General features: G+C 71.3%; 55 protein-coding genes and 1 pseudogene (2 of these 56 only partly in view). 31 read left to right on the top strand and 25 right to left on the bottom strand.

What is annotated here, in order from left to right:
• The 3 genes in view from CU044_RS10060 to CU044_RS10050 are tightly spaced (at most 10 nt apart) and all read left to right on the top strand, a layout consistent with a single transcriptional unit that may run on beyond the window.
• On the top strand, nt 1-229 hold the 3' end of the coding sequence (locus CU044_RS10060) for a glutamate ABC transporter substrate-binding protein (RefSeq protein ID WP_129768142.1). The gene continues 710 nt to the left of window position 1, outside the view; only the last 229 of its 939 coding nucleotides appear in the window; its start codon lies beyond the left edge, outside the window; the stop codon is at nt 227-229.
• A 10-nt stretch (nt 230-239) separates the two neighbouring features.
• On the top strand, nt 240-884 hold the full coding sequence (locus tag CU044_RS10055) for an amino acid ABC transporter permease (protein WP_129768141.1): 645 nt from the start codon (nt 240-242) through the stop codon (nt 882-884).
• Nucleotides 881-1,792, top strand: a complete 912-nt coding sequence (locus CU044_RS10050) for an amino acid ABC transporter permease (RefSeq protein ID WP_129768140.1) — start codon at nt 881-883, stop codon at nt 1,790-1,792. The genes CU044_RS10055 and CU044_RS10050 overlap by 4 nt, the downstream gene beginning before the upstream one ends.
• A 163-nt stretch (nt 1,793-1,955) precedes the next feature.
• Here CU044_RS10050 and CU044_RS10045 read toward each other — a convergent pair.
• Nucleotides 1,956-2,677, bottom strand: a pseudogene (locus CU044_RS10045) (hypothetical protein).
• A 105-nt stretch (nt 2,678-2,782) separates the two neighbouring features.
• On the opposite strand from CU044_RS10045, the gene ggt reads away from it, so the two are divergent.
• Complete coding sequence (gene ggt / locus CU044_RS10040) at nt 2,783-4,633, top strand: gamma-glutamyltransferase (RefSeq protein WP_129768139.1); 1,851 nt, start codon at nt 2,783-2,785, stop codon at nt 4,631-4,633.
• A gap of 146 nt (nt 4,634-4,779) precedes the next feature.
• On the opposite strand, the gene map is transcribed toward ggt, so the two are convergent.
• On the bottom strand, nt 4,780-5,547 hold the full coding sequence (map, locus tag CU044_RS10035; protein ID WP_129768138.1) for a type I methionyl aminopeptidase: 768 nt from the start codon (nt 5,545-5,547) through the stop codon (nt 4,780-4,782).
• Between the two features lie 65 nt (nt 5,548-5,612).
• Between map and CU044_RS10030 the strand changes: the two genes are divergently transcribed.
• The 8 genes from CU044_RS10030 to CU044_RS09995 all read left to right on the top strand — a co-directional run bounded on the left by CU044_RS10030 (nt 5,613) and on the right by CU044_RS09995 (nt 14,675).
• The gene (locus CU044_RS10030; protein WP_129768137.1) at nt 5,613-5,864 is read left to right on the top strand and encodes a helix-turn-helix transcriptional regulator; all 252 of its coding nucleotides are present in this window, start codon (nt 5,613-5,615) and stop codon (nt 5,862-5,864) included.
• A gap of 87 nt (nt 5,865-5,951) precedes the next feature.
• On the top strand, nt 5,952-6,338 hold the full coding sequence (locus CU044_RS10025) for a PPOX class F420-dependent oxidoreductase (protein WP_129768136.1): 387 nt from the start codon (nt 5,952-5,954) through the stop codon (nt 6,336-6,338).
• Nucleotides 6,339-6,484: 146 nt separating this feature from the next.
• Nucleotides 6,485-8,020 carry a hypothetical protein gene (locus CU044_RS10020; protein ID WP_129768135.1) on the top strand — a complete coding sequence of 512 codons (1,536 nt, stop codon included), beginning with the start codon at nt 6,485-6,487 and terminating at the stop codon, nt 8,018-8,020.
• A 254-nt stretch (nt 8,021-8,274) separates the two neighbouring features.
• Nucleotides 8,275-9,117 (top strand): nitrilase-related carbon-nitrogen hydrolase, encoded by an 843-nt coding sequence (locus CU044_RS10015; protein ID WP_129768134.1) that lies wholly within the window; start codon nt 8,275-8,277, stop codon nt 9,115-9,117.
• The gene (locus tag CU044_RS10010) at nt 9,114-10,409 is read left to right on the top strand and encodes an aspartate aminotransferase family protein (protein ID WP_129768133.1); all 1,296 of its coding nucleotides are present in this window, start codon (nt 9,114-9,116) and stop codon (nt 10,407-10,409) included. Before CU044_RS10015 ends, CU044_RS10010 begins: the two co-directional genes overlap by 4 nt.
• Nucleotides 10,410-10,567: 158 nt before the next feature.
• Nucleotides 10,568-11,977: a dihydropyrimidinase gene (gene hydA / locus CU044_RS10005; RefSeq protein ID WP_129768132.1), complete on the top strand. Its 1,410-nt coding sequence runs from the start codon at nt 10,568-10,570 to the stop codon at nt 11,975-11,977.
• Between the two features lie 20 nt (nt 11,978-11,997).
• Nucleotides 11,998-12,999, top strand: a complete 1,002-nt coding sequence (locus CU044_RS10000; RefSeq protein WP_129768131.1) for a TIGR03842 family LLM class F420-dependent oxidoreductase — start codon at nt 11,998-12,000, stop codon at nt 12,997-12,999.
• A gap of 92 nt (nt 13,000-13,091) precedes the next feature.
• Complete coding sequence (locus CU044_RS09995) at nt 13,092-14,675, top strand: NCS1 family nucleobase:cation symporter-1 (protein ID WP_240045464.1); 1,584 nt, start codon at nt 13,092-13,094, stop codon at nt 14,673-14,675.
• A gap of 9 nt (nt 14,676-14,684) precedes the next feature.
• Here CU044_RS09995 and CU044_RS09990 read toward each other — a convergent pair whose 3' ends face one another.
• The 3 genes from CU044_RS09990 to CU044_RS09980 all read right to left on the bottom strand — a co-directional run bounded on the left by CU044_RS09990 (nt 14,685) and on the right by CU044_RS09980 (nt 17,331).
• Entirely contained in the window at nt 14,685-15,434 is a 750-nt protein-coding gene (locus CU044_RS09990; protein ID WP_129768130.1) for a dienelactone hydrolase family protein, read from the bottom strand.
• Nucleotides 15,435-15,533: 99 nt separating this feature from the next.
• Nucleotides 15,534-16,589, bottom strand: coding sequence for a lipoate--protein ligase family protein (locus CU044_RS09985; RefSeq protein ID WP_165371840.1), 1,056 nt, complete (start codon nt 16,587-16,589; stop codon nt 15,534-15,536).
• Between the two features lie 82 nt (nt 16,590-16,671).
• Nucleotides 16,672-17,331 (bottom strand): TetR/AcrR family transcriptional regulator, encoded by a 660-nt coding sequence (locus CU044_RS09980; RefSeq protein ID WP_129768128.1) that lies wholly within the window; start codon nt 17,329-17,331, stop codon nt 16,672-16,674.
• Nucleotides 17,332-17,415: 84 nt separating this feature from the next.
• On the opposite strand from CU044_RS09980, the gene CU044_RS09975 reads away from it, so the two are divergent.
• Nucleotides 17,416-17,973 (top strand): GNAT family protein, encoded by a 558-nt coding sequence (locus CU044_RS09975; RefSeq protein WP_129768127.1) that lies wholly within the window; start codon nt 17,416-17,418, stop codon nt 17,971-17,973.
• A gap of 97 nt (nt 17,974-18,070) precedes the next feature.
• On the top strand, nt 18,071-18,454 hold the full coding sequence (locus tag CU044_RS09970) for a VOC family protein (RefSeq protein WP_129768126.1): 384 nt from the start codon (nt 18,071-18,073) through the stop codon (nt 18,452-18,454).
• Between the two features lie 77 nt (nt 18,455-18,531).
• On the opposite strand, the gene CU044_RS09965 is transcribed toward CU044_RS09970, so the two are convergent.
• From CU044_RS09965 to CU044_RS09955, 3 genes are all read right to left on the bottom strand, one after another.
• A complete protein-coding gene (locus CU044_RS09965; RefSeq protein ID WP_129768125.1) occupies nt 18,532-19,293 on the bottom strand; it encodes a hypothetical protein in 762 nt (253 codons plus the stop codon).
• Complete coding sequence (locus CU044_RS09960) at nt 19,290-20,201, bottom strand: hypothetical protein (protein WP_129768124.1); 912 nt, start codon at nt 20,199-20,201, stop codon at nt 19,290-19,292. Before CU044_RS09960 ends, CU044_RS09965 begins: the two co-directional genes overlap by 4 nt.
• Nucleotides 20,202-20,295: 94 nt before the next feature.
• The gene (locus tag CU044_RS09955) at nt 20,296-21,165 is read right to left on the bottom strand and encodes a winged helix-turn-helix transcriptional regulator (protein ID WP_129768123.1); all 870 of its coding nucleotides are present in this window, start codon (nt 21,163-21,165) and stop codon (nt 20,296-20,298) included.
• 110 nt (nt 21,166-21,275) lie between these two features.
• On the opposite strand from CU044_RS09955, the gene eno reads away from it, so the two are divergent.
• Nucleotides 21,276-22,646: a phosphopyruvate hydratase gene (eno, locus tag CU044_RS09950; RefSeq protein WP_129768122.1), complete on the top strand. Its 1,371-nt coding sequence runs from the start codon at nt 21,276-21,278 to the stop codon at nt 22,644-22,646.
• 108 nt (nt 22,647-22,754) lie between these two features.
• Here eno and CU044_RS09945 read toward each other — a convergent pair whose 3' ends face one another.
• Nucleotides 22,755-23,690, bottom strand: coding sequence for an SMI1/KNR4 family protein (locus CU044_RS09945; RefSeq protein WP_240045463.1), 936 nt, complete (start codon nt 23,688-23,690; stop codon nt 22,755-22,757).
• Between the two features lie 235 nt (nt 23,691-23,925).
• On the opposite strand from CU044_RS09945, the gene CU044_RS09940 reads away from it, so the two are divergent.
• Both CU044_RS09940 and CU044_RS09935 read left to right on the top strand, forming a co-directional pair.
• Nucleotides 23,926-24,384, top strand: a complete 459-nt coding sequence (locus CU044_RS09940; RefSeq protein WP_240045462.1) for a hypothetical protein — start codon at nt 23,926-23,928, stop codon at nt 24,382-24,384.
• Nucleotides 24,385-24,423: 39 nt separating this feature from the next.
• Complete coding sequence (locus CU044_RS09935; RefSeq protein ID WP_129768120.1) at nt 24,424-25,581, top strand: hypothetical protein; 1,158 nt, start codon at nt 24,424-24,426, stop codon at nt 25,579-25,581.
• Between the two features lie 66 nt (nt 25,582-25,647).
• On the opposite strand, the gene CU044_RS09930 is transcribed toward CU044_RS09935, so the two are convergent.
• Nucleotides 25,648-26,886, bottom strand: coding sequence for a saccharopine dehydrogenase C-terminal domain-containing protein (locus tag CU044_RS09930; RefSeq protein ID WP_129768119.1), 1,239 nt, complete (start codon nt 26,884-26,886; stop codon nt 25,648-25,650).
• Between the two features lie 174 nt (nt 26,887-27,060).
• On the opposite strand from CU044_RS09930, the gene CU044_RS09925 reads away from it, so the two are divergent.
• A complete protein-coding gene (locus tag CU044_RS09925) occupies nt 27,061-27,771 on the top strand; it encodes a TetR/AcrR family transcriptional regulator (RefSeq protein ID WP_129768118.1) in 711 nt (236 codons plus the stop codon).
• 53 nt (nt 27,772-27,824) lie between these two features.
• On the opposite strand, the gene CU044_RS09920 is transcribed toward CU044_RS09925, so the two are convergent.
• Complete coding sequence (locus tag CU044_RS09920) at nt 27,825-28,022, bottom strand: hypothetical protein (RefSeq protein WP_129768117.1); 198 nt, start codon at nt 28,020-28,022, stop codon at nt 27,825-27,827.
• 73 nt (nt 28,023-28,095) lie between these two features.
• Here CU044_RS09920 and CU044_RS09915 point away from each other — a divergent pair, with 73 nt between their 5' ends.
• The 7 genes from CU044_RS09915 to CU044_RS09885 all read left to right on the top strand — a co-directional run bounded on the left by CU044_RS09915 (nt 28,096) and on the right by CU044_RS09885 (nt 33,929).
• Nucleotides 28,096-28,752 carry an alpha/beta fold hydrolase gene (locus CU044_RS09915; RefSeq protein WP_240045461.1) on the top strand — a complete coding sequence of 219 codons (657 nt, stop codon included), beginning with the start codon at nt 28,096-28,098 and terminating at the stop codon, nt 28,750-28,752.
• The gene (locus CU044_RS39455) at nt 28,749-29,045 is read left to right on the top strand and encodes an alpha/beta hydrolase (protein WP_240045460.1); all 297 of its coding nucleotides are present in this window, start codon (nt 28,749-28,751) and stop codon (nt 29,043-29,045) included. Before CU044_RS09915 ends, CU044_RS39455 begins: the two co-directional genes overlap by 4 nt.
• A 67-nt stretch (nt 29,046-29,112) precedes the next feature.
• Entirely contained in the window at nt 29,113-29,403 is a 291-nt protein-coding gene (locus CU044_RS09910; protein ID WP_129768116.1) for a hypothetical protein, read from the top strand.
• Nucleotides 29,404-29,609: 206 nt separating this feature from the next.
• A complete protein-coding gene (locus tag CU044_RS38445; protein ID WP_165371837.1) occupies nt 29,610-29,816 on the top strand; it encodes a hypothetical protein in 207 nt (68 codons plus the stop codon).
• Between the two features lie 485 nt (nt 29,817-30,301).
• On the top strand, nt 30,302-30,931 hold the full coding sequence (locus CU044_RS09895; protein WP_165371836.1) for a pentapeptide repeat-containing protein: 630 nt from the start codon (nt 30,302-30,304) through the stop codon (nt 30,929-30,931).
• Nucleotides 30,932-31,103: 172 nt separating this feature from the next.
• Nucleotides 31,104-32,918, top strand: coding sequence for a gamma-glutamyltransferase (locus CU044_RS09890; RefSeq protein ID WP_129768114.1), 1,815 nt, complete (start codon nt 31,104-31,106; stop codon nt 32,916-32,918).
• 150 nt (nt 32,919-33,068) lie between these two features.
• Nucleotides 33,069-33,929, top strand: coding sequence for an inositol monophosphatase family protein (locus CU044_RS09885; RefSeq protein ID WP_129768113.1), 861 nt, complete (start codon nt 33,069-33,071; stop codon nt 33,927-33,929).
• Between the two features lie 74 nt (nt 33,930-34,003).
• Here CU044_RS09885 and CU044_RS09880 read toward each other — a convergent pair whose 3' ends face one another.
• The gene (locus CU044_RS09880; RefSeq protein WP_129768112.1) at nt 34,004-34,897 is read right to left on the bottom strand and encodes a nucleotidyltransferase domain-containing protein; all 894 of its coding nucleotides are present in this window, start codon (nt 34,895-34,897) and stop codon (nt 34,004-34,006) included.
• 86 nt (nt 34,898-34,983) lie between these two features.
• Here CU044_RS09880 and CU044_RS09875 point away from each other — a divergent pair, with 86 nt between their 5' ends.
• From CU044_RS09875 to CU044_RS09860, 4 genes are all read left to right on the top strand, one after another.
• The gene (locus tag CU044_RS09875; protein WP_129768111.1) at nt 34,984-36,399 is read left to right on the top strand and encodes an NAD(P)/FAD-dependent oxidoreductase; all 1,416 of its coding nucleotides are present in this window, start codon (nt 34,984-34,986) and stop codon (nt 36,397-36,399) included.
• Nucleotides 36,400-36,516: 117 nt separating this feature from the next.
• Complete coding sequence (locus CU044_RS09870) at nt 36,517-37,125, top strand: macro domain-containing protein (RefSeq protein WP_129768110.1); 609 nt, start codon at nt 36,517-36,519, stop codon at nt 37,123-37,125.
• 66 nt (nt 37,126-37,191) lie between these two features.
• On the top strand, nt 37,192-38,724 hold the full coding sequence (locus CU044_RS09865; RefSeq protein ID WP_129768109.1) for an AlkA N-terminal domain-containing protein: 1,533 nt from the start codon (nt 37,192-37,194) through the stop codon (nt 38,722-38,724).
• Nucleotides 38,725-38,735: 11 nt separating this feature from the next.
• Complete coding sequence (locus CU044_RS09860; protein WP_129768108.1) at nt 38,736-39,278, top strand: methylated-DNA--[protein]-cysteine S-methyltransferase; 543 nt, start codon at nt 38,736-38,738, stop codon at nt 39,276-39,278.
• Between the two features lie 27 nt (nt 39,279-39,305).
• On the opposite strand, the gene CU044_RS09855 is transcribed toward CU044_RS09860, so the two are convergent.
• The 5 genes from CU044_RS09855 to CU044_RS09835 all read right to left on the bottom strand — a co-directional run bounded on the left by CU044_RS09855 (nt 39,306) and on the right by CU044_RS09835 (nt 44,124).
• A complete protein-coding gene (locus tag CU044_RS09855) occupies nt 39,306-40,028 on the bottom strand; it encodes a Sir2 family NAD-dependent protein deacetylase (RefSeq protein WP_129768107.1) in 723 nt (240 codons plus the stop codon).
• A gap of 115 nt (nt 40,029-40,143) precedes the next feature.
• Nucleotides 40,144-41,388, bottom strand: coding sequence for a hypothetical protein (locus CU044_RS09850; protein ID WP_129768106.1), 1,245 nt, complete (start codon nt 41,386-41,388; stop codon nt 40,144-40,146).
• 143 nt (nt 41,389-41,531) lie between these two features.
• A complete protein-coding gene (locus CU044_RS09845) occupies nt 41,532-42,173 on the bottom strand; it encodes a hypothetical protein (protein WP_129768105.1) in 642 nt (213 codons plus the stop codon).
• An 85-nt stretch (nt 42,174-42,258) separates the two neighbouring features.
• Complete coding sequence (locus CU044_RS09840) at nt 42,259-43,413, bottom strand: MerR family transcriptional regulator (protein ID WP_129768104.1); 1,155 nt, start codon at nt 43,411-43,413, stop codon at nt 42,259-42,261.
• Between the two features lie 183 nt (nt 43,414-43,596).
• Nucleotides 43,597-44,124 (bottom strand): NUDIX hydrolase, encoded by a 528-nt coding sequence (locus CU044_RS09835; protein ID WP_129768103.1) that lies wholly within the window; start codon nt 44,122-44,124, stop codon nt 43,597-43,599.
• Nucleotides 44,125-44,299: 175 nt separating this feature from the next.
• Here CU044_RS09835 and CU044_RS09830 point away from each other — a divergent pair, with 175 nt between their 5' ends.
• A complete protein-coding gene (locus CU044_RS09830; protein ID WP_129768102.1) occupies nt 44,300-45,457 on the top strand; it encodes a glycerate kinase in 1,158 nt (385 codons plus the stop codon).
• A gap of 73 nt (nt 45,458-45,530) precedes the next feature.
• Nucleotides 45,531-47,378: a GNAT family N-acetyltransferase gene (locus CU044_RS40170; RefSeq protein WP_345790127.1), complete on the top strand. Its 1,848-nt coding sequence runs from the start codon at nt 45,531-45,533 to the stop codon at nt 47,376-47,378.
• Here the strand turns inward: CU044_RS40170 and CU044_RS09820 are convergent.
• The 8 genes from CU044_RS09820 to ccrA all read right to left on the bottom strand — a co-directional run.
• Entirely contained in the window at nt 47,359-49,254 is a 1,896-nt protein-coding gene (locus CU044_RS09820) for an AMP-binding protein (RefSeq protein ID WP_129768101.1), read from the bottom strand. The two genes, CU044_RS40170 and CU044_RS09820, sit on opposite strands and share 20 nt — an antisense overlap.
• A 119-nt stretch (nt 49,255-49,373) precedes the next feature.
• Nucleotides 49,374-50,249 carry a CDP-diacylglycerol--serine O-phosphatidyltransferase gene (gene pssA, locus CU044_RS09815; RefSeq protein WP_129768226.1) on the bottom strand — a complete coding sequence of 292 codons (876 nt, stop codon included), beginning with the start codon at nt 50,247-50,249 and terminating at the stop codon, nt 49,374-49,376.
• Nucleotides 50,242-50,898 (bottom strand): phosphatidylserine decarboxylase, encoded by a 657-nt coding sequence (locus CU044_RS09810; RefSeq protein ID WP_129768100.1) that lies wholly within the window; start codon nt 50,896-50,898, stop codon nt 50,242-50,244. Before CU044_RS09810 ends, pssA begins: the two co-directional genes overlap by 8 nt.
• Before the next feature lie 184 nt (nt 50,899-51,082).
• Complete coding sequence (locus CU044_RS09805; RefSeq protein ID WP_129768099.1) at nt 51,083-52,288, bottom strand: acyl-CoA dehydrogenase family protein; 1,206 nt, start codon at nt 52,286-52,288, stop codon at nt 51,083-51,085.
• Nucleotides 52,289-52,295: 7 nt separating this feature from the next.
• Nucleotides 52,296-52,802 (bottom strand): MaoC family dehydratase, encoded by a 507-nt coding sequence (locus tag CU044_RS09800; protein WP_129768098.1) that lies wholly within the window; start codon nt 52,800-52,802, stop codon nt 52,296-52,298.
• A gap of 2 nt (nt 52,803-52,804) precedes the next feature.
• A complete protein-coding gene (locus tag CU044_RS09795) occupies nt 52,805-53,797 on the bottom strand; it encodes a CoA ester lyase (RefSeq protein ID WP_129768097.1) in 993 nt (330 codons plus the stop codon).
• On the bottom strand, nt 53,794-55,830 hold the full coding sequence (locus tag CU044_RS09790; RefSeq protein WP_129768096.1) for a protein meaA: 2,037 nt from the start codon (nt 55,828-55,830) through the stop codon (nt 53,794-53,796). Before CU044_RS09790 ends, CU044_RS09795 begins: the two co-directional genes overlap by 4 nt.
• Before the next feature lie 11 nt (nt 55,831-55,841).
• Nucleotides 55,842-56,361, bottom strand: the 3' portion of a protein-coding gene (gene ccrA / locus CU044_RS09785) for a crotonyl-CoA carboxylase/reductase (RefSeq protein WP_129768095.1). The gene runs 854 nt beyond the window's last position; only the last 520 of its 1,374 coding nucleotides appear in the window; its start codon lies beyond the right edge, outside the window — the gene reads right to left on this strand; its stop codon occupies nt 55,842-55,844.

Here is a 56,361-nt window from a genome sequence, read left to right as displayed (position 1 = left end):
CGCGGCCAAGGTGCCCGACGAACTCAAAGTGGTCGGCAAGCCCTTCTCGAAGGAGCCCTACGGCATCGGCGTACCGCGCGCCGACAACGCGCTGCGTCTCGCGCTCGACGACGCCCTCGCGGTCAACGAGAGGAACGGCAACTGGCAGAAGGCGTACGACGCGACCCTCGGCCTCTCCGGGCGCCGGGCCACCCCGCCCCCGCCGATCGACCGCTACCCGGCGAGCTGAGGCAGGAGCCATGGACGTACTCACCGACAACCTCTCCCTCTACGGCAGGGGCTTCCTCGGTACGGTCGAGCTGACGGTCTACGCCGCACTGCTCGCGCTGGCCCTCGGGTTCGTGATGGCCTCGTTCCGGGTCGCGCCGGTCCGTGCCCTGCGGGCGCTCGGCACCGTATGGGTCACCGTCCTGCGCAACACCCCGCTGACGCTGCTCTTCTTCGCGGTCGTCCTCGGGCTGCCGCGCTTCGGTCTCGTCCTCCCCTTCCAGCTCTTCGCGGTCCTGGCGCTCGGCTGCTACACGTCCGCGTTCATCTGCGAAGTGCTGCGCTCCGGCATCAACACCGTGCCCAAGGGGCAGGGCGAGGCGGCCCGCAGCCTCGGGATGACCTTCGGACAGACCCTGGGCGGTGTCGTGCTGCCGCAGGCGTTCCGCGCGGTCATCCCGCCCATCGGATCCACGCTGATCGCCCTCGCCAAGAACTCCGCGATCGCGGGGGCGTTCAGCGTCACCGAACTGCTCGGCACGTACAAGAGCCTCAGCGAGATGGGCTACAGCATCATCTGGACCTTCGTCTGGATCGCCGTCGGCTATCTGATCATCACCCTGTCCATCAGCGCGCTGTTCCACTTCATGGAGAAGCACTGGGGAGTCGCCCGATGACCTCGACGGCCCCGAAGACACCCGGGCCTCCGCGGACCACCAGGACGTCCCGGAGCGACTCGACCGCGCTGTACGACTTTCCCGGGCCCCGGACGGAGCGGCGGCACCGCTGGTACGGCGTGCTGGCGACGGCCGCGGTCGCCGCGCTCGTCGGCTGGCTGCTCTATCTCCTCTTCGCCACCGACCAGTTCACCGCCACCAAGTGGACACCCTTCGAGTACCAGGGCATCCAGGACCTGCTGCTGCGCGGCCTCGGCAACACCCTCAAGGCCTTCGCGTTCGCCGCGGTGTTCTCGCTCGTACTCGGCGCGGTCCTCGCCTGCGGCCGGCTCTCCGAGCACCGGCCGGTGCGCTGGCTGGCCACCTCGCTGGTCGAGTTCTTCCGCGCCATGCCCGTACTGGTGATGATCTTCTTCATCTTCGTGGCGCTGAAGGTGCAGGCACTGCCCGCGCTGGTGGCGGGACTGACGCTCTACAACGGCTCCGTGCTCGCCGAGGTGTTCCGTACCGGAGTCAACTCGGTGGAGCGCGGTCAGCGGGAGGCGGCGTACGCCCTCGGCATGCGCAAAACGCAGGTCATGACGTACGTGCTGGTGCCGCAGGCGGTCCGCGCCATGCTGCCCACGATCATCAGCCAACTGGTGGTCGCTCTCAAGGACACATCACTCGGCTATCTGATCACCTATGAGGAGTTCCTCCATGCCGGAAAGCTCATCGCCTCGAATCTCGACTACGATTTGCCGTTCATCCCTGTGGTGATGGTGATTTCACCGATCTACATCGGGATGTGCATGCTGCTCTCCTGGTTCGCCCACTGGCTGGCCGGGCGGCAGCGGCGCAACCCGAGAACAGAGGCTGTGGGCATCGACCCGGCCTCCCCAGGGACGCTGCTGCCGGGCGGGCAGTAGCTCAGGGGCAGTGGCCCGTCCGGCGGCAGCCGGAGATCACTTCTCGTGCGGATCTCGTACGGACGGGAAGAAGGTCAGCTGTGCGCCGGTCGGGTTGTGCTCCACGGGGAGCGCGCCCGGCGGGCGGGCCACTTGGGGCGCGCCGTCGCCTCCGCGCGCTTCGTCACGCGGCGGCGGGGACCGGCTCGTGGGCCGCCCGGGTCACATCCGCGACCAGCTCCACCACATCGGGGCCGTATGCCGCCGAGTTGACCACCTTCAGCAGCAGACAGAACGAGTCGCGGCCGTGCTTGCGCGCCAGCCTCTCGTGGTGACGGAACAGATAGCGGGTGGCCGCCTGGTTGGTGATGGCCCGCTGGCCGCAGAAGAGGAAGACGGGCCGCGACCCCTCCCCGACGGTGAGCCGCGCCAGCAGGACGTACTCGGTGACGCCCCCTCCGCGCGGTAGCGCTCGGAGCCGATCCGGAACGAGCCCCGGTCCGGCCCGGGTTCCGTGCTGGTGTCGACTTTCACACCGGGCAGCAGCGAACCGAGATGGGCTGCCATCCGACGATTCGCGTACGGACCACCCAGGCAGAATTCCGTACGCTCCCCGAAGCCCTGGCGCGCGGTGTCGTGCTGGACTATCTCGGCGTGCGCGCCGCAGTCCTTGATCAGCGCGGCCAGCTCCAGCAGCGCGGAGACGTCGTAGCGGTGGACCGCGCCGTCGCCTCCCGCCTCACGGCTGACGACCAGCAGACATTCGGAGTTTCCCGGCAGGCCGAAGAACGCCTGCTTGCGACGGAGCCTGCGGCGCCAGAGATGGGTACGGGCGAGCCAGCCCAGGGAAGCGCAGATACCGGCGGCGACTACGCCGAGCACGATGGTGCGTATGTCGTCAGTCATGGGCGCGCATCGTAGCGGGACGAGGCGAACACAGTTCGAGACGGTCCTGACGGGGCGGGGGCGTCGGCGCTACGCTGCGCGGACGATTCTCGACTGGAGGTACGGATGCGTCGCTCCGCTGTGCGGAATGTGTCGTTGGCGGCCGTTGCCGCGACCCTGCTCTCGGTGGGCGCCTGCGCGCCGCCGTCGGTCGCCGGGACGGGCACGAAGGGTGCGACGGGCGCGACGGGCGCGAGCGCACAGACACGTCCGCCGGCCAAGACGCCGGTGGCGACGGGGTACGGGGGAGCGGTCGCGAGCGTCGACGCCGATGCCTCGGCCGCCGGTATCGAGGTGCTCAGGAACGGCGGCAACGCGGTCGACGCGGCCGTGGCCACGGCCGCCGCGCTCGGTGTCACCGAGCCGTATTCCGCCGGTATCGGCGGCGGTGGCTACTTCGTCTACTACGACGCCAAGTCCCGTACGGTGCACACCATCGACGGCCGCGAGACCGCCCCGAAGTCGGCCGACACCTCGCTCTTCCTGGAGAACGGCAAGCCGCTCCCGTTCGCGGACGCCGTGACCAGCGGGCTGGGCGTCGGTACGCCCGGGACCCCGGCCACCTGGAACACCGCGCTCGACGCCTGGGGGAGCCGCTCGCTCTCCCGCCTGCTCAAGCCCGCCGAACGGCTGGCGAAGGACGGCTTCGTCGTCGACGGCACCTTCCGCGCGCAGACCCAGTCGAACCAGGAGCGGTTCGCGGACTTCCCCGCCACCGCCGAACTGTTCCTGCCCGGCGGACAGCTCCCGGTCGTCGGCTCCACCTTCAAGAACCCCGATCTGGCCCGTACGTACGAGGAGTTGGGGCGCACCGGCACCCGCTCGCTCTACGAGGGCGAGCTGGCCCGCGACATCGTCCGTACCGTACGCAAGCCTCCCGTGGCCCCGGACTCCGGCCGCAACGCGCGCGCCGGTGATCTGACGGCGCGCGATCTCTCCGCCTACCGCACGAAGCGCCAGGCGCCGACCAAGGTCTCGTACCGCGGACTCGACGTGTACGGCATGGCGCCGTCGTCCTCGGGCGGTACGAGCGTCGGCGAAGCGCTCAACATCCTTGAGCGAACGGACCTTTCGAAGGCGAGCCAGGCGCAGTATCTGCACCGGTTCATCGAGGCGAGCCGGATCGCCTTCGCGGACCGGGGCCGCTGGGTCGGTGACCCGGCCTTCGAGAAGGTACCGACCCAGGGGCTGCTGTCCCAGCGCTTCGCGGACGCGCGCGGCTGCCTCATCAAGGACGACACGGTACTCAAGAGCCCGCTGGCGCCCGGTGATCCGAACAACCCCATGCCGTGCGCGCCCGTCGGGAAGGCGGCGCCGACCACCTTCGAGGGCGAGAACACCACGCATCTGACGGCGGCCGACAAGTGGGGCAACGTCGTCGCCTACACGCTGACCATCGAGTCGACGGGCGGCAGCGCGATCACCGTGCCCGGACGGGGCTTCCTGCTCAACAACGAGTTGACGGACTTCTCCTTCGCCCCGGCGAACCCGGCCGTCCACGACCCGAACCTGCCGGGACCGGGCAAGCGCCCGCGCTCGTCCATCTCCCCGACGATCGTGCTGGACTCCCATGACCGGCCGGTGCTGGCGGTCGGCTCGCCGGGCGGCGCGACCATCATCACCACCGTGCTCCAGACGCTGACCGGCCGGCTGGACCGCGGTCTGCCGCTGGTCGACGCGATCGCGGCGCCCCGGGCGAGCCAGCGCAACGCGGCGGCCACGGAACTGGAGCCGGGCCTCTGGAACAGCCCCGTGCGTCAGCAACTGGAGGCGCTGGGGCATGTGTTCAGCCAGAACCCGGAGATCGGCGCGGCGACCGGTGTGCAGCGCCTGCCGGACGGCCGCTGGCTGGCCGCGGCGGAGAAGGTCCGCAGGGGCGGCGGCTCGGCGATGGTGGTGCGCCCGGACGGCAGGTAAGGACGGCCGAGGGCGCGCGCGGAACGCCTTCCGAGCGGAGACGGGCGGGGCCGGGCGGGGCCGGGGGTGACCGGCCCGGCCCGGCCCGGCCCCGGTCCGACCGGCCCGGCCTGCCCCGCGTGCTCGGGTGCCTCACACCCGTGTGCTCAGAGTGCCGTCAGGATCCGCGGCCCGTCGTCGGTGATCGCGACGGTGTGTTCCGCGTGGGACGCGCGGCTGGAGTCCAGGGTGCGGATCGTCCAGCCGTCGTGGTCCGTGAAGTGCCGGTCGGTGCCGCTGCCTATCAGCATCGGCTCTATCGCCAGCACCATGCCGTGCCGCAGCGGCATGCCGCGCCCCGGGCGCCCCTCGTTGGGCACACCCGGGTCCTCGTGCATCGTCCGGCCCACCCCGTGGCCGCCGAAGCCGTCGGGGATGCCGTAGCCCGCGCCGCGGCAGACACGGCCGATCGCATGGGCGATGTCACCGATGCGATTGCCGACGACGGCCGCCGCGATACCGGCCTCCAGTGCCCTGTCGGCCGTTTCCATGAGCCGTACGTCGTCCGGGCGCGCGCGGCCGACCGTGAAACTGATCGCCGCGTCGCCGACCCAGCCGTCGAGCACCGCGCCGCAGTCGATGCTGACGAGATCGCCGTCGTGCAGCCGGTAGCCGTCGGGGATGCCGTGCACGATCGCGTCGTTGACGGACGCACAGATGACGGCGGGGAAGGGGGTGGGCGCCCAGTCGGGGTGATAGTCGAGGAAGGGCGAACCGGCCCCCGCCTCACGCAGGACGGCGCGGGCGGTCTCGTCGAGGGCGCGCAGAGTGCTGCCCACGGCCGCCGCGTCCCGTACCGCTGTCAGTGCCTGCGCGACAACCCGGCCCGCGGCGCGCATGGCGTCCAGGGACGCATCGGTCTTGATCTCCACCATTCCAATAACTATACCGGTCGTGAAGGGTTCGGGGCACCCTTGTGCGGCGGTATTAGAATGACGAGATGGTACGTAGTCCTCTCACCCCTCAAGAGCGCGAACGCGGCGAGCGGCTCGGCCGGCTGCTGCGTGAGGCGCGCGGCGCGCGCAGCATGGTGGAGATCGCCGCCGTCGCCGGGCTCTCCGCCGAGACCCTGCGCAAGATCGAGACCGGCCGGGCGCCGACGCCCGCCTTCTTCACCGTGGCGGCGCTGGCCGGGGCGCTGGGGCTGTCGATGGACGAGATCGCCGCGAGCTGCGTGCTGGTGCCGGTCTGATTCCGGTACGGTCCCGGTCCGGTCTCTTCCGCGATCGCGGGTGGTCGGGGCTGTCGAGGACGGCGGGGACCGCGTAGTCTCCCGCCCGTGACCACCCTCGACGCGCTCGGCCGCAGCCGCTATGTCAGCCTCACCACCTACCGCAAGGACGGTACGGCGGTCGCCACCCCCGTCTGGCACGCGGTGGCGGACGGCGAACTGGTCGTCTGGACCAGGTCCGACGCCTGGAAAGTGAAGCGGATCCGCAACAACGGCAAGGTCGTGGTGACGGCGTGTGATGTGCGCGGGCGGATCGCCCAGGGCGCGCCGAGCGCCGAGGGCACGGCGCGGCTGGTCGAGGAGGCGACGGCGCTGGACCGGATCCGCAAGCTGCTCTCCCGCAAGTACACCTGGCAGTTCTGGCTGGTCTCCTGGCCGGCCAGGGTCGTACGGCGCGGCAAGCAACCGCACACCGGGATCGTCGTCACCTTCTGACCCCGGCCGGCTCCGCGCCGCGGTGAGGTCACCGAACCGTCCCGGAAAACAGTCCGTAGCCGCCCTGTAACACGGCTGAGGTCGAATGCCAGCGGACCGGAGGGCTCCCTTCGGCGGAGCACGGCGGGGCAGGGACGGGGCCGGCGATGGCGGTGCATCAACTTCCAGCGGAAATCGGGGCGTTCGCGCGGTATTTAAGGGATCTGACGTCCCTCCTCGACCCGGAAGGCGGCTGGTACGGAGTCTTCCGCCACCGTGACCCCGAAGGTCTGCGCGCCTGCTTCGACGGCACCGAGGTGCCGCCCTGGGACGTGGTGGAATCGCTGCTCCAGGACTTCGCCGCCGGACGTGACGACCGGGTGGTGGCGGCCGAGACCGAGCGGGCCGGCCGGCTCCACGCCGCGTCCGCCGCCGCGCACGACCGGCGCCCCGGTGGTTCCGAGGCGTTGTCCGACCGGCTGCGGCTGATGGTGCGCGAGCAGGCGCACGCGGCGGGCCGGGCCGAGGAGCTGGTCCGGCTGCTCGGTACCACCCCGGAGCGTTCGCCCCGGGCCGAACAGCTCTCCCACGACCTCGCCTGGATCCGCGACGACCATGCCCGCGCCTCCGCTCGCTGCGTCGAACTCCGGTCCCGGCTGGCGTCGTTGGAGCCCCCGGCCCGCGCCGCCAGGCCCGCGCGACCGCCGGCCCCGGAAGGCTGGTTCCGCGCGGAGGAGCCCTCGGTCTTCGACCGGCCGGGCACCGAGCCGTCCGGCGGGATGCCGGACGAGCGAACAGACGTGAAAACAACTGACGCCGCGTCAGATGACACCGGGGAGAGGGAGTTTCGGCACTGGGCCGACCGGGGCCGGCCCGGCTCGGAACCGGCGCCCGAGGCTCCCGCCTCCGCCGCTCAACCCGCGTCCACCGCTCCCCAGGAGGCGCCGGAGCCTGAAGGGAAGCCCGAAGGGAAGAAGAAACGCGCGCCCGCGCCCCGGCGCAAGCCCCGTGGCGCCCGTTTCGCCGGGCTCGAAGTCGACGACCTCGACGAGCCGGTGGCCGCGCCCGCGCTGCCCGCACCACCGCCGTCCGCCCCCGCCTCCCCGCGCGGCGCCCGCTTCGGCGGCGTGCCCGCCGCGCCCGTCGCCCCGGCCGCGCCCCGGCACTCCGCCGAGGATCTGCGGGCCGCCGCCGAGACGGTCGCCACGCTCGTCCGGCTGCGCGCCGACGGCCGGACCGGCGAGGCCCATGTCGTCCTCTGCGAAGCCGCCGGAAGGCCCCCCGAGCAGTTCCCGCTGCTCGCCGCGGAACTGCACCGCGCCGGGCTCGGCGCCGACTGGGCCGAGCTGCTGTGGGAAGCGGCCTTCCTGCCGCCCGCGCGGCTCGCAGCGGCGGCCGGGGCGCTCGCCGCGGCGGGCAGGGACGGCGACTGCGGACAGCTGCTGCGCCAGGGCGTCTCCCGTCCCGCCGAGGAGATCAGCGACGCCGTACTCGCGCTCGGCGAAGCGGGCCGCGCGCACGAGGCGCGCGCGCTGCTCAGCGCCTTCGTCCAGGCCCGTACGCCCGAGGACGCGGTGCTCATCGCCGCGCCCGATCCGCGCCGGCTGGTTCCCCAGCTGATCGACGCCGCCCGCGCGGTCTCGGTGGCCCGTGAGCGCGATCTCGTACACGCTTTGCGGGTGGCCGGGATCGTCAGCACCTGACCGCCTCCGGAGGTGATCGGCGGCTGGTCCCGGAGGCGATCGGGACCATCCCCGGGCGCGATCGGAACCGCGCCCGGAGGCGATGGCTTTGATGCATCTTGCCCAATGTCGACCGCTCGGGTGTGAAACTTGATCGACTCTGCGGGTTAACGGCGATGGTCTTGCCCCAGTGTGAGACGGGGCTTACGTTCTCCTCCTACGCATCGAATCTACGTGCGTAGAGCTCATCGACGCACCCGCCGAAGGAGCAGCTCGTGGCCAGAGTCGTACGCGCCGCACTCGTCCAGGCGACCTGGACGGGCGATACCGAATCCATGATCGCCAAGCATGAGGAGCACGCCCGCGAGGCTGCCCTGCAAGGCGCGAAGGTCATCGGGTTCCAGGAAGTCTTCAACGCGCCCTATTTCTGCCAGGTGCAGGAGCCTGAGCACTACCGGTGGGCCGAACCCGTCCCCGACGGCCCGACCGTCACCAGGATGCGGGAGCTCGCCCGCGAGACCGGCATGGTGATCGTCGTCCCGGTCTTCGAAGTCGAGCAGTCCGGGTTCTACTACAACACCGCGGCGGTCATCGACGCCGACGGCTCGTACCTCGGCAAGTACCGCAAGCACCACATCCCGCAGGTCAAGGGGTTCTGGGAGAAGTACTACTTCAAGCCGGGAAACGCCGGCTGGCCCGTCTTCGACACGGCGGTCGGCAAGGTCGGTGTCTATATCTGCTACGACCGTCACTTCCCCGAGGGCTGGCGCCAGCTGGGGCTGAACGGCGCGCAGCTGGTCTACAACCCCTCCGCCACCTCCCGCGGTCTCTCCAGCTACCTCTGGCAGCTGGAGCAGCCGGCCGCCGCCGTCGCCAACGAGTACTTCGTCGCCGCGATCAACCGCGTCGGCCAGGAGGAGTACGGCGACAACGACTTCTACGGGACGAGCTACTTCGTCGACCCGCGCGGCCAGTTCGTCGGTGAGCCCGCGAGCGACAAGGCGGAGGAACTGGTCGTACGGGACCTGGACTTCGGCCTGATCGACGAGGTGCGGCAGCAGTGGGCGTTCTACCGGGACCGCCGCCCCGACGCGTACGAGGGGCTGGTGCGGCCGTGACACGTCCACTCGCGAACGATCTGTACGGCCGCCACCGCGCCGTACTCCCCGACTGGCTCGCGCTCTACTACGACGAGCCCATCGAGATCACCCATGGCGAGGGCCGCCATGTCTGGGACGCGGCGGGCAACCGCTATCTCGACTTCTTCGGCGGCATCCTCACCACCATGACCGCCCACGCGCTCCCCGAGGTCACCAAGGCGGTGAGCGAGCAGGCGGGGCGGATCATCCACTCCTCCACGCTCTATCTCAACCGTCCGATGGTCGAACTCGCCGAACGGATCGCCGCCCTGTCCGGGATCCCGGACGCCCGGGTCTTCTTCACCACCTCGGGCACCGAGGCCAATGACACGGCGCTGATGCTGGCGACCGCCTACCGCGGCTCCCACCAGATCCTGGCGATGCGCAACAGCTACCACGGCCGGTCCTTCTCCACCGTCTCCATCACCGGCAACCGCGGCTGGTCGCCGACCGGCCTCTCGCCGCTCCAGACGCTGTACGTGCACGGCGGCGTCCGCAACCGCGGGCCGTACGCCGGGCTCACCGACGAGCGGTTCATCGAGGCGTGCGTCGCCGATCTGGAGGATCTGCTCGGCCACACCCGCACGCCCGCCGCTCTGATCGCCGAACCGGTGCAGGGCGTCGGCGGGTTCACCGCCCCGCCGGACGGGCTGTACGCCGCGTTCCGCGAAGTCCTCGGCCGGCACGGCATTCTGTGGATCAGCGACGAGGTGCAGACCGGCTGGGGCCGTACCGGCGAGCACTTCTGGGGCTGGCAGGCGCACGGCGAGAACGGCCCGCCGGACATCCTCACCTTCGCCAAGGGCATCGGCAACGGCATGTCCATCGGCGGTGTCGTCGCCCGCGCCGACATCATGAACTGCCTTGACGCCAACTCGATCTCGACCTTCGGCGGCAGCCCCGTCACCATGGCGGCCGGTCTCGCCAACCTCTCGTATCTGCTGGAGCACGACCTCCAGGGCAACGCCCGCCGTGTCGGCGGACTGCTCATCGAGCGGCTGCGGGCCATCGGGGCCGGGATCGACTCCGTACGCGAGGTACGCGGGCGGGGGCTGATGATCGGCATCGAGCTGATCAAGCCCAGCACCGGCCAGGCGGCCCCCGAGACGGCGTCGGCCGTGCTCGAAGCGGCCCGCGAGGGCGGTCTGCTGATCGGCAAGGGCGGTGGCCACAACACCAGCGTGCTGCGGATCGCCCCACCGCTCTCGCTGACCGTCGCCGAGGCGGAAGAGGGCGCCGCGATTCTCGAACAGGCCCTGCGCGGGGCGTAGTCGGGCCCCTCGGGGACGCGCAGCCGCAGCCTCCGACGGACCCGGGCCCGGACCCGGGTCCGTGGCCGCCCGCCCCCGCGGACCGGGCCGGACCGGCCGTCGGGCCCTCGCGGACCCGACCGCACCAAGCCGACCGTACGAAAGGGAGCGCCACCAGCATGAGCAGCAGTACCCGCACCCTGATCCGCGGCGGACTCGTCATCACCGCCGCCGACGAGATCCACGCCGATGTCCTGATAGAGGAAGGCCGGATCGTCGCCCTCGCCGCGCACGGGTCCGACGCGGCCGAGGGCTGGACCGCCGGCCGGACGATCGACGCCACCGGCAAGTACGTCATCCCGGGCGGGGTCGACGCCCATACGCACATGGAGATGCCGTTCGGCGGCACCTTCGCCGCCGACACCTTCGAGACCGGTACCCGAGCGGCGGCCTGGGGCGGCACGACCACCATCGTGGACTTCGCCATCCAGTCGCCAGGACAGGCGCTGCGCGCCGGACTCGACGCCTGGTACGCCAAGGCCGACGGCAACTGCGCCATCGACTACGCGTTCCACATGATCATGGCCGATGTCAACGAGAGCTCCCTGAAGGAGATGGACCTCCTGGTCCAGGAGGGCGTCACCTCCTTCAAGCTCTTCATGGCCTATCCCGGCGTCTTCTACAGCGACGACGGCCAGATCCTGCGGGCCATGCAGCGCGCCGCGCACAACGGCGGGCTGATCATGATGCACGCCGAGAACGGCATCGCGATCGACGTCCTCGTCGAACAGGCCCTGGCCGCGGGACACACCGACCCGCGCTACCACGGCGAGGTACGGAAGGTCCTGCTGGAGGCCGAGGCCACCCACCGGGCGATCCAGCTCGCGCGGGTCGCCGAGGCGCCGTTGTACGTCGTGCACGTCTCGGCGGAGGAGGCCGTCGCCGAACTCGCCGCCGCCCGCGACAAGGGGCTGCCCGTCTTCGGCGAGACCTGTCCGCAGTACCTCTTCCTCTCCACCGACAACCTCGCGGAGCCGGACTTCGAGGGCTCCAAGTACGTCTGTTCCACGCCGCTCCGGCCCAAGGAGCACCAGGCCGCGCTCTGGCGCGGACTGCGTACCAACGATCTCCAGGTGGTCTCCACCGACCACTGCCCGTTCTGTTTCGCGGGCCAGAAGGAGATGGGCCGCGGCGACTTCTCGAAGATCCCCAACGGGCTGCCCGGGGTGGAGAACCGGATGGATCTGCTCCATCAGGCCGTCGTCGAGGGGAAGCTGACCCGCCGCCGCTGGATCGAGATCGCCTGCGCCTCCCCGGCCAGGATGTTCGGCCTCTATCCGCGCAAGGGCACCATCGCGCCGGGCGCCGACGCCGATGTCGTCATCTACGACCCGCACACCGAGCAGACCGTCTCCGCCGAGACCCATCACATGGCCGTGGACTACTCCGCGTACGAGGGCAAGCGGATCACCGGACAGGTCGAGACGGTCCTCTCGCGCGGTGAACTCGTCATCGACAAGCGGCAGTTCACCGGCCGTGCGGGACACGGGCAGTACACCCCCCGCTCCCTCTGCCAGTACCTCACCTGAGACCTAGGAGTGACCAGGCCATGGACTTCGGACTCGTCCTCCAGACCGACCCGCCCGCGTCGGCGGTCGTCGGCCTCATGCGGCGCGCGGAACGCAACGGCTTCACGTACGGCTGGACCTTCGACTCGGCCGTGCTCTGGCAGGAGCCGTTCGTCATCTACAGCCGCATCCTGGAGCACACCACCACACTGACCGTCGGCCCGATGGTGACCAACCCGGGCACCAGGACCTGGGAGGTGACCGCCTCCACGTTCGCCACGCTCAACGAGATGTACGGCAACCGCACCGTGTGCGGTATCGGGCGCGGCGACTCCGCGATGCGGGTCGTGGGCCGTCAACCCAACACACTGGCCCGGCTCGGCGAGGCCATCGACGTCATCCGCGATCTGGGGGAGGGGCGCGAGGCCGTGGTCGACGGCCGCCCGCTGCGGCTGCCCTGGGTGCGCGACGGGAAGCTGCCGGTGTGGATGGCGGCGTACGGGCCCAAGGCGCTGGCCATGGCCGGGGAGAAGGCGGACGGCTTCATCCTCCAGCTCGCCGACCCGTTCCTCACCGAGTGGATGGTCAAGGCGGTCCGTACGGCGGCGTCCGACGCCGGACGCGATCCGGACTCCGTCACGATCTGTGTCGCCGCGCCCGCGTATGTGAGCGACGACATCGCGCACGCGCGCGAGCAGTGCCGGTGGTTCGGCGGAATGGTCGGCAACCACGTGGCCGATCTGGTGAGCCGGTACGGAGAGCACTCCGGGCTGGTGCCCGACGCGCTGACCGACTACATCAAGCGGCGCGAAGGGTACGACTACAGCCACCACGGCCGGGCCGGGAACCCGTCCACGGACTTCGTGCCGGACGAGATCGTGGACCGGTTCTGTCTGCTGGGACCGGCCGAGGCGCATATCGAGAAGCTGAGGGCGCTGCGCGACCTGGGCGTCGACCAGTTCGCCGTCTACGACATGCATGACGCGAAGGAAGCGACGATCGACGCGTACGGCGCCGAGATCATCCCCGCGCTCCGGGACTGACCCGCGCGACCGCGCTCTTCCGGTCCACCACCGCCCGCACGGCCTCGTTCGACGTCCCCGACACCCACTCTCGAACGAAGGGTCCCACCGCCATGACCGCGACCGCACAGCCCGCAGGACCGGACCCCGGCTCCGGCCCCGCCGACTCCGGATCCGGCTCCGGAGAACCGATAGCCACCGCGCGGACCGATCCCCAGGGCCGCGTCGAACTCCCGCCCGGAGTGGTCCCCGACGACAGCCGCTTCGCCAACGCGGACCTGCTGCCCGTACCGGTGGCCCGCCGCCGCTGGACGACGTACAACTTCGCCGCCCTCTGGGTCGGGATGGCGCACAACATCCCGTCCTGGCTGCTCGCCTCCGGGCTGGTCACGCTCGGCATGGACTGGAAACAGGCGGTCCTCACGATCGCGCTGGCCAATGTGATCGTGTTGTTCCCGATGCTGCTGACCGGGCACGCGGGGCCGAAGTACGGCATCCCCTTCCCGGTCCTCGCGCGCGCCTCGTTCGGGCTGCGCGGCGCGAATCTGCCCGCGCTGATCAGGGCGGGTGTCGCCTGCGCGTGGTTCGGGATCCAGACCTGGATCGGTGGCCAGGGCATCTTCGTCCTGCTCGGCAAGATCTTCGGCGGCTGGGCGGAGGCGTCGGAGGTCGGCGGCCAGCCATGGACCCTGTGGCTCTGCTTCGTCCTCTTCTGGGCGCTCGAACTCGCCATCATCTACCGGGGGATGGACACCCTGCGGCGCTTCGAGAACTGGGCGGCGCCCTTCGTGATCGTCGGCGCGCTGGTGCTGCTGGTCTGGATCACCGTCAAGGCGGGCGGCCTCGGACCGCTGCTCGACCAGCCGTCCGAGCTGGGCTGGGGCGCCGACTTCTGGCCGGTCTTCTTCCCGTCCCTGATGGGGATGATCGCCTTCTGGGCCACGCTGTCCCTGAACATCCCCGACTTCACCCGCTTCGGCGCGGGCCAGCGCGCCCAGATCTGGGGCCAGTCGCTCGGCCTGCCCACGACCATGACCCTCTTCGCGCTGCTCTCGGTCTTCGTCACCTCCGGCTCACAGGCGGTGTACGGGGCGGCCGTCTGGGACCCGGTCGAACTGGCCGCGAAGACCGACAACGTCTTCGGCCTGCTCTTCGCGCTGGTGACCGTGCTGATCGCGACGATCTCCGTGAACATCGCCGCCAACGTCGTCTCGCCCGCCTACGATCTCGCCAATCTCGCGCCGAAGCTCATCAACTTCCGTACGGGCGCGCTGATCACGGGTGTGGTCGGGGTCGTCATCATGCCGTGGAAGCTCACCGCCACCCCCGAGCTGTACATCTTCACCTGGCTCGGTCTGGTGGGCGGTCTGCTCGGTACGGTCGCGGGCATCCTGATCGCGGACTACTGGATCATCCGCCGCACCGTCCTCGACCTGGCCGACCTGTACCGCCCGGGAGGCCGCTACTGGTACCGCAACGGCTGGAACCCACGGGCGGTCCTCGCGTTCGCCGCCGGCGGCGTACTGGCCGTGGGCGGCTCCCACTCGGCCCCGGGGAAGGGCCCGTTCCCCGAGGACGGACTGATCCCCTTCCTCAAGCCGCTCGCGGACTACGGGTGGGCGGTGGGTCTGGTGGTGTCGCTGGCGTTGTACGTGGCGCTGACGCTGCCGCGCTCGGCGGCGCGGGCGGGGGTCTGAAGACCCCGTCTAGGCCGTGGTCAGGGTGCGGTCGAGGAGGGGGAGCAGACGGTCCCAATGGCGCCGCAGCGCGGCGGCGTTGAAGGCGTCGGTGTCGGACATGGTGTAGCCGTGGACGGTGCCGGGGTAGATCTCGGTGGTGTAGCTGACTCCCGCGGCGTCCAGGGCCTGGTTGAGCTCGCTGATCGTCTCGGGCGACATGTCGTTCTCGGCGAGGCCGAGGTGGACCTGGGCGGTGAGCTCGGAGACGAGGCGGTGCGGGCTGTCGGGCGCGTCGGTGACCAGGAAGCCGGGGTGGAATCCGGCGACGGCGGCCACCTGGTCCGGGTGGGCCGCCGCGGTGCGCATCGCCAAGGCGGCGCCTACGCAGTAGCCGATCACGGCGGCCGGTCCGGCGCCGGCCTCGGGCTGGGCGGCGAGGAACCGTAGGTAGGCGTCGGCGTCGCGCAGGACCCGTTCGCTGGTGTGCGCCTCGATCAAGGGCATCAGCCGGGCGATGAGCGCGGGCCGGATCTCTTCCCCGATGTGCCCGGGGAGTTCGATCACCGGTGCCGGGCCGTGCCGGTAGTAGAGGTTGGGGACGAGCACGTAGTAGCCGTGTCCGGCCAGTTCGCGGGCTCGCTCCTCCAGCTCGGGCCGCACGCCGAAGGCGTCCGTGTACAGCAGCACCCCGGGGTACCGCCCGCCACCGCCGGGGAAGGCGGCGAAAGCGTCGGCCTGGCCGTCCGCGGTGGGAATCCGCAGTGTCCTGGTGGGCATGAGTGCTCCTGTCGTGGTCGATGTGCCGAGCCCGTGACATCGCCACGCTTCCCGGCCGGGCTCGGCACCGGAGAGCTGTACGAGGAGAAGCGGTGCCCTCTACGGCACGCGGGCCGTCCATTCCGGGGTGGAGAACTTCGTCGCGGCCAGCTCCCGGGCGCGCGCCATCTCCTCATCGGTGACCTTGCCCGTGGTCAGTCCGTACCGGCCGCGGAAGGAGTCGATCATCCGCTCGATGACGGTCTCGCGCGGCAGTCCGGTCTGCCGGCGCAGCGGATCGACGCGCTTCTTCGCGCTTCGGGTGCCCTTGTCGGAGAGCTTCTCGCGGCCGATGCGGAGCACATCGAGCATCTTGTCGGCGTCGATGTCGTACGCCATGGTCACGTGGTGCAGCACCGCCCCCGTACCGCTCACGATCCGCTTCTGCGCGGCGCCCGCGATCTTGCCGGCGTCGGTGGCGATGTCGTTGAGGGGCTGGTACCAGGCGGTGATGCCCATGTCGCCGAGCGCGCCGAGCACCCAGTCGTCCAGATACGCGTAACTGTCCGCGAAGTTAAGGCCCTTGACGAGGGAGTCGGGGACGGACAGCGAGTACGTGATGGTGTTGCCCGGTTCGATGAACATCGCGCCGCCGCCGGAGATGCGGCGGACCACGGTGATGCCGTGACGTTCCGCGCCCTCGGGGTCGACCTCGTTGCGCAGTGACTGGAAGCTGCCGATCACCACGGCGGGCGCCGCCCACTCCCAGACCCGCAGGGTGGGCGGGCGCAGTCCGGCGGCGACCTCGGTGGTGATGACCTCGTCGAGTGCCATATGGAGGGCGGGGGACTCCGGGGCCGAGTGGATCAGCTGCCAGTCGTAGTCCGTCCAGTCGGTGGCACGCGCCAGCGCGCGGCGTACGGCGATGGCGACGCCCTCGGCGCTGAGCCCGTACATCACGGTGCCGGGCGGCAGCGCCGCCTCGATACGGGCGGCGAGCCCGGCGGCGTCGGTGTCGGCCGGTGCGCCCGCCAGTGCCCGGTCGATCGACTCGATCGCGTCGTCGGGCTCCAGGAAGAAGTCCCCGGCGACCCGGACATGGCGCAGCAGTCCGTCCTCCGTGTCGAGATCGACCACGACGAGCTTGCCGCCGGGGACCTTGTACTCACCGTGCACGGTCATGCCTCCCGATCCGGCCGCCGGCCCGTCCATGGACCGGGGCTGTTACCGCTCAGCGCAACGCTCGTGCCGGGGCGGTTCATTCCGCCGCGCCCGGCGTACGCGCCGCGGGGTCCGGCGTACGCGCGCCGTCCTCGGCGGGAGAGCCGTCGGCCGCGAGGGACCGGAGGAAACCGTCGACCATCGACGTCTGTACGGTCACGGAGAACCGTTCGGGGTCGAAGAGGGCCTGGACGACGAGACCGTGCGCGAACGCGACGGCGGTGGCCGCGAGTTGGTCCGTATCCGCGCTCCCGGGCAGTTCGCCCAGGCGCCGGGCGGCCGCCAGGTGCGGGCGGATCGCGGAACGCGTACGTGCGTAGCGGCCGGCCTGGTCCGCGCCCAGTTCCCCGTCGGCGAGCGCGAGGTCCCAGGAGCTGACCCAGACGCGGTTGCGGGCGGTGTCGTCGGGGGTCAGCGGAAGGATGTCCAGCAGCGTCGCGCGCAGGGCCGCCAGTCCCTCGGCGGGGCGGTCGCGCCGGGGGCGGTCCGCGGTCCGCCGCTCCAGGACGTCCAGGGCGTGGACGACCAGCGCGCGCTTGGTCGGGAAGTAGTGCATGAGCATCCCGGTCGAGACGCCCATCGTGGCGGCGACGGCGCGCAGGGTCAGTCCGCCGAACCCCTTGTCGGCGAGTGTCCGCCACACCGCCTCCGATACGTCCTCGCGGCGGGCGTCACGGTCTCCTCGTGCTGGCGGCATGCTGCTACCTTACATACCGAACGCTCGTTACGTACGTCTCCATGTATCTCACAGGTCCACGTATCTCACAGGAAAGAGATCCCCGTGTTCGCGCTCGCCCTGGGTGACGACGCCCGGCTCCGCCCCCTCGAACCCTGGCAGGCGCCGGAGTTCCTGGCCCATATCGACCGTGCCAGACCCACCGTGGACCCCTGGATCCCCTGGGCGACACTCAGCACCGACCTGCCCTCGGCCACGGCCGTCCTCCAGCGCTACGCCGACAACCAGGCCAAGGACACGGCACGGATCTTCGGCATCTGGCTGGACGGCACCCTGGTCGGCGGCGTCATGTTCCGCACGTTCGACGCCGCCTCCGGAGTGTGCGAGCTCGGCTGCTGGCTGGAGGCCGCCGCCGAGGGGCGCGGCCTGGTCACCAGGGCGTCCCGCGTGTGTATCGACTGGGCGTTCCGGGAGCGCGGGATGAGCCGGGTCGAATGGTGGGCCGCGGCGGGCAACACCCGCAGCATCCAGACCGCGCGCCGGCTCGGGATGACCCGTGACGGAGTGCTGCGGCAGAGCTATCCGTACCGCGGTGTCCGCCACGACAACGAGGTCTGGTCGATCCTCGCGGACGAGTGGCCCGTGCCCACGGACCGCAGCTGACCGAGCGGCCGGGCGACTCCGGCGCGCGGTCGGCGATCGACCCCTCAACTCGCCTCCGTACATCGACCCCTCAACTCGCCTCCGTACACTGGCGGGCATGGCATGCCGTATCAGTGAGCTGGTCATCGACGTCGCCGACCCCGACCGGCTCGCCGCGTTCTGGAGCGAGGTCCTCGGCTACGTCGAACTCGGCCGGGAGGACGACGGAAGCATCGAGATCGGGCCGCCCGGCGCCGGCTTCGGCGGTCCGCTGCCCACCCTCGTCCTCAGCCCCAGCAGCGCGCCGCGGACCGGGAAGCTCCCCCTGCACATCGACGTCAGCGCCACCGACCGCGACCAGGACGCCGAGTTGGAGCGGCTGCTCGCTCTCGGCGCCAGGCCCGTCGACGTCGGTCAGACCGGCACCGAGAGCTGGCACGTCCTGGCCGACCCGGAAGGCAACGAATTCTGCCTCCTGCGGGCCCGGATCAAGCCCGTCTGACCACGTACGGCCGCGTGCGGGCCGCCGACGCCCCACCGTGGCCGTGCCCCGGACCGGTGGCCGTGCGCCGGCAGCTCTCACGCGGCCAGGAGGTCCACCAGCCTGTCGCGGACACCCTCCCTGCCACCCGCCGGGGCCGGCACCAGCTCCTCCCGGTGCCGCGGGTCCCGGGAAAGGACGTGCAGCCGCCCCTCGTTACGGGCCAGGATCAGGTCGGTGCTGGTGCCCGCCGTCTCGGCCGATCCCCGCACGCTGTACTGGGTGACGGTGACCAGCGCGGAACGCTCCGACCCGCTGAGCACGGCATCGGCGTCCATCGACGGATCGGCATCCGCCGACGGGCCCCGGGGCAGCCAGTCGGTGAGCGTACGGAGCGCCTCGTCGAGCTTGTACAGGCCGATCTGGTGGACGCCGAGCGCGTCGATGCGGACCATCAGACAGATCCGCTCGGGCTGGGGGAGCAGCAGGATCCGCCACGGCTCGCCCGGACTCGTTCCGGTCGTACGGGCGTCGAGCACCTTCCTGGCCCGTTGCTGGAACGCCACGGCGATACCGAGGTCTCCCCGTACCTGGACCTCCTCGGACGAGGAGCCCGCCAGGAGCAGTTGGCGTGCGGCCAGCGAGCGGACGGCCTCGGCGAGTTCCTCGTCCGACGGCCGGGCCTCCAGGAAGTCCACGATCGCGTCCACGGCGGTGAGTTCGGCGATGGTGTACGCACCGAGCAGCACCGGCCCGGTGTTCACCAGATTCACCACGGCCGAGACCAGCCCCTGGGGAACGGACGCCTCGCCCGGCTCCGGCGATGACGCCGGAGAAGTGCCGCGTTGATCGTCGCTCATGACAAACCTCCTGCCTGCCGGCCGCCCGCGGGTGGCGCCTCGTGACTCTCACGGAGAACCGCGGCGGCGGTACGGGACGGGGTCTGCGTCACCCATACGTCGGAGTTGCCGAACAGGCCCCGGCCGGCCCTGCCGGACAGCGCCTGGCCCAGCTCGCCGGCCAGATCCGGCCGGTCCGGTGGCGGGAAACGGGCCGCGAGTTCCTGGGACACGGCCGTGACGTCGTCGTTCGCCTCGATCCGGCGCAGCGCCTGGGTCAGAGACCGCGCGATCGGCGGTGTCAGGGACGTGGGCATCGCCAGAACCGGCGCGAGGTACAGCGGGCGCCGCTCGGTCATCCGCGACAGACCCCAGGGCCCGACGTTGCTGTTGGTGAACCTGTACACCACGTAGTCCATCAGATGCCGCACGTCGCTCGGGCGAGGCAGCTTGGACCCGCCGAACGCGGCCGGGGTCTTCTCCAGTTGCACCCAGGTGCCCTGTGCCGTGCGGCCGTGCAGTTTCTCCCGTACGACCTGTCCGCGCATCCCGATGTCGGGGTAGAGCGTCTTGTCGATGTCGCGGTGGTGGCTGGACAGCCGCGGATGACTGCCCTTGGCGAACCGCCAGCGCTCGTACAGCCGCGGATCGTCCACCAGCACATGGCCGCCGCGCAGCACGTCCCGCAACTGCGGTACCTGTAGCCCGTGCCGTTCCAGATCGTCGAGGATCACCGCTTCCTCCGGGCTGAGCCGTCCGGCGGCCTTGACCAGGCCTTTCCGGTACGACCCGGCCCGCGCGGTGATCTCTATCATGAGCCGCACCCTGGCGCGCACCTCGTCGGCCCGCTCGGCGCCGGCGGTATCGGAAGCCGCCTCGCCGGGCTGCTCGGCGCGGGGCGCGAACGCCCGCGTGTGCTTGCGCTTCATCTGGCCAGTACAGCACGACGGGCAGGCACGCGCAGGGGCTGGCGCCGGGGCCGGCGCCGCCCGCCGGGAGCCGGGGCGCGGAGGCGCGCGGCGCTCAGCCGTGACCGGTGGCGAGCGCCGTCGCGAGCCGCCGGGCCTCCTCCACCGCGTGAGGGATGTCCCCGACGGGGAAGAGCACGTGCCGCACGGTCCGCCGCGGATCGAGGACGAGGACGCTGCGTTTGAGCCGTACCTGTCCTGCGCCGCGGAAGGTGGGCAGGCGCAGAGCGGCGGCCAGGCGCAGGTGGGTGTCCGACAGCAGGGGGTACGGCACCGACTCGGCGCGGGCGAACGCCGCCTGTTCGTGGGGCAGTTGGGTGCTGACGCCATGGACGGCGGCGCCCGCGTCGCGGAAGGCGGGCCAGGAGTCGCGGAACAGCCGGTTCTCCAGGGTGCAGCCGGCCGCGCCGGGAAGCGGCTCCTCCCACTGGACTCCGGTGGCGGGATAGGTGAACAGGACGGTGGCGGCGGCATCAGGGGCGACGGCGTCGCGCAGGACCCCGTCGCTGCCGGGCAGTTCGAGATCCATGGGCAGCGTGCTGCCGGTCAGCGCGTGCATGCGGGCGTGTTCCGCGCCGTCCTCCGCCGCGGTGGCGGTCACGCTCCCGTCGCCCAGCACCCAGCGGTCGCCCCAGTCCTGCATGGCCACCAGCAGCGGCAGCAGGCCGGCGCCCGCCTCCGTGAGCAGGTACTCGTAACGCACCGGTCGGCGCTGGTAGAGGCTGCGGTGCAGCACGCCGGCGGCGACGAGTCGTCCCAGCCGCTCGGTGAGGACCTTGCGGGACAGGCCCAGTTCGGCGGCGAGGGCGTCGAAGCGGACATGGCCCCGGGCGATCTCGCGCAGGATCAGGACGTTCCACCGGTCACCCACGATCGTGGCGGCCTGGGCGATACCGCAGGCCGCGTCGGCGTTGTGCGTTCTCATGCCTCCATAGTAAGTTCCCTTTCGGAACTCACTTTGTTTCACCCGGGAACTTTCTAGGGGAGCAGAGAGCTTTCCACGGGATCACATCCGAGGATCTGAGGAGCCGCACCATGACCGCCATCACCCGCGTCCTCGGCCGCGAGATCATCGACAGCCGGGGCAACCCCACCGTCGAGGTGGACGTCGAACTGTCCGACGGCTCGACCGGCCGCGCCGCCGTACCGTCCGGGGCGTCGACCGGCGCGCGCGAGGCGGTGGAGCTGCGCGACGAGGACCCGGGCCGGTTCCACGGCAAGGGCGTCCGCCGTGCCGTCGACGCCGTCAACGAGACCATCGCGGACGCCGTGACGGGTCTCGACGCCGAGAACCAGGCCGCGGTCGACGCGGCGCTGATCGAGCTGGACGGCACTCCCAACAAGGCGCGGCTCGGTGCGAACGCCGCCCTGGGCGTCTCGCTCGCCGTGGCCAAGGCCGCCGCGGCCTCTCACCGGCTGCCGCTGTACCGGTACGTCGGCGGGGTCGACGCGCGGCTGCTGCCCGTACCGATGATGAACATCATCAACGGCGGCGCGCACGCCGACAACCCGCTGGACTTCCAGGAGTTCATGATCGCCCCGATCGGCGCGGCGACCTTCGCCGAGGCCGTACGCATGGGCTCAGAGGTCTTCCACACCCTGCGCCGGGACCTCATCGCCGCCGGTCACAGCACCGGCGTCGGCGACGAGGGGGGCTTCGCGCCCGCCCTGCGCACGGCCGACGAGGCACTGGACTTCACCGTACGGGCCGTCGAGCGCACCGGCTACAAGCCCGGCGAGGACATCACCATCGTCATGGACCCCGCCACGTCGGAGTTCTTCCGGGACGGGGTCTACGACTACGCGGGCGAGGGCCGTCGCCGTACGCCCGAGGAGCACGTCGACCACCTCGCCGGACTCGTCGCCCGTTACCCGGTGGCCTCGATCGAGGACCCGATGGCCGAGGACGATCTCGACGGCTGGCGGCTGCTCATGGCCCGGCTCGGGGACCGGTGCCAGCTCACCGGCGACGACGTGTTCTGCACGAACGAGACGCTGTTGCGCGAGGGCATCCGCAACGGCGTGGCCAACTCGGTCCTGGTGAAGGTCAACCAGATCGGTACCCTCACCGAGACCCTGGCCACCGTCGGCACCGCCCACCGGGCGGGCTACACGGTGGTGATGTCGCACCGCTCGGGGGAGACCGAGGACACCACGATCGCCGACCTCGCCGTGGCCACCGGCTGCGGGCAGATCAAGACCGGGTCGATGTCCCGCTCCGACCGGACCGCCAAGTACAACCAGCTCATCCGCATCGAGGAGGAACTGGGCACCCAGGCCCGGTACGCGGGCAGGGACGCCCTCGGACCGCGCCGCCGGGCCGCCGCGGACGCCGACACCGACACCGGCGCCTCCGTCGGCGCCTCCGTCGGCGCCTACGTCGGCGGAGGTCAGGGAGCTTCCTGAGGGAAGCTTCCTGAGCGCGGTGGGGACCGGTCCAGGCCGACCGGTCCCCACACGGGTTTCACCCGCGTTCACCCGCGCTCATCCGCGTTCACCCGGTTTTACCCGGTTTCACCCGGTGAACGGCACCCAAGGAGCCTCTGGATCGGGCCAGTTCGGCGGACCCCACATCAGAGCGCCGTTCACCAGTCCGGGCTTGGCGCCTGTGACGAGGGAAGGTGCCGCGAGCGCGTCCTCCATCTCCTCCAGGTAGGTGGTCAGCGACTCGAACTCGGGCCAGCGCTCCGCGTATCTGCTCCAGTGGCAGAGCTGTCCGGTCTCCGTGTCCAGATAGAGGCCATAGGTGTGGTCGCCGACACCGAACGAGCAGACCGGAATCCAGGAAGGCTTCCATATCGTGAACTCGTCGTTGCCGCCCTGCTGTTGGGAGAACATCTGCTGCTGATGGAAGGCGATCACCGAGTCGGGGGTCATGAGGGCCTGGTTCTCCAGCAGGAACCCCGCCCCGACGACACGGTGGACGCCCGCGCGCAGCCGCCACAGCGCTTTCAGCCCCGCCGGGACCTGGACGCCGAGCGCCGCCTCCGCTGCGGCGATCTCGTCCTCGGACGCGCCGGCCCTGAGCGACGCGTACGAAGCGGGGGCATGTTCCCGCAGCCATGACTCGATCCCCTGCCACGCACGGGCCACTTGGCGTGCCCCCAGCTCTTCCAGGCGGGGGTCGGGCGCATGTTCGTGGCCATCCTCGCCATCCTCGCCGTCCTCGTCGGACTCGCCGACGAGCGATCGCGTCCCCTCGACGCTCCTGATCTGCACCTGTCCCGCCGCCAGCAGGGGAGGGCCGTAGGCGTAGCGCACGTTCAGTTCCGGGCAGTCCTCGAAGGTTTCGCCGTCGATCTGAGCGGTGTAGAGGGACGGGCCCTCCAGGGGAGTGCCCAGCAGCGGGTTCTCCTCAAGCTGAATGCACAGCACCTTCAGGGCGTATCCCACGCCGTGCCCCAGACCTTTGCAGCGCTCCTGTACGTCCGCCGGTATGTCAACAGCCAAAACAGTCTGCCCCTCGTCAGTCGCCGGATACCCAAGGCTCTCAGACTCGGCGGCGCACACGGCCGGTTCGCCCGGAAGCCGAAGCGGACGACGATCGTCACCTCTTCGGCCGAGCGTCGTTGGACGTATTGCCTCCGTCTTTGTCCGCGGTCGGGGCATCTGTTCCAGGTGCCGGATCACCGTCCGTGGGAGTCGACGGGTGCGACGAATCGTTGAACCGCTGGGGGAGTAACACATGCTCGTACCGAAGGGCGTCAAGGCCGTGATCATGGCGAGCGCCGGCGCGGCGATCGTCTCCACGCCTCTGTACTGGCTGCTCGGCGGCCCGGACAGCGGCCAGTTGGCAGCCGCTTCCGTTCAGGGCGCCACGGGCGTCGTCGCTCTGGCATGGAGTCTGCTCGCCCCGCCTGCCGTTCCCGGGCCCGCTCCTGAGCCTGCGTCCCCTGCCGAGCCCGCTCCCGCTCCCGCTCCCGAGCTTCGTGCGACGGATGCCGCCGATGCCGATGCCGATGCCGTTGCGGTCGCTGATGTCGCGACCGATACCGGACAGTCGAGGGCACGTGCCGGGGGCAAGGCGATCAGCGGCGTGCTGCGCGAGAGCCGTGCCGACGGCAGGTCGGCCAGGGTCGAGCGGTCCGGGGACGCGATCGCGGAAGGCCCCGGCCTCGCGTGCTCGGGTGTCTACTGCCGCTGACCGGCCGACGACTGACGAGGGGCCCGCAAGGAAGCTTGGATGGCGGTGCGGAAGAACCAGCCCGGCGACACGGACCCGGAACCGGAGGGCACTCGACCGCCGAACGGAGCATCGAGCCAGCAGGCCAGGATCACGGGTGACGCGCACGCGGGACCGCACGCCATCGCCATCTCCGGCAACGTGCACTACACCGAGGGCCCCAGCGAGGAGCTGATACTGACGCTGCTGCATGCCCTCGACTCGTTGAAACCCGAGGGGCAGCGGCTCGATGACCGGCGGGGACCGGGCGAACGGGACGTGTCGGATGTGTCGGACGTCCAGGCCGAGCCGGACGTCCAGGCCGAGCCGGACGTCCAGGCCGAGCCGGCCCGGCGCCCGGAGCGGGAGAGCCCGGCTGACGCACCGTCGAAGCCGGCCGACCAGTTACGGAAGACCGTTCCGTCACCGCCCACCGGTGTTCCCATGGGCGAGCACGACGAGGCGCCGCCGCCCCACCCCGTGGCACCCGACGGCAACGCACGGGAGCGGCGCCGCCTGCGGGGACTCCTGAGCGCAAGCCGGGTCACACGCCCGGCCGCGATCCTGCTCGCGGTCCTGCTCGCCGTGGCGATCGTGGTGGCGATCGCCTTCGTCGTCGGGACACGCTTCTCTTCCGGGTCGGACGATCGGGGGGCCGCCGCGCAGCCGACCGAGCACGCCGGCGGGCCGAGCGCGTCGCAGTCCCACTCCGCCTCCGCGGCCCCCACGCAAACGCCTTCGCGGACGCCGCCCCGTGCTCCGGACGACCCGGGCGGGACGACCGCCACTCCCGCGCCGAGGCCATCTCCGTCACCGACGGCGTCGTCGGGGAACCCCGCACCCGGGCCGCCGCCGCCCCCTCCCCGGCCACAGCGGCCGCCGGGGGAAACCGCCTCCAAGCCCACGACGCCCGACCACGTACCGGGCAAGATCTTCATCGTCCGGGGACACGGCAACGAGATGAACGTCAACCTGACCGGTTTCGCGCCGGACGAGGACGTCACGATCTACGCGTACACCGACACGGACGCCACCGACGGTCCGTACGACCAGAGAACCCACACCATCGACGCCGACGGCACCCGTGAGTTCGGCGCCTTCCCGATGGAGGCTTCCGGCGACTACTGGGTGGTCGCGCTGGGTGTCACATCGAATGTCATCCCCTGGACGGGGCGCTGAGCGCTCCGCACACCATGGACGGAAGCTCACCGTGCCTCGCCGCGTCCCTCCGCCCGGGGTGTCCGGTCAGCCCTGCTCGGACCCGTACTCGCGCGTCCCCCACGGGGAGCCGTACGCGGTCAGCAGGTCCAGGAACGGGCGCGGCGGGAGCGCCTCGGGGCCGAGGACGCCGGTCCCGGCCCAGACCCCGCCCGCCATGAGTTCGAGCGCGACGACCGGATTGACCGCGGTCTGCCACACCACGGCCTGGGAACCGTACGTCCGCATCGACCACTGGTTGTCGACCACGTGGTACAGGTACACCTCGCGCGGCCGGCCGCCCTTGACACCCTTCACCCAGGTGCCCGCGCAGGTCTTCCCCGTCATCCGCTCGCCGAGCGTGGCCGGGTCCGGCAGACAGGCGGCGACCACGTCACGCGGGGAGACCCGCACCGTGGCGCCGTCCGCGCCGCGCACCGTGACCGGCTCGGTCGCGTCCAGTCCCAGCGCGTGCAGGGTCTTCAGCTTGTCGATGAAGTCGTCACCCAGCCCGTACTTGAAGGTGACCCGCCCGGCGTCCACCCAGCGCGGCACCAGCAGCACCTCCTCATGTTCGACGTTGACGCACTCGACCGGGCCGATGCCCTCGGGGAAGTCGAAGACCTCCGGCTCGCTGAACGGCTCGGTGGTGAACCAGCCCCGCTCGCGCTCGTACACCACCGGCGGGTTCAGACATTCCTCGATGGTCGTCCAGATGCTGAACGACGGGGCGAAGTCGTATCCCTCGACGGTCAGATCCGCCCCGTCGCGGATGCCGATCTCCTCGATCTCGTCGAACAGTTCGTCGGCCGCGAACCGGGCGAAGACGTCGGACAGCCCCGGTTCCACCCCCATGCCGACCAGCGCCAGCCGGCCCGACCTCTCCCACGCGTCGGCCCGCGCGAACTGCTCCTCGCCCAGCTTGACGCCGCACCGCGCGTACGGCTGCGCGGCATCCGGCCGGGACAGCGACATCGCCATGTCCATGTAGTGACTGCCCGCCGCGAGAGCGGCCTCGAACAGCGGCATCACGAACCGCGGATCGGTGGCGTTCAGCAGCACGTCGCACCGCTCCTCGGCGAGGAGGGCGGTGACCGCGGCCTGGTCGGAGGCGTCGATCCGGCGCGCGGTGAACCGGCCCCCGTCGTCGTCCAGCGCGGCCACGGCCGCCTCGGCGCGCGCGAGGTCGTAGTCGGCGACCACGAAGTGGCCGAAGAAGTCCCGGCGGGCCGCGATCCGGGTGATCGCGGTACCGACGCCACCGGCGCCGACAAGCAGAACACGCATGACGAACCCCTCTCTGTTCTCGGTGGGGTACGCGTGGGTCCGCGCCCCATGGGAGGGGATGAAAGCCGGGCGTACGAGTTAAGGTCAATGGTGTTGGCATAAGAGCCACGGGCGGCCGCGGGCGACCGCCAGGCGGGGCCAGGGCCGTCCATCCCGGCAGGGGAGGCACACACCATGCCCAAACAGGTGGTACCGGAAGAGGCGCGCAGGAGGCGGCGCCCCACCCGGCAGGGAACCGTCCTGTCCGAACGGCTGATCGTCGAGACCGCCCTGCGGATGCTGCGCGAACACGGCAGCGCCGGGCTCTCCGTCCGCCGCCTGGGCATCGCCCTCTGCGCCGATCCCAGCACCCTCTACCGGTACTTCGACGGCATGGACGGCCTCACCCTCGCCATCGGCGAGGAACTGATCGGCCGAGCCCTCGACGGCTGGACCGCCACCGGGGACTGGCGCAACGACCTGCGCGAACTCGGCCGGCGCATCCACGGCGCCTACCTCGCCCACCCGCAGGCCGCCGTGCTCACCGCCAGCCGCGTCACCGGCCGGCCGCGCGAGATCGCCGCCGACGAGGCCGTCCTCGGCATCCTGCGCACCGCCGGCTTCCCCGATCCCGACGCGGTCCTGATCTTCCACGCCTTCATCGACCAGAGCCTGGCCTTCGCGGCCCTCGACGCCGCCGCCCTGGCCCTGACCGACACCTCCCGCACCTCCGACGAACGGCAATGGGAGTCCACCTACGCCCGGCTGCCGGCCGAGAAGTACCCGCACATCGCCGCGACCGCCCAGCTGCTCGCCGCCCGGATGAACCACAGCGCGTACCCGGCCGCCCTGGACATGCTGCTCGCCAGCGCGGACACCCGGCTCCAGGCGCTGCGCGCCCACTGACCGCGCCGGGTGCCCCCGGCAGGGGTGACCCCCGGGTGACCCCCGGCCCGCGATCACCCCTGCCGGGGGTTCTTGTCCGTCTTCTCCTTCTTGCCCCGGGGAACGGAAACGGGGTTGAAGGCGGGGGCATCGGAGGTGTCCAGCGCGCCGGTCATGGCGATCCGCCAGATCGGGCCGGGGAGACAACCGCCGCGGACCTTGTCGTAGTACCGGCCGTCGAGTGTTGGCCGTCCGGTTCGGCTCGACGGCACCTTTTTCATGGTACCGCCGTATCATCAATATGGTACGGTCGTATTACGAACAATGGATCTCACGGAGGTGCCCATGCCCGAGAGCACGACCCGAGCGCGCCGCGACATAGGCCACTACGTCAACGACGAGCTGCGCGACCGCTACTTCGCCGCCTGCGACGTGCTCTACGCGAAGGGCGCACCGATCCGCTCCGAGACCGACGTGGAGACGAGCTTCGGGACCACCCACGTGTACCGGTACGGCCCCTCGGACCCGGCAGCCGGGTCACGCACGCCGGTCGTCCTGATACACGGGTCAGGCGGCTGCTCCGCACAGTGGTATCCCAACACGGTCGCGCTCAGCGCTGACCGCCCCGTCTATGCCCTCGACACCCCCGGTGATCCCGGCCGCAGCATCCAGCGCGAGCCGATGTGGCAGCCCGAGCGGGCCGCCCAGTGGATGGACGAGGCCCTCGGCGCCCTCGGCCTCGACAAGGTCCACCTCGTCGGCTCCTCCTACGGCGGCTGGCTCGTCATCAACCAGTCCACCGCCGGCCCGAACGGCTCGCATCTGTCACCGCCCTCGACCCGGGCGGGCTGGAGAAGGTGGGGCTGCGCTTCTTCGTCTGGATCTTCGCCAGCCTCCTCGCGACGTTCGCCCCCAAGGCGCTGCGCCCGGCCCTGGCGAAGTGGCTGGAGCAACCAGTCGTCTCCGACCGGGACCTGCGTGCCTGGATCCATGCCGGCGTGAAGGCGTTCCGGATCCGCCGGCCCTCGCCGCTGCCGCTGTCCGACGCCGAGCTGGGCTCCATCCGGACGCCGTTCTACCTGATCATGGGCAAGCGCAGCCTGCTGGTGCACCCCGAGCGTCAGCTGGAACGCGTTCCTCGGGTGATTCCCGGCGCCCGCGCCGAGATTGTCGCCGCGACCGGACACGGACCGCAGATCGACCACCCCGACCTCGTCAACGCCCGGATGCTGAGCTTCCTGAAGGACACCGACTCCCTCCACCCGGGGGCGACCCCGGACATCACCGCCGCCTAGGCAGTTTCGTTTGGACCAGGATGGGGGCGAGTGACCGGCAGGCGCTTTCGGGTGGCACTCTGGGGCGATGCGGTCATGGTCCCCGTCCATCGAGAACGACCTGCGGCATCTGCTCAATGAGTGGGATCCGATCGGCGTCGCCGACGACGTGCAGGACGAGTACGACTGCATGCTCGCCCCCTTGCTTCAGCGACTCCGCAGCGGTGCCAACCGGACGGAGATCGGTGAGTTCCCGCGACACGAGCTGGAGGATCACTTCGGACTCGATCCTCTCGGCCTGCGCCCCGGAGCGATGGCCTCCCGAGTGATCACCTGGTGGACCGCTGCCGGCGAGGCCGATGGCACCGGCAGCGCGTAGCCGCTCCCGAAAGAGCTGGTGCCCGTTCTCGGACTCATGGTCGTGACCCTGATCCTCACCCCCCCTCTACGCGGGCGAGGAATTCGGCTGGACCGCTATCTCAGGCCACGCATTCTCGGCGGCCGCACGGTGCCGTCCGTCATCGCCACGGGCCTCATCTGGGCAGCGTGGCACTTTCCACTGGCCTTCATCGGTTACGTCGAATTATGGTCCTCTTCCTGATCCTCGGTGAAACGCCGATCCTCGGTGAAATGATGGACGAGACGGAAGGCCTGGGCGCGGTCACCCCCATGCTGCTGTCCCTCGTCCCCATGGCCGCCGTCTGCCTGTGGATCGTCGGAGGCCGAAGGCTGACACACGAGCGCCGGACCCCGGCCCCGGTACTCGAACGGCACGGCGGTGGATCGGACTGAGGCCAACTGCGGACGCGCACCACCGACGGTCGCCGCCGCCAGGCTCGCCGCGCCCGGGGCCAGTATCCCGGGGAAGACCGTCCGCGTCTTACGGCCACCGGTCTCAGTGGGTTCAAATAGCACCTATGACCGGAGGCATTCCACGTGCGGGCGCACGAAGTCGAGAGCTGCGGCGGATCGCGGACCGCAGAGCACGTGCGGGACAACGACCAGCGCAACACGCCCGAGCTCCGCTGGGGGCACGTCGCCCGGGACATCGCGGTAGAGCACCGGAGCGGACCAGCACTGGCACCGGCGCCGGCGCCGGTGCCAGTGCCGGTGCCGGTGCCGGTGCCGGCGCCGTCGGCTTCGGCTTCGGCGCGGAAACGGTCACTCAGCCTGTGGAGCCAGGAGGTTGGCGCCACCAAGCGGCACTCATCGCGATGATGCTCCCGGGTCTGGCGGCAGTCGCCGCATTGATCTTCACCTGGATATCAATGACCCAAGTGTCCGAGGAACTGGCGATTTCGAAGCAGGGGCAGATCGCCGACCGGTACGACAAGGCACTGGAAAAGCTCAGCGACAGTTCCGCGAACATACGCAGGGGAGCCATCTTCTCCATGCAAGGCATCATGGAAGACTCTCCACGTGAGCAGCCGGCCGTCATCGACGCGTTATCCGGGTACATCCGGGCCCGCGCCACCAAGAACCTGTCGGCCGAGCAGGCCCCCGACATTCAGGCGGCAATCTCCGCGCTCGGTCATCGCAACCCTTCCCGCGACGGCAAAGGCACCATCAACCTCAAAGGTATGCGGCTCAGCGACGCCGATCTCCGAGGAGTCGACCTGAGCGAGGCAAACCTCAGCGGAGCTGTTCTGCCCGACTGCAACCTGAACGGGGCGAATCTGTCCGGCGCGAATCTGGGCAAGGCGGTTCTGAAGAGAGCGGATTTGACTGGTGCCAACCTGACGGGGGCGAATCTCGCCGGGGCGGATCTGACCGAAGCAAGCCTGGACGCCGCGCACTTGGATGGCGCGGACTTGACCGGCGTTCGTCGCCCAGAGGCAGATCTGTCCACGCCGGCACCCAGCCGCGACCCCTCACCGTCGGCCGGATCGCGGAGCGCGCAAGAGTGATGAAGCAGGTGTGCCCAGCCGTGGTGGCGAGACCTGTAGCCCTTCTCGGACAGGGCCTGGGGGTGTGGGCGGGGGAGGGAACTGGTCTAAACTCCCCGGATTCTCCCCGGCACCGGTCCTGAGCACCGACCGGCGCGGGCCGATGGGCGGAAGCCGCTAGGCGAGAGGTCATATGTTCACTACCCGTCCCACCCTCCAGGGCACCTTCGGCATGGTCTCCTCCACCCACTGGCTCGCCTCGCAGTCCGCGATGGCTGTCCTGGAGGACGGCGGCAACGCCTACGACGCCGCCGTCGCCGCCGGATTCGTCCTGCATGTCGTCGAACCCCATCTCAACGGACCCGGTGGTGAGGTGCCGATCATCCTCGCGCCCGCCGGCGGCGAGGTACGGGTCCTCTGCGGCCAGGGCCCGGCTCCCGCGGGCGCGACCATCGGCCACTACCGCTCGCTCGGACTCGAACTCGTCCCCGGCACCGGCCCACTGGCCGCCGCCGTACCGGGCGCCTTCGACGCCTGGATGCTCCTGCTGCGCGACCACGGCACCAAGTCCCTGGCGCAGGTGCTGCGTTACGCCATCGGCTACGCGGAGGACGGCCACGCCCCCGTCGAACGGGTCGGCGAGACCGTCGAGAGCGTCCGTGAACTCTTCGAGACGGAGTGGACCTCTTCCGCGGACGTCTACCTCCCCGGCGGCAAGGCACCCGCGCCCGGCGAGCTGTTCCGCAATCCCGCGCTCGCCGCGACCTGGCGCCGGCTGACAGCGGAGGCCGAGGAGGCCGGCGGCGCGGACCGGGTGGCACAGATCGAGGCCGCCAGAGCGGTCTGGCGTACGGGCTTCATCGCCGAGGCCCTGGTCGCGCACTCCGCCCGCCCCACCATGGACACCAGCGGCGCCCGCCACACCGGCACCCTCACCGCCGCCGACCTGGCGGACTGGTCCGCGACGTACGAGGCGCCCGCCACCTACGACTGGAACGGCTGGACCCTGTGCAAGGCGGGCGGCTGGAGCCAGGGCCCCGCCTTCCTCCAGCAGCTCGCCCTGCTGCCCTCCCGCGCGGCCGAACTGCCCCGTTACGGCTCGGCGGAGTACGTCCATCTCCTGATCGAGGGCTGCAAGCTCGCCATGGCGGACCGGGAGGCATGGTACGGCGACGCCGCCGCCGAGGGCACCCCGCTCGCCGCGCTGCTGTCGGAGCCGTACAACACCGCGCGCCGCGCTCTCATCGGCGAGCGCGCCTCGTGCGAGCTGCGCCCCGGCAGCCCCGGGGGACGCGCACCCGTGCTCAGCGGCCACGCGACCGCGGTCGCCGCGGGCCGGCCCGGCTTCGACCCGCTCGGGATCCCCGGCGCGGGGGAGCCGACCGTGGCCAAGGACGGCGCCACCCGGGGCGACACCTGCCACCTCGACATCGTCGACCGCTGGGGCAACATGATCGCCGCCACCCCCAGCGGCGGCTGGCTCCAGTCCAACCCGGTCGTGCCCGAGCTGGGCTTCCCGCTCGGTACGCGGCTCCAGATGGCCTGGCTCGACCCCGGTCTGCCGAACTCACTGACCCCGGGCCGCAGGCCCCGTACCACCCTCACCCCGTCCCTCGCGCTGCGCGACGGCGTACCGGTACTGGCCTTCGGCACGCCGGGCGGCGACCAGCAGGACCAGTGGCAGCTCCACTTCTTCCTGGCACTCGCCCTGCGGCCGTCCGTACGGGGCGGACTTGATCTCCAGGGCGCCATAGACGCGCCCAACTGGCACAACGACAGCTTCCCCGGCTCCTTCTTCCCGCGCGGTATGCGCCCCGGCAGCGTGACCGTGGAGTCCCGGATGGACCCGGAGGTCATCGAGGAACTGCGCCGACGGGGCCACGAGGTCACCGTCGGCGACCCCTGGTCGGAGGGGCGGCTCTGCGCGGTCGCCCGGGACCCGGAGACCGGCATCCTCTCGGCCGCGGCCAACCCCCGTGGCATGCAGGGGTACGCCGTGGGCCGCTGAGCGTCGCCGGGGGCGACGGCCGCGACCGGCCGTCGCCCCCGGGACCGTCTCCGGTCCCCGGCCGTCGACAGCCCCGGTCATACATCCGTCCACCGTCCCGCCATACGGCCCGGCACGCGCCCGGCCTGCCGGGCGTGGTTGGCTGGGGACATGATCGATGACTCTGTGTACGGAACGGTTCCCCTCCCGGGGGCGGCCCGCGGCCCGCGCGTGTCCGCCGTCGAGGAGGCACTGCGGGCAGCCGCCGCCGCGGAGATCATGCCGCGCTTCCGCCAGCTCGCCGCGCACGAGATCGTCGAGAAGCACGGCCCGCACGATCTGGTGACGGTCGCGGACCGGGGCGCGGAGGAACATCTCACCGCCGCCCTCACCGCGCTGCTCCCGGGCTCCGTCGTGGTCGGTGAGGAGGCGGTGCACGCGGACCCGACGCTGTACGAGGCGCTGCGCGGCGACGCGCCCGTATGGATCGTCGACCCGGTCGACGGCACCCGCCCGTTCGTCCGCGGCGAGCGGGGCTTCTGCACGCTCGTCGCCCTCGCGCAGGGCGGCGAGGTGCTGGCGTCCTGGACGTACGCGGCGGCGCTGGACGAGATGGCGATCGCGGTACGCGGCCGGGGCGCCACCCTCGACGGCGTCCCCCTGCACTCCGGAGCGCCCGCGCCCGGCGCGGTGCTCCATGTCGCGATGTCCCACCCCGACTACACCACGGACGAACAGAAGCACGCACTCCTGGGGCTGCGCACCGAGGGCATCGAAGCCCGCCCGTGCGGCTCCGCGGGGCTCGAATACCTGGGTGTGGCGCGGGGCGCGCTCGACGCGGTGGCGTTCAACTGGGAGCTGGCCTGGGACCACGCGGCGGGCCTCCTGCTGGTCGAGGAGGCGGGCGGCGCCCAGCTGACACTCACGGGCGAGCGGTTCCGTATCGCCGGCGACAACGCGCTGCCCTTCACGGCGGCCAGGGACACGGAAACGGCGGAGCGGGTACGGGAACGGCTGCTCGCCGGAGGCTGACGTCGTCACCGTCTGTACGCGGCCATGCCCGTACGTGGTCACCGCCCGTATGTGGCGGACGGGCCCGTATGCCCTCAGGCGTCGCCGTCCAGCACCGCGCGTACGTCCCGTACCAGCGTGCCCGCCGCCTCCACCGCCGGCGCGTCCAGCGCCCGGAGCACCGCCGCGACCCGGTGTGCGAAGTCCGGCGGCGTGTGCGGCAGCGCGGCGGCTGTCGCGAGCGCGCCCTTCTCGTTGAGGCACCAGACCCGGTGGTGGGCGAGGAGGGCTTGGACGAGGATCCCGAAGGCCCGGGACAGGCACAGCGACACGTACAGCGCGTCGCCCGCGCCCCCGGTTCCGGTTCCGTGCGCGTCCCCGTCCCCGTCCCCGTCCCCGTCCCCGGCCCGCGCCCCCGCCCCCGCCCCCGTCCCGCCGGAGCCCGCCGCCTTGCGCGCCGCCGCCACCGAGAAGTCCGCCTCCCAGACCGCCCCGGTGAGCGCGGTCCGCAGCGGCTCCGGATAGCGTCGCGCCGCCGCCCGCAGCGCCGTCAACTCGCCCTCCGCGTCCGCCAGTACGCGGCAGAGCGCGACCTCCCCGGCGTACGCGGGCGACCAGAAACCGAGCGGATGGCCCGGCTGCGTGCCGATCTCGAACCGGCCTTCCCGGCACTCCGCCCAGATGCGTTCCACCCGGTCCAGATCCCGCAGGATCCAGTCCACCGCGACCCCGTCGACGGAGAGCCAGGCACCACCGTTCACCCACGGACCCCAGCCGCCGGGGCCCGCGACCTCCACCGGGGAGCCGGTCACCTCGGCGGCCAGCGCCGCGAGCGCGGCGACGTCCGGCTCGCCGCGGTAGTAGACGCCCAGGTCCCAGTCGGAGTCCGGGCGGTGCGTGCCCCGGGCCCGGCTGCCGCCGAGGGCCACGGCGCGTACGCCGCGTACGGACATCAGGCGTGTCGCCATCGCTTCGATCGTCGTGTTCATCGTCGCGGACAGTACCCGGGTTCGGGCTGTCAGTGCCCGGGAATATCCTGGGGCTCCTTGCCATCGGCTGACAAAGGAGTCCGAAGGTGACCTCGATGCTCGATGCCGTCGTCGTGGGGGCGGGCCCCAATGGGCTGACCGCCGCGGTCGAGCTGGCCAGGCGTGGATTCTCCGTGGCCGTGTTCGAGGCCAAGGACACCGTGGGGGGCGGCGCCAGGACGGAAGAGCTGACGCTCCCCGGATTCCGCCACGACCCCTGTTCCGCCGTTCATCCGCTGGGCGCGGGATCGCCCGTCTTCAAGACGATGCCGCTCGCCCGGTACGGGCTGGACTGGCTCCATCCCGAGCTGCCGATGGCGCATCCCTTCGACGACGGGACGGCGGCCGTGCTGTCGCACTCCGTCGCCGAGACGGCCGCGTCGTTCGGACCGCGTGACGCGGGTACGTACCGCCGGCTCGTCGCGCCGTTCCTCGGCAAATGGGACAGTCTCGCACGGGACTTCATGTCCCTGCCGTCGACCGCGCTGCCGCGCGACCCCGTCACCCTGGCGCGGTTCGGCCTCACCGGACTGCCGCCGTCCACCTGGCTGGCCCGCCGGTTCCGCGACGAGAAGGCGAAGGGCCTGTTCGCCGGGCTCGTCGCGCATGTCATCGCCCCGCTGAACGGGTTCGCGACCGGCGCCGTCGGTCTGGTCTTCGCGCTCGCCGCCCACGCGGGCGGCTGGCCGATGCCCCGCGGTGGTTCCCAGTCGATCTCGGACGCCCTCACCGCGTACCTCCGCGACCTGGGGGGCGCGGTCCACACGGGATACGAGGTCAAGCGGCTGGACGATCTGCCGCCGGCCCGCGCGTATGTCTTCGACACCTCACCGACCGCCCTGGCCAGGATCGCCGGACTCGGCAGGGCGTACGACGGCTACCGGTACGGCGCGAGCGCCTTCAAGATCGACTACGCGCTGGACGGGCCCGTGCCCTGGACTGCCGAGGAGCCCCGACGGGCCGGTACGGTCCAGATCGGCCCCACCAGCGGGGAGATCGGCACCGCGCTGCGCCAGGCCGCGGGCGGACAGGCGCCGCCGACGCCCTTCCTGATCACCGCGCAGCCCAGCCTCGTCGACCCGTCCCGCGCGCCCGAGGGCAAGCATGTCTTCTGGGCGTACGGCCATGTCCCGAACGGCTGGCGGGGCGACCTCACGGAAGCGGTCGAGCGGCAGATAGAACGCTTCGCGCCCGGCTTCCGCGACCGCGTCCTGGCCCGCGCCACCGCGGGCCCGCCCGAGCTGGCCGCCCGTAACGTCAACTACGTGGGCGGGGACATCGCGTGCGGTGCCGCCTCGGGGCTCCAACTGCTGCTGCGCCCGAAGATCTCCCTCTTCCCGTACGCCACCCCGCACCCCGCGGTCTTCCTCTGCTCGTCCGCGACCCCGCCGGGGCCGGGGGTGCACGGGATGTCCGGGCACAACGCGGCGAAGGCGGTGTGGCGAAAGCTGCGCGCCGTCTGAGCCGGCTGCCCCGCCGACCCGCGGCCCGTCGAGCCGCCCCCCTGACCCGGCGGCCGTCGAGCCGCCACCGAGCCGCCGCTGAGCAGGGCCCGTGCCGGGTCCGAGGAGGCCATGCGCATGACGAACGTGACTCTCGTACTCGGGGACCTCGTCGAGCAGCGCGCCGAGGCGCTCGTCAACGCCGCGAACTCCCTGCTGGTGGCCGGCAGCCGTGACAGCGTCGACGGCCTGATCCACGCCCGCGCCGGGCGGGCCCTCACGAAGGCGTGCCATGAGCTGCGCGAGACCCGCTACGGCCGCGGGCTGGCCACCGGGCAGTCCGCCGCCACCACCGCCGGCCGCCTCCAGGCCCTCTGGGTGATCCACACCGTAGGACCGCGCTGGGACAGATACGACGACCGGTCGAGCCTGCTCGCCTCCTGCTACCGCACCTCACTGGAGGTCGCGGCCGAGCTGGGGGCGCGCACGGTCGCGGTGCCCGCCATCTCCACCGGCAACCACCGGTGGCCGCTGGACGACGCCGCCCGGATCGCCGTGCGCACGGTCAGGGAGACCCTCGCGGCATGGGAGACCATGGAGAAGGCGCAGGGTCCGGGGAAGGCGGAGGATCTGAGGAGGAGGGCGAGGACGGCCGGAGCGCGGAGCATGGAGGAAGTACGGTTCGTGGTCTTCAACCAGCGGGCATACACGGCGTTCGAGACGGCGATGGTGGCCCTGGAGGGGTGAGTCCTCCCGAAGGCTGATGTCGGATTCCTGCCAGCCGGGAGCCTCCGCGTCACGGATGCTGGAGACATGTACACCGATACCGAGCGCTGTGTGCGGGCCGTGCGGTCCAAGGACGCGCGGTTCGACGGGTGGTTCTTCACCGCGGTCCTGACCACCGGGATCTACTGCCGGCCCAGCTGTCCCGTCGTACCGCCCAAGGCCGAGAACATGACCTTCTACCCCAGCGCCGCCGCCTGCCAGCAGGCCGGGTTCCGCGCCTGCAAACGGTGCCGGCCCGACACCAGCCCCGGTTCGCCGGAGTGGAACGCCCGTGCCGACGCCGTCGCCCGCGCCGTGCGGCTCATCCAGGACGGTGTCGTCGACCGCGAGGGTGTCCCCGGACTGGCCGGGCGGCTCGGCTACTCCGCGCGCCAGATCGAACGGCAGCTCCTCGCCGAACTGGGCGCGGGACCGCTCGCCCTGGCCCGCGCCCAGCGCGCGCAGACCGCCCGGCTGCTGATCGAGACGACCGGCCTCCCCATGGCGGACATCGCCTTCGCGGCCGGCTTCTCCTCGATCCGGGCCTTCAACGACACCGTCCGCGAGGTGTTCGCACTGTCGCCGAGCGAACTGCGCGCGCGTGGCGCACGTGGCGCACGCGGTACACGCGGTACGGACCCGGCCGGTACGAGCGGCTCACGCGGTACGAACGGTACGGAGCCGACGACCACCCCCGGGGTGATCTCGCTGCGGCTGCCGTTCCGGGCGCCCCTCACCCCGGACAACCTCTTCGGACATCTCGCCGCGACCGCGGTACCGGGCGTCGAGGAGTGGCGGGACGGCGCGTACCGCCGCACGCTCTCCCTGCCGTACGGACACGGCATCGTCGCCCTCAGCCCGCGCCCCGACCACATCGCGTGCCGGCTCTCGCTCACCGATCCGCGCGATCTCACGCTCGCCATCAGCAGCTGCCGCCGGATGCTCGACCTGGACGCCGACCCGGTGGCCGTCGACGAGCAACTGCGCGCCGACCCGCTGCTGACCCCCTTGGTCGACAAGGCGCCGGGGCGGCGCGTGCCCCGTACCGTCGACGCCGCCGAGTTCGCCGTGCGCGCCGTGCTCGGCCAGCAGGTCTCCACCGCCGCGGCCCGCACCCACGCGGCCCGGCTGGTCACGGCGCACGGCGTGCCGGTCGACGACCCCGAGGGCGGACTCACCCATCTCTTCCCGTCCCCGGAGGCGCTGGCCGCGCTCGACCCCGAGGCGCTGGCCCTGCCGCGCACCAGACGCACCACCCTCACCACGCTGGTCGCGGCCCTCGCCGACGGCTCGCTCCGGCTCGGCCCGGACAGCGACTGGGACCGGGCGCGGGAACAGCTCATCGCCCTGCCCGGATTCGGACCGTGGACGGTCGAGGTGATCGCCATGCGCGCGCTCGGCGACCCCGACGCGTTCCTGCCCACGGACCTCGGCATGCGCCGGGCCGCGGCGGGCCTCGGTCTGCCGTCGACACCCGCCGCGCTCACCGCGCGCGCCGCCGCGTGGCGGCCCTGGCGGGCGTATGCCGTGCAGTATCTGTGGGCCACCGAGGACCACGCCATCAACCACCTGCCCGCGTAAGGAAGTTCGCCATGACAGACACGACAGACACGACAGCGGAACGTGGACGGCGCGTCGTCCACACCGTGATCGACAGCCCCTACGGACCACTGACCCTGGTCGCCACCGACGGCGCGCTGAGCGGCCTCTATATGGTCGGCCAGCGGCATCGCCCGCCCGAGGAGAGCTTCGGGGAACCGGACCCGAGGCCCTTCCCCGAGGTGGTGCGCCAGCTCGGCGCGTACTTCGACGGCGAGCTGACCGAGTTCGATCTGCCCCTGCGGATGAACGGCACACCGTTCCAGCGCGAGGTCTGGGGCCAGCTCCAGCGGATCCCGTACGGCGAGACGCGTTCGTACGGCGAACTGGCCGAGCTCCTCGGCAAACCGGGCGCCTCGCGGGCCGTGGGACTGGCCAACGGCAAGAACCCGGTCGGCATCATCGTGCCGTGCCACCGGGTGATCGGCTCGACCGGCGGGCTCACCGGCTACGGCGGCGGTCTGGACCGCAAGCAGCGGCTGCTGGTCTTCGAAGGAGCGGCGGCCGAGCCCCCGGCCACCGCCACGCTCTTCTGACGCCGCGACCCCGGTCGCCCCTGCCGGTCAGCCGGGATGGAACCTCTTCAGCAGCGCGGGCAATGCCGTACCGATCGGCTCGCGGACGATCTCGTCGGCCCGGTCGTCGTACGGCGTCGGCTCCGCGTTGACGACGATCAGCCGGGCTCCATGGTCGGCGGCGATCCCCGCGAGTGAGGCGGCGGGCTGCACCTGAAGGGTCGTACCGACCGCGAGAAACACCTCGCACGCCTTGGCGATCGCCATCGACTGGGCCAGCACCTCGGGGTCCAGCCGCTCGCCGAACATGACGGTCGCCGACTTGAGGATCCCGCCGCACTCCGGACAGCGCGGGTCCGGCTCACCCGCCGCCACCCGCGCGAGCGCCTCCTCCATCGAGGAGCGCGCATGGCACCCCGTGCAGCTCACCGAGCGTGCCGTGCCGTGGAGTTCGAGGACCTTGCGGGCGGGAAGACCGGCCAGCTGATGGAGCCCGTCCACATTCTGCGTGATCACCCGGACCGCCGTCCCCGCCCGCGCCAGCTCGGCCACCGCCCGGTGCGCGGCATTGGGCTCGGCGCGCAGCGTGGCGCTCTCGCTCCGCATCCGCCAGGAGCGGCGGCGGATCTCCGGGTCCGTCATGTACGAGTCGTACGTGACGAGCTTCTCGGCGTCTGGATCGCGCCGCCACAGGCCGTTGGGCCCGCGGTAGTCGGGGATGCCGGAGTCCGTGGAGATCCCGGCGCCGCTGAGGATCGCGACGAGAGTCATGCCGCGAGGGTACGCAGCGACGCCGGGGGCGGCGAACGGATTACCCGCCGGTCAGGGGAGCTTTACCGGCCCCTCGGTCGTCACCGGCCTCGCGTTCGGCACCGGCTTTCCGGCGTCACCGGCGCGGTACGGGCCGCACCGGCGGCGGTGTCACGGGCGCGAAGGGGTTCGGGGTCAGCCCCGTCCAGCGGTGCAGGACCGCGCGGCCGGTCTGCTGGGTGACGCCGTCGACCTGGACCGTACCGGCCTCGGCGACGTAGTGCCGGCCGCCGCCCAGCGAGATCAGCCCGTACTGTCCGGCCGACTCCCAGCCGTACACCCCCGACGCGGTGTCATGCAGCCCGCGCGGCAGGAGCGTCAGCAACTGGCCGCGCTCGGAGGGCCGCTGGCCCGGGACGGTGCCGGGTACGGGCCGCTTCGAGCCGTCGAGGACGAAGAGCGAGTAGTTCGGGAGGCCCGGCTTGGTGCCCTTGTACACGGCCATCAGCCAGTTGCCGCTGTCCGTGTCGTACTCCAGGTTCTGCACGCCGTATGTGGTGTTCCCGGTGTACGCGAAGTACTTGCCGTCGGGGGAGGACGGGCCGCTCGTGTGCGGGGCGTCCTCCGTCAGCGGGCGCTCGTACTGCTTCCACCGCCGGACGTCGTACTGGAGCAGGACCTGATTGTCGTTGTCCTGGCGGCCGGTGTGGCCGTAGACCCCGTACGCGACGGTCAGTTTCGTACCGCCCTCGCGGTCGAAGGAGGGCCCGAACGCGACGCCGTCGATGCCACTGCACCCGTACCGGTGGTCGGGGGTGTTGGCGGTGTCGCCGTCGAAGACGCCGTCGCCGTTCATGTCGGCCGTGTAGTCCTTCACGACCTCCTGGAGATGGACGGTGGAGACCACGTCGGTGGACGCGGCGTCCATGTTCATCCGGGTGATGCGGTCGCCGTCGAAGACCGCGATGTAGAACGCCTTCGCGGACTTGTACTCCAGCGAGCCGTAGACCCGTCCGTCCTCCTCGTTGAAGTCCAGGTCACCGAGGTGTCCGGTGAAGCCGGTGACGGAACCGAGGGGCTTGCCGGCCAGATCCGTCTTCACCAGCAGGTTGGTGAAGGAGAAGTACATACGGCCCTTGCGCCGGTCGATGGCCATGCCCTGGAGATGGCCGGACTGCCACGTACCGCCGTCGACACGGGCGGGCAGTGCGGCGGGATGGCCGGGCAGGGAGGCGGGCAGGGAAGCGGGCCGGGCGGGAGGCGCGGCCTCGGAGGGGGACAGGGCCCGCGCCGTGCCGGCATCGACACCGGCGACGACGGCCGATACGACGACCACGGACATGAACAGGGCCGCGAACCGGCCGCGCGGGTGCCTTCGCATGATGCCTCCGAGTCCTGGGATTCCAGGATGATGCCGCGCGGCCGTGCACGGAGGGCCAACACGGAATGAACGTGAGGGAACCGCCCCTGACGGTCCCTCACATCTGACGGCCTCTCACCCACCCTGCGGACGCCGCGCCCGAGTCAGGCGGAGCGCAGCGCGATGGCCTCGCTCAGTGCGGACTGCTCCGGGGCGGGCAGCCGCTTTTCGGAGTGGAGCATGCGCAGGGCGGTGGTGAGGCGCTCCTCGTCCTCGGGTGCGCCGAGGCTGCCCATATAGGCGGGGAGGAGCAGGCTCAGTGCTTCGAGATCGGCGCGTGCGCACAGCCGCGTCAGCAGGGCGTGGACGGGATCGTCAGCCGTCGGCGCGTCGCCGGTGGCCCGCAGCCCTCTCGCGACGCGGAGCCGGACCCATTCTCGGTACGGGCCGGGCGGTACGTCGTCGAGATGCCCGGCCGCCGACCGGAAGTGCGTACGGGCCGGTCCTGGCCGGCCGAGCGCGAGCTGGGCCCGGCCCATGTTGCCGTGCAGGGAGGCGTAGAAGCCGCGGACGCGGTCGTCGCCGACCCGGTCGGCGCGGGTCAGACACTCCTGGTTCCAGCGCAGCGTCTCCTCCGGGGTCGGCTGGTGGCGGGCGAGATAGTGCGCGGCGACGCACGCCTCGTAGTCGTCCGCGGCCGCTTCCCAGGCCCGGAGGAACAGCTCGCGCGCGTCGGCCTCCCGGCCCTCGGCCGCTGCCGTCATGCCCTGTGCGCAGAGCCGTATGACGGGGTTCTCGGGGTCCATGTCCCCTCCTCATTTCCTCGGTGGTGCGATGCGTCGCGCCGACGGGGGCGGTCGGCGCGGTCGGATGGCGCGGTCGGACGGCGGGTCAGAAGGCAGGGGCGCCGGGGCCGACGAGGCTGACGGGCATCACCAGGGTGGTGAAGCTGCCCTGGTCGGCGGAGCGCACCACCACGGGCTCGGTGGCGGAGGCGATCTCCAGCAGGACATCGGGTCCGACGCTCGCCTCCAGGGCCGGGGCCAGTACGGCGGGGTCGAAGCCGATGGGCGGGGGCTGCTCGCCGGGGCAGACAGCGGGCAGAGCCGTGGCCCGGGAGTCATCGGGCAGGCAGACGGTCACCTCGTCCTCGCCCAGCCGCAGCACGATCGCCGGTGCCTCGCCGCAGTCGTTGACGGCGTCGAGCAGGGCGGTGCGGTCCACGATCAGCCGGTGCCGGGCCGGTGTCAGCGCGGACAGCATCTCCCGGTACGCGGGGAACAGGGCGGCCGAGACAGGGAGTTCGCGGGACGCCGTGCCCGCCGTCTCGTGGAGCGTGGCCCCGTCCTGGCCCGCCTCGATCGTCACGGCGGCGCACCGCGCCGCCCAGGCTCCGGTCCCGGGCAGGGAACCGGCCGCCAGCAGCAGCCGGCGAGCGGGCCCCTCCACCGCCCCCACCGGCCTCAGGACCCGCGTCGACAGCCGGTAGCGGTCGGTGGCCACCAGCCGGACCTCGCCGTCCTCGATCTCGACGAGGACGCAGCCGAGTTCCGGGTGCTCCGGGTCATGCCCGGCGGCCGGCACGACCTGGCGGAACGCGCTCGCCAGCTCCACGCCCCCGAGGCGTACGAGCGTGACGGCCCCGCTCGCGGTACCGTCCCCCGCCCCGGCCCCCGGTTCCGTGCGCGTTCCGTCGCCGGACAGGGACCGCAGCACCGCCTCGATCGTGGCGTCGGCCGTCCGTGTCCGGTCCCGAACGGTGTTCCGGTGCCGCTCCAGCACGGCGCGGGCCTCGTCCTCGTCGCCGTCGAGCACGACGGTGACCTCGGCCAGCGGCAGCCCCGCCGCCCGCAGGCTCCGCAGCAGCCGGGCCCGGATGTCCTGGTCGGGGCGGTAGAAACGGTAGCCCGTCGTCGTATCGACGTGCGCGGGCCGCAGCACACCGCAGTCGTCGTAGAAACGCAGTGCGCTCGGCGCGAGGCCGACGCGCCGGGCGAAGGCGCTGATGCCCAGGAGGTGAGCGGTGCCGTTGGTGTCGAGGTCCATGCCGGCGATTGTCGACGTTCAGGCAACCTGAAGGTCAACTCGCCGCCGGAACCCCGCCCCGGAACCACGGCCCGGAACCCTTTCCCGGGCCCCTCCCGGACCCTCTCCCGGGGCCTCTCCCGGACTCCTCCGGGACCCTTTCCGGACCGCCCTCTTCCGGCTCCCGGGCCGCCTTCACGCCGGTTACGACGAGCCGGGCCCGGACCGGTGCCCGTTCTCCAGCTCCACCGCGCCCGCGCCGGAATCCAGCACATCGAGCGCGGCCAGTACCCGCAGTCCGAGCGAGCCCGGCAGAAACGCCGGGATCTCGGCGCGGTCGAGCAGCCGCCACGACAGCAGCTCCTCCTCCTGGAGCCGGATCGCCGACAGCCGCTCCTCGTCCAGCACCCCACCGTCGTACAGATACGCGGCGATCGGCGGCCGGGCCCGCCCCTGTACCCAGTCGATCGCCAGCAGCCGCCCCGGCTCGATGTCGAGGCCGATCTCCTCCAGGGTCTCCCGCCGGGCGCCCTGACGAGGGGTCTCGCCGTCGTCGGACTCGATGGTTCCGCCGGGCAGCGCCCAGCCGTCCCGGTAGTTGGGCTCGACGATCAGCACGCGCCCCGCGCCGTCCCTGAACAGCACGGCCGCGCCGGCGAGGACGCGGGGGAGGCCCGCGATGTACGCGGCGTAGTCGGTATCGGTCCCGGTATCCGTATCGGTGTGTGTCACACGGGAAAGCCTAGGGCGTGTCCTCCGCGCAAGTCCTCCGCACAAATCCTCCGCACGAGGAGCGTCATCGCACGTGGGTGCCCATAGGCGCACAAGGGTGGCCTATGGGCACGGAGCCGCCGTCCGGATAGGGTCGGGGACGGCGCGACTGCCTGTTCGAAGAGCAAAGGGATACATGGTGACGGACGGAGCAGCAACGGAGGCCGCACGCGTGCTTATCGCGGCGGACAAGTTCAAGGGTTCACTCACGGCCGTACAGGTCGCGGAGCGGGTGACGGCGGGGCTGCGTCGGATCGTCCCCGGGGTGGCGGTGGAGACCCTGCCCGTCGCGGACGGTGGCGACGGTACGGTCGCGGCGGCCGTGGCCGCCGGATTCCAACGACGCGAGGTACGGGTCACCGGCCCGCTCGGCGACGAGCTGACCGCGGCCTTCGCGCTGCGCGACGGGACGGCCGTCATCGAGATGGCGGAGGCCTCGGGCCTCCAGTGCCTGCCCGACGGCGTGTTCGCGCCGCTGACGGCGACCACCTACGGCTCCGGCGAGCTGCTGCGCGCCGCGCTGGACGCGGGCGCGCGCGTCATCGTCTTCGGCGTCGGCGGCAGCGCCACGACGGACGGCGGCGCGGGGATGCTCGCGGCGCTCGGCGCCCGCTTCCTGGACGCGGCCGGGCAGCCGGTCGGACCGGGCGGCGGCGGGCTGCGCGACCTGGCCACCGCCGACCTCTCCGGCCTGGACGGACGTCTCGCCCGGACGGAGATCGTTCTCGCCAGCGATGTCGACAATCCGCTGACCGGTCCCAAGGGCGCCCCCGCGGTCTACGGGCCGCAGAAGGGCGCGAGCCCCGAGGATGTCGCCACCCTCGACGCGGCCCTCGCCCACTACGCCACGGTCCTGGAGGCGGCCATCGGCTCCCGTGCCGCCGATCTCGCGCTCTCGCCGGGCGCGGGAGCGGCCGGCGGTATCGGCTACGGCGCGCTGGTCGGCCTCGGCGCGGGCTTCCGTCCCGGGATCGAGGTCATGCTCGACGTACTGGGCTTCGCCGACGCACTGTCCCGGGCCACCCTCGTCATCACGGGCGAAGGCTCCCTGGACGAGCAGACCCTGCACGGCAAGGCCCCCGCGGGCGTCGCGGCGGCGGCCCGCGCGCGGCACATCGAGGTCATCGCGGTCTGCGGCCGGCTGACGCTCCCTCCGGAGGCGCTGGGCAGGGCGGGTATCCGCCGCGCCTACGCCCTCAGCGGGCTGGAACCGGACCCTGCCGTCTCCATGGCGCAGGCGGGCCCGCTGCTGGAACGCCTCGCGGCGGAGATCGCGCGGGACTTCCTGCTCTGAGCCCGGCCGGTCAACGGGACTTCGGCAACGGAACTGCGAGGACAGGCCCTGGGCCAGGGCCTAAGGTCGGGGTGTGCGAATACGGGAAGCGCGCCCCGACGAGGCACCGGCGCTGAGCGCGCTGATGCTGCGCTCCAAGGCCCACTGGGGTTACGACGAAGCGTTCCTGGCCGCCTGCCGTGACGAACTGACCATCTCCGGCGGCGAGGTGACGGCCCGTCGGCTGGCGGTCGCCGAGGACGAGGCATCGGGGGAGGCCCTGGGCGTCGCCTCGCTGGAGGGCCGGGCCCCGGACGGCACGCTCGGCCTGCTCTTCGTCGAACCCCGTGCGATCGGCCGGGGCATCGGCCGTGCTCTGTACGCCCATGTCCTGGACAGGGCTCGCGAGTTGGGGTTCGAGCGGCTGACCATCGACTCCGACCCGCACGCGGTGGACTTCTACCGGGCACTGGGCGCGCGGCCCGTCCCCGGCGGGGGCACGCTGCCCCGGCTCCTGGTGGAACCGCCTCCGCGCGGGGCCTGGGTACAGGCCTGGACACGCGGACAGCGCACCGTACAACTCGGCAACGGCGCGGAGTTCCAGGCGCAGTTCGGTGCGCTGAGCCCGCTCGCGCTCCGGGCGAGCGGACACTACTCCTGCCTGGCCGCGCTGGGCAGTCCGCACCCGGCCGCGGTCGTGCTGCCCGTGACGGTGCCGCCGGGCTGGGCCGAGCTGCTGTGCCGCCAACTGGCCTGGGATTCGCTGGAGGTGTACGACGGCCTCGCCGCCGTCCCCTCCCATCACTTCAGCGGGGTCCTCCAGGCCGACGAGGCCCCCCGCCCCGTGCTCGCCGCCGCGATCCTCGCCCGCCCCGCCCTCACCCGCCGGCTGCGCGGGCTCAAGCTGCCCTTCGTACCGTGGGGTCACACCTGGACGTCCGGTGAGCTGTCCGGGGAGCCCCTCCCGCCCGGGGCACTGCGCTACGAGTCCAAGAGTGCGGCCAACAGCCTCTTCCAGCGGCTGGCCCCCGCGCATTCCGCCATCACCGTGGCCGTTCAGCGGACGGCGGCCAATCGCCGCGAGGCGGCCCGGCTGCTTCTCGCGCTGGTCCGCTCCGGGGCGGGCGGAGTCGTCAAGACCGAGCATGGCGTGGGGGGGTCGGGTACCCGTGTGGTCGGATCCGTACGGGCTCTGCTGCCGGTGCTGCGCGCGCTGCCCCGGGGCCCGCTCCTCGTGGAGGACTATCTGGCGGACGCGACGGACGGCTCCGTGCCGGGCCGGGGCGACAGCCCGCGCGACCTCACGTACGACGGCCTCGTGGACTCGGCCGGCGCGGTGCACGACGTCGGCGCCGCGCGCATGGACGTGGCGGGCACGGCGTACCGGGGAGCGACGGTCGGCCCCGGGGCCGTCCCGGACCGGGCCGCCTCGGTCGCCCTGCGGTTCGGGCACGCCGTCGGCCTCGAACTCGCCGCGAGCGGCTACCGCGGCTGGTACGACGTCGATTTCGTGACCGCCACGGCCGGCCGGCTCGCACCGACGGAGATCAATCTGCGGCTGACGGGACCGTCCGTCGCCTTCATGGTGAAGGCCCGCCTCGATGAGACCAGGGGCGGCGATCATCTCGTACGCTCCCTGGATCACATCCCGCTCGGCGCGCGGCTCCCGGACGCCGAACTCCTGCCGTGGCTGCGGGAACTGACGGAGCGTTGCGCCGGAAGCGGGGCGGTGTTCCTGCCCTCGATCCCCACGGCCGCCTTCGACCCCGCCCCGTTTCTGGGTGTCGTGCTGGCCGCCCGGACGGCGGACTGCCTCGAGGCGGCCGAGGCGCTGGTCCGCGGCGCGGCTCAGGACCTCGGCCGGATCTTCGCCAACGCCGCCCGGACCAGCGGCCCCGGCGGCCCTTCCGGCCCCGCCGCTCCTACCGGTCCCGCTGTCTGACGGCGGGCAGCGACGCCACCACCCAGATCAGCACGATCAGCGCCGCGATCATCAAGGGCACATTGAAGGCGTAGACGAGAGCCGCCTGCTGCGGCCAGTCGGTCTTGGCGGTCAGCCGGTAGAGGTTGTCCTGCGGCCACCAGGCCACCAGCAGGTAGACGATCGCCAGATGGGCCGCGGTCGTCAGCCCCCGGGACTCGCTCCGCCGCAGCATCACCCCCCGGCCCACCGCCAGGAACCCCATCCCGACGGCGAAGGCGAGCCACTCGGCCAGATAGAGCAGGACGAACAGCGCGTTCCACGGCCCCGGCACCCCGGTCAGATCCGTGGCGCCGGGGAAGATCACGCCGGTGAGCGCGGCGGCGAGGAAGCCGGAGCTGACCCCGACCGCGGCGGCGATCGCGCCCTCGGTCGCGTCGTCGCTCCCTCCGCTCTTGCCGCTCGCCCGCACCGCTCCCGGGATCGGTGGCAGCGGCAGCTCCGCCCGGTCCACCTTCCCGGCCGCGTTCAGCGGCAGCTTCTCGAGGCGCACCACCGCCGCGGGGACGTCCCCCGTAGGGACCAGGCCGGTGAGCCCGGCCCGCAGGGAGGCGGCCTCCGGTGCGGCGCCGAACGGAGCTCTGGCGCTCGGTACCACGAACGCGATCAGACGGCTTCCGGTGCGGCCCCGGTCCCCGGTGATGACCACGTCCTGGATGTGGGGATGGTCGGCCAGCGCCGTCTCCACCCGGTAGGTGTCGACCGTCCTGCCGTCGATCGTGACCCGGTCGGCCGTCCTGCCACGGAACTCCAGAGGTCCTTCGCCCTGCCGCCGGCCGATGTCACCGGTGGGGACCGCGTCGCCGCCCTCCGGAGGGGTGAGCCATATCCGCCCCTTCCGCAGGTCGGCCGCGACCCCCGGGAACGGCAGCCCCAGATACGCGGCACGCTCCGGATGCGCCACGGGACCGGGCAGCTGCTCGGGCTCGAACCAGGTACCGCAGCCGGCGACCTCCGCCGTCCCGTACACACTCAGCACACGCGCCCCGACGGCCGGCAGCAGCCCCTGGAGCCGCAGCTGCTCATCAAGGCGCAGCGGTGCGCCGCCCACCGCGAGCAGACGCAGCGACGGCAGCTCCTCGTCCAGCAGCCCGGCCGCGGTCGCGGGTCTCATGTCGGCGACCGTGACCTGCTCCGCGGTGATCCGGCCGGCCGTGACCGGCCTTTCGGTGAGCACCAGCGTCGCACCCGAGCACAGGGCGCGTATCCAGCCGCCGGTGAACTCGACGGCCGCGGGCGGCGCGGTCACCAGCAGCCGGTCCTCCGGCGACAGCCCGTAGACCTGGGACCAGGCGGCGTATGCGGCGAGCAGCCGGTCGTGCCCGGTGGCGACGGCCGTGCGGCTGCCCGTCGTCCCCGCCGTGAACAGCACGGCGGCCGGTCCGCCGGACGCACGGCCCGCCGCGTCGTGCGGGGCGGCTTCCGTGTGGGCGATGTCCGCCGCGGCGGTGTCCGGGCAGATGGCCGTCCGGCCGCGGCCGTCGTCGACCCGCGGGAGCAGCGATCCGTTCGTGATGACGGCGTCGGCGTGGGCGAGAGCGAGTAACCGGTGCAGCTCCTGGGCCGGTGTTCCCGGGTCCACGACCGCGTACGCGTGGCCCGCCTTCAGTACGGCGAGGATCGCCACCAGCACCTCGGCCGGGCGCTGCGCACAGATGGCGACGGTGGATCCGGAATGCGGCAGTCCACCGTTCGTGGCGAGATACGCGGCCAGTCGCCCGGCCTCGGTGTCCAGTCGCTCGTATGCGATCCGGTCACTGTCGGTGATGACGGCGATATGGTCGGGCGTCCGCCGTGCCCGTTCTTCGAAAAGCTGATGTATCGATCCCCCGGTCATGGCGGTCGATCATTCCAGAGGGGCAGGGCCCGCGGAAGAGGGAGCACACCGGAAAGGGCCCGGACGCGCGCACGCGTCCGGGCCCTTCACGATCATTCGCCGTACGGCGACAGCTCCGCCTACGGCAGCTGCGCCGCCCGTGCCTCGCGGTGCGCCGCCCGCGCCTCGCGACGGTTGCCACGGAACGTGTTCACGCGCCGGGCCGTGGCGAAGAGCGGGATCACGGCTCCCGCGACCACCTGGAGCGCACAGCCGGTCTGGAGCAGCAGCTGACCCCCCGGCGCCTCGAACGCCCAGGCCGCCAGCAGCCCCATCGCGGCCACGATCCAGCCGAGCATCGCCACCGCGAGCACGCCCCGCGGCTTCGGGTACTCGACCCGGCTCACCATCAGCCAGGCCACCCCGATGATCGCGAGCAGCGTCGGTACGAAGCGCAGTTCCAGCAGGACGATCGAGATGACGGTCAGGGCGCCGAAGGGGCTCGGCATCCCTTGGAACATGCCGTTCTTAATGGTCACGCAGGAGAATCGCGCCAGCCGTAGCACGACGGCCAGCAGGACGACGATCGCCGCCAGCGCGGAGACCCGTTGATGCGCGTCGTCCGCGACCATCCCGTACACCAGTACGAAATATGCCGGGGCGAGGCCGAAGCTGATCAGATCGGAGAGGTTGTCCAGCTCCGCGCCCATCGGCGAGCTGCGCAGCTTGCGCGCCACGAGCCCGTCGAAGAGATCGAAGATCGCCGCCGCCAGCATCAGGATCACGGCCGTCGCGGCGGAGTGCCGCGCCATGCCGCTCTCGTCGCTGCCCGTGAGATGCGGGATGAGGATGCCGGTGGTGGTGAAGTAGACGGCCATGAAGCCGCAGGTGGCGTTACCGAGCGTGAGGGTGTCCGCTATCGACAGCCGCAGAGAGAGCGGCATGTCTTCCGCGTCGTCCTCCTCCTCGGCCTCGGCCTCCGCCGCCCAGCCTGCTTGCGTATCAGGATCAATCACGGTCAATTCGAGTCACCCCTGCGGTCGTGGTCTGACCGACCTCGACGGCGACATCGACACCTTCCGGAAGGTAGATGTCGACACGCGAGCCGAAACGGATCAGGCCGATGCGCTCACCCTGTTCCACCTTGGTCCCCTGAGGCAGATACGGCACGATGCGCCGGGCAACCGCGCCGGCGATCTGCACCATCTCGATGTCGCCCAGTTCGGTGTCGAAGTGCCAGACAACGCGCTCGTTGTTCTCGCTCTCCTTGTTGAACGCCGGAACGAATCCGCCGGGGATGTGCTCCACGGATGTCACGGTTCCCGCGAGGGGCGCGCGGTTGACGTGGACGTTCAGCGGGCTCATGAAGATGGCGACCCGGGTGCGCCCGTCCTTCCACGGCATGATGCTCTGCACCACACCGTCGGCCGGGGAGATGACCCGGCCCTGCGTGATCTCGCGCTCGGGGTCGCGGAAGAACCACAGCATGCCCGCCGCGAGCGCGGTGGCGGGCACAGCGAGGACCGCTGCGCGCTTCGAGTGACGTGCGCGGACAAGACCGATCGCCGCGGTGGCGACGGTCGGCAGGAGCCACGGCGATGCTCCGCGGGCGAGGCGTCCACCAAGGAAGCTAACGCGTGGTGCAGAGGTTTGGCTGTGGGGCATGGATGACCTTCGTAGCGGATGATGCCGCGCTGGCAACGGGGGGACGGCGGCGGCTTTCCAGCGATGGTACTGGTTTCGGCACGCAACTGAGCAAGCCAGGGCCCGAGTCGAGCGGCTTGAAGCCAGCGCCAGAGGGCGACAGGGTGTGATCTTCTTCGCCATTAAACCCGGACAGAAGCGACAATTATCCCTGGAATCGGTACTCCTCCAGCAGTCGGCGGCCGATGATCATTTTCTGGATCTCGGCGGTACCCTCGCCGATCAGCAGCATCGGCGCCTCGCGGTAGAGGCGCTCGATCTCGTACTCCTTGGAGAAACCGTAGCCGCCGTGGATGCGGAAGGCGTCCTCGACGACTTCCTTGCAGTACTCGGAGGCGAGGTACTTCGCCATCCCTGCCTCCAGGTCGTTTCGTTCACCGGAGTCCTTTTTGCGTGCCGCGTTGACCATCATGGCATGGGCGGCCTCGACCTTGGTGGCCATCTCCGCCAGCTTGAACTGGATCGCCTGGTGCTGGGCGATGGGTTTGCCGAAAGTATGACGCTGCTGGGCATACGAGACACCCAGCTCGAAGGCGCGCTGTGCGACCCCGCAGCCACGCGCCGCGACATTCACCCGGCCGACCTCGACGCCGTCCATCATTTGGTAAAACCCTCGGCCGGTGGTGCCGCCGAGTACCCGATTGGCCGGAATGCGCAGTCCGTCCATGATCAGCTCGGTGGTGTCGACCCCCTTGTAGCCCATCTTGTCGATCTTCCCCGGGATGGTCAGACCGGGCCGCACCTCGCCGAAGCCGGGCTCCTTCTCGACCAGGAACGTGGTCATCGACTTGTGCGGAGCCGTGCCCTCCGGGTGCCCCTCCTCGCTGCGGCACAGCACGGCGACGAGATGGGAGGTGCCGCCGTTGGTCAGCCACATCTTCTGGCCGTTCAGTACATACGAGTCGCCGTCCCTGATCCCCTTGGACGTGATGGCCGCGACATCGGAACCGAGACCGGGCTCCGACATCGAGAACGCGCCGCGCACCTCACCGGCCGCCATCCGTGGCAGGAAGGCGGCCCGCTGCTCCTCGGTGCCGTGCTGCTTGAGCATGTACGCCACGATGAAGTGGGTGTTGATGATGCCGGAGACGGACATCCAGCCCCGGGCGATCTCCTCCACGCAGAGCGCGTAGGTGAGCAGGGACTCGCCCAGGCCGCCGTACTCCTCGGGGATCATCAGCCCGAACAGGCCGAGTTCCTTGAGCCCCTCGACGATCTGGTCCGGGTACTCGTCGCGGTGCTCCAGTTCGGTGGCGACCGGGAGGATCTCCTTGTCGACAAAGTCCCTCACGGTCGCCAGGATCTCCCGCTGAATGTCGGTCAGTCCGGCGGTCTGGGCGAGTCGGCTCATGTCTCTGTCACTTCTCCCGCAGCTCGGGGCGGCCGGGCTGGTCGCCGCCGCGTTCCTTGATGTACGCCTCGGTGGGGACCATCACCTTGCGTCTGAACACGCAGACCAGCGTCCCGTCCTGCGTGTAGCCCCGGGTCTCCACGTACACGATTCCGCGGTCGCTCTTCGAACGCGACGGCGTCTTCTCCAGCACGGCCGTCTCGCCGTAGAGCGTGTCCCCGTGGAAGGTCGGCGCGACGTGCTTGAGCGACTCCACCTCCAGATTGGCGATGGCCTTCCCGGAGACGTCCGGCACCGACATGCCCAGCAGCAGTGAGTAGACGTAGTTGCCCACGACGACGTTCTTCCCGAAGTCGGTCGTCTTCTCCGCGTAGTTGCTGTCCAGGTGCAGCGGGTGGTGGTTCATCGTGAGCAGACAGAACAGATGGTCGTCGTACTCCGTGACCGTCTTGCCCGGCCAGTGCTTGTAGACCGCGCCGACCTCGAACTCCTCGAAGGTGCGTCCGAACCGCATCGTCACGCCTCCGGGGCTTCGAACGAGGTGGTACGCCGCATCCCCGCGGCCCGGCCCTTGCTCGAGATGACCAGCGCCATCTTGCGGCTCGCCTCGTCGATCATCTCGTCGCCGAGCATCGCGGAGCCCTTCTTGCCGCCCGCCTCCGATGTGCAGTAGTCGTACGCGTCGAGAATCAGCTCGGCGTGGTCGTAGTCCTCCTGGGAGGGCGAGAAGATCTCGTTCGACGCCTCGATCTGGCCCGGGTGCAGCACCCACTTGCCGTCGTAGCCCAGCGCCGCCGCCCGGCGCGCCACCTCGCGATAGCCGTCCACATCGCGGATCTGGAGGTAGGGGCCGTCGATCGCCTGGAGATCGTGGGTACGGGCCGCCATCAGAATGCGCATCAGGATGTAGTGGTACGCGTCCGCGCCATAGCCGGGCGGCTGCTGCCCGACGACGAGGGACTTCATGTTGATGGACGCCATGAAGTCGGCGGGACCGAAGACGATCGTCTCCAGACGCGGCGAGGCGGCGGCGATCTCGTCGACGTTCACCAGGCCCTTCGCGTTCTCGATCTGCGCCTCGATCCCGATCCTGCCGACCTCGAAGCCCATCGTCTTCTCGATCTGGGTGAGCAGCAGATCGAGGGCGATGATCTGCTGGGCGTCCTGGACCTTCGGCAGCATGACGCAGTCGAGATTGTGTCCCGCGCCCTCCACCACCGTGATCACATCGCGGTAGGTCCAGTGCGTCGTCCAGTCATTGACCCGTACGACCCGGATCTTGCCCGTCCAGTCGCCCTTGTTGAGCGCGTCGACGATGGTGTGCCGGGCGCCCTCCTTGGCGAGCGGCGCGCAGGCGTCCTCCAGATCCAGGAAGACCTGGTCGGCCGGCAGCCCCTGGGCCTTCTCCAGGAAGCGCGGGTTCGACCCCGGTACGGCGAGACACGAGCGGCGCGGACGCAGCCGGCTCGCGGCGGTTCCGGCCGTCTCGGTGGTAACAGGCGCGGTCATGCGGGGACCTCCCATGGGTCGAGCTTGTTCGCTGTACGGATCTCGTCGACGATACGGCCGATGATCTCCGTGATCCCGAAGTCCTTCGGGGTGAAGACGGCGGCCACTCCGGCCGCCCGCAGCTCCTCGGCGTCGGCGTTCGGGATGATCCCGCCGACGATCACCGGGATGTCGCCCGCGCCCGCCTCGCGCAGCCGCCCGAGGACCTCGGGCACCAGCGCCGCGTGCGAGCCCGACAGGATCGACAGGCCCACGCAGTGCACGTCCTCGGCGAGCGCGGCACTGACGATCTGTTCGGGCGTCAGCCTGATGCCCTGGTAGACCACCTCGAAGCCGGCGTCGCGGGCGCGGACCGCGATCTGTTCGGCCCCGTTGGAGTGGCCGTCCAGACCCGGCTTGCCGACCAGCAGCCGCAGCCGCCTCCCGCCGCCCGGGGCGCCTCCCGCCGAGGTCAGCTCCTCGGCGGTACGGGCCACCTTCTCCCGTACGGCCGCGAGCGCGGTGCCGGTCTCCGCGGAGACCGCGATCGGGGCGCCGCTGACGCCCGTGGGCGCGCGGAACTCGCCGAAGACATCGCGCAGCGCCCAGGACCACTCACCGGTCGTCACCCCGGCCCGCGCGCACTCCAGCGTGGCGGCCATCAGATTGTCGGTGCCCGCGGCGGCCTTCTTCAGAGCGGTCAGCGCGTCGGTGGCCCGCGCCTCCTCGCGGTTGACCCGCCAGCTCTGGAGAGCGGCCACCACCCCGGCCTCGTTCGCCGGATCGACCGTCATGATGGCGGTGTCGAGATCGGCGGTGAGCGGGCTGGGCTCGGTGGACTCGTAGCAGTTGACGCCGACGATCTTCTCCTCGCCCGACTCGATCCGCGCCCGCCGCTCGGCGTGCGAGGCGACGAGCCGCGACTTGAGATAGCCGGACTCGACGGCGGTCATCACCCCGCCCATCGCCTCGATCCGGTCGATCTCGGCGAAGGACTCGGTGACCAGGTCCGCCACCTTGGCCTCGATGACCCGCGAGCCGTCGAAGATGTCCGCGTACTCCAGCAGATCGCTCTCGTGCGCCAGCACCTGCTGGATACGGAGCGACCACTGCTGGTCCCAGGGGCGGGGCAGCCCCAGCGCCTCGTTCCAGGCGGGCAGCTGTACGGCACGGGCGCGGGCGTCCTTGGAGAGCGTCACGGCGAGCATTTCGAGGACGATCCGCTGGACGTTGTTCTCCGGCTGCGCCTCGGTCAGCCCCAGGGAGTTGACCTGGACGCCATAGCGGAAGCGGCGCTGCCTGGCGTCCTCGATGCCGTACCGCTCCCGGGTGATCCGGTCCCAGATACGGGAGAAGGCCCGCATCTTGCACATCTCCTCGATGAACCGGACCCCCGCGTTGACGAAGAACGAGATCCGGCCGACCACGTCCCCCTTGCGCTCCTCGGGGATCTGGCCGGACGCGAACACCGCGTCCAGTACGGCGATCGCGGTGGACATCGCGTACGCGATCTCCTGGACCGGGGTGGCCCCCGCCTCCTGGAGGTGGTAGCTGCAGATGTTGATCGGATTCCACTTGGGGATGTGGTTCACCGTGTACGTGATCATGTCCGTGGTCAGCCGCAGGCTCGGGGCCGGCGGGAAGACATGCGTCCCGCGTGAGAGGTACTCCTTGACGATGTCGTTCTGTGTCGTCCCCTGGAGCCGGCCGATGTCCGCGCCCTGCTCCTCCGCGACCACCTGGTAGAGCGCCAGCAGCCACATGGCGGTGGCGTTGATGGTCATCGAGGTGTTCGTACGCTCCAGCGGGATGTCCTGGAACAGCCGGCGCATGTCGCCGAGGTGCGAGACCGGCACCCCGACCCGGCCGACCTCGCCGCGGGCGAGGACGTGGTCGGGGTCGTAGCCGGTCTGCGTCGGGAGGTCGAACGCGACGGACAGGCCCGTCTGCCCCTTGGCGAGATTGCGCCGGTACAGCTCGTTGGACGCCTCGGCGGTCGAGTGACCGGCGTACGTCCGCATGAGCCAGGGCCGGTCCTTCTGGCGGTCAGGCATATGAGGAACCCTCAGCTGTCACGTGTGTGGGGGGCGGTCCGCTCCGCCGGGGCGTCGCGGAACAGGTTGATGGCGTCGAGATGGCGTGCGCGCAGCTCCTGGTCGCGCACACCGAGGCCCTCGCGCGGTGCCAGCGCCAGCACGCCGACCTTGCCCTGATGGCGGTTGCTGTGCACGTCGTGCGCGGCCTGGCCGGTGTCCTCCAGCGCGTACACCTTCGACAGGGTGGGATGGATCTTCCCCTTGGCGACCAGCCGGTTGGCCTCCCACGCCTCGCGGTAGTTGGCGAAGTGCGAGCCGACGATCCGCTTCAGCGACATCCACAGATAGCGGTTGTCGTACTCATGGGTGTAGCCGGAGGTGGAGGCGCAGGTCACGACCGTGCCGCCCTTGCGGGTCACATACACGCTCGCGCCGAAGGTCTCGCGCCCCGGGTGCTCGAAGACGATGTCGACGTCCTCGCCGCCGGTCAGCTCGCGGATGTGCTTGCCGAACCGTTTCCACTCGCGCGGATCCTGGTGGTGCTCGTCC

This window comes from Streptomyces sp. L-9-10, assembly GCF_004151105.1.
Lineage (GTDB): Bacteria > Actinomycetota > Actinomycetes > Streptomycetales > Streptomycetaceae > Streptomyces.
This window is presented reverse-complemented; position numbering and strand designations above follow the sequence as displayed.

Coding starts and splice junctions, on each gene's coding strand:
- CU044_RS10055 (WP_129768141.1), top strand. CDS start 240: ATGGACGTACTCACCGACAACCTCTCCCTCTACGGCAGGGGCTTCCTC.
- CU044_RS10050 (WP_129768140.1), top strand. CDS start 881: ATGACCTCGACGGCCCCGAAGACACCCGGGCCTCCGCGGACCACCAGG.
- ggt (WP_129768139.1), top strand. CDS start 2,783: ATGCGTCGCTCCGCTGTGCGGAATGTGTCGTTGGCGGCCGTTGCCGCG.
- map (WP_129768138.1), bottom strand. CDS start 5,547: ATGGTGGAGATCAAGACCGATGCGTCCCTGGACGCCATGCGCGCCGCG.
- CU044_RS10030 (WP_129768137.1), top strand. CDS start 5,613: ATGGTACGTAGTCCTCTCACCCCTCAAGAGCGCGAACGCGGCGAGCGG.
- CU044_RS10020 (WP_129768135.1), top strand. CDS start 6,485: ATGGCGGTGCATCAACTTCCAGCGGAAATCGGGGCGTTCGCGCGGTAT.
- hydA (WP_129768132.1), top strand. CDS start 10,568: ATGAGCAGCAGTACCCGCACCCTGATCCGCGGCGGACTCGTCATCACC.
- CU044_RS10000 (WP_129768131.1), top strand. CDS start 11,998: ATGGACTTCGGACTCGTCCTCCAGACCGACCCGCCCGCGTCGGCGGTC.
- CU044_RS09995 (WP_240045464.1), top strand. CDS start 13,092: ATGACCGCGACCGCACAGCCCGCAGGACCGGACCCCGGCTCCGGCCCC.
- CU044_RS09990 (WP_129768130.1), bottom strand. CDS start 15,434: ATGCCCACCAGGACACTGCGGATTCCCACCGCGGACGGCCAGGCCGAC.
- CU044_RS09980 (WP_129768128.1), bottom strand. CDS start 17,331: ATGCCGCCAGCACGAGGAGACCGTGACGCCCGCCGCGAGGACGTATCG.
- CU044_RS09970 (WP_129768126.1), top strand. CDS start 18,071: ATGGCATGCCGTATCAGTGAGCTGGTCATCGACGTCGCCGACCCCGAC.
- CU044_RS09965 (WP_129768125.1), bottom strand. CDS start 19,293: ATGAGCGACGATCAACGCGGCACTTCTCCGGCGTCATCGCCGGAGCCG.
- CU044_RS09960 (WP_129768124.1), bottom strand. CDS start 20,201: ATGAAGCGCAAGCACACGCGGGCGTTCGCGCCCCGCGCCGAGCAGCCC.
- CU044_RS09955 (WP_129768123.1), bottom strand. CDS start 21,165: ATGAGAACGCACAACGCCGACGCGGCCTGCGGTATCGCCCAGGCCGCC.
- eno (WP_129768122.1), top strand. CDS start 21,276: ATGACCGCCATCACCCGCGTCCTCGGCCGCGAGATCATCGACAGCCGG.
- CU044_RS09940 (WP_240045462.1), top strand. CDS start 23,926: ATGCTCGTACCGAAGGGCGTCAAGGCCGTGATCATGGCGAGCGCCGGC.
- CU044_RS09935 (WP_129768120.1), top strand. CDS start 24,424: ATGGCGGTGCGGAAGAACCAGCCCGGCGACACGGACCCGGAACCGGAG.
- CU044_RS09930 (WP_129768119.1), bottom strand. CDS start 26,886: ATGCGTGTTCTGCTTGTCGGCGCCGGTGGCGTCGGTACCGCGATCACC.
- CU044_RS09925 (WP_129768118.1), top strand. CDS start 27,061: ATGCCCAAACAGGTGGTACCGGAAGAGGCGCGCAGGAGGCGGCGCCCC.
- CU044_RS09915 (WP_240045461.1), top strand. CDS start 28,096: ATGCCCGAGAGCACGACCCGAGCGCGCCGCGACATAGGCCACTACGTC.
- CU044_RS09910 (WP_129768116.1), top strand. CDS start 29,113: ATGCGGTCATGGTCCCCGTCCATCGAGAACGACCTGCGGCATCTGCTC.
- CU044_RS38445 (WP_165371837.1), top strand. CDS start 29,610: ATGGTCCTCTTCCTGATCCTCGGTGAAACGCCGATCCTCGGTGAAATG.
- CU044_RS09890 (WP_129768114.1), top strand. CDS start 31,104: ATGTTCACTACCCGTCCCACCCTCCAGGGCACCTTCGGCATGGTCTCC.
- CU044_RS09885 (WP_129768113.1), top strand. CDS start 33,069: ATGATCGATGACTCTGTGTACGGAACGGTTCCCCTCCCGGGGGCGGCC.
- CU044_RS09880 (WP_129768112.1), bottom strand. CDS start 34,897: ATGAACACGACGATCGAAGCGATGGCGACACGCCTGATGTCCGTACGC.
- CU044_RS09870 (WP_129768110.1), top strand. CDS start 36,517: ATGACGAACGTGACTCTCGTACTCGGGGACCTCGTCGAGCAGCGCGCC.
- CU044_RS09865 (WP_129768109.1), top strand. CDS start 37,192: ATGTACACCGATACCGAGCGCTGTGTGCGGGCCGTGCGGTCCAAGGAC.
- CU044_RS09860 (WP_129768108.1), top strand. CDS start 38,736: ATGACAGACACGACAGACACGACAGCGGAACGTGGACGGCGCGTCGTC.
- CU044_RS09855 (WP_129768107.1), bottom strand. CDS start 40,028: ATGACTCTCGTCGCGATCCTCAGCGGCGCCGGGATCTCCACGGACTCC.
- CU044_RS09850 (WP_129768106.1), bottom strand. CDS start 41,388: ATGCGAAGGCACCCGCGCGGCCGGTTCGCGGCCCTGTTCATGTCCGTG.
- CU044_RS09845 (WP_129768105.1), bottom strand. CDS start 42,173: ATGGACCCCGAGAACCCCGTCATACGGCTCTGCGCACAGGGCATGACG.
- CU044_RS09840 (WP_129768104.1), bottom strand. CDS start 43,413: ATGGACCTCGACACCAACGGCACCGCTCACCTCCTGGGCATCAGCGCC.
- CU044_RS09830 (WP_129768102.1), top strand. CDS start 44,300: ATGGTGACGGACGGAGCAGCAACGGAGGCCGCACGCGTGCTTATCGCG.
- CU044_RS09820 (WP_129768101.1), bottom strand. CDS start 49,254: ATGACCGGGGGATCGATACATCAGCTTTTCGAAGAACGGGCACGGCGG.
- CU044_RS09810 (WP_129768100.1), bottom strand. CDS start 50,898: ATGCCCCACAGCCAAACCTCTGCACCACGCGTTAGCTTCCTTGGTGGA.
- CU044_RS09805 (WP_129768099.1), bottom strand. CDS start 52,288: ATGAGCCGACTCGCCCAGACCGCCGGACTGACCGACATTCAGCGGGAG.
- CU044_RS09800 (WP_129768098.1), bottom strand. CDS start 52,802: ATGCGGTTCGGACGCACCTTCGAGGAGTTCGAGGTCGGCGCGGTCTAC.
- CU044_RS09795 (WP_129768097.1), bottom strand. CDS start 53,797: ATGACCGCGCCTGTTACCACCGAGACGGCCGGAACCGCCGCGAGCCGG.
- CU044_RS09790 (WP_129768096.1), bottom strand. CDS start 55,830: ATGCCTGACCGCCAGAAGGACCGGCCCTGGCTCATGCGGACGTACGCC.